The organism is Paenilisteria newyorkensis (assembly GCF_000766145.1).
GTDB lineage: Bacteria > Bacillota > Bacilli > Lactobacillales > Listeriaceae > Listeria_A > Listeria_A newyorkensis.
In genome coordinates this window covers 57672-115342 of the sequence record NZ_JNFB01000044.1, presented here as the reverse complement: position 1 = coordinate 115342, position 57671 = coordinate 57672, and the positions used below count along the sequence as shown (strand labels likewise).

Here is a 57671-nt window from a genome sequence, read left to right as displayed (position 1 = left end):
TCTTTATCACGATCGATGTATAGAACGAGCATGGCAAAGGATATTGCAATGCTCAGAGCTTCATACACAGACACTGGTTGCACTTTCTGGGGGCAACGACAAATTAAGATAGATAAGGCATCACCCTTTCCAATGGACTAGCCTTCCATCTCACACTTCTCTATCGATATTATAGCAGATAGAATGTATAAAAAGTGCTTATTTTACAAAAAAGTCTAATAGCCTATAAAAACAGCAAATCAGCCTTAAAAACCGCAAACAAAGCCATTATTCGACGTGAGTTCATCGAGTAATGGCTTTGTCTATTTTATTAAGGTAGTAAAGGTATGTTTTGTTTGATTTCTTGAATCGAAGCTTTTGAATCAAACGTGTAAGCGCCAACTAAGCGTAGGCCTTGTAATGCGGCAGGAACTGGTCCTGTGTATACTGGGCTATAGGCGTTTGTGCCATCGATACCAAGGTAGATTGTTTTATCAAATGCTAACTTATCTAGTGTGAATTTAGTAGTAAGTGATGATGTTGTTACGGACTGGATAACATTTCCGTTTGCATCGTAAGCTGTTACTTTTGTTGCTTTACCAAACTCTAGCAAGTCTTTTTTGCCGTTCTTGTTTTTATCCACAAAAAGGTCGCCAGTGATGACTGGTAGTTTACGGATTCCGAATTGGAAGTCTGTTGTTTTTGCGAATTTCAGAGCTGTTAGGTCGTACGAGTTACCCCAGATGTCGACTTTTGCAAAACGCATGGCTGGGATGTGGTTTAGAAGTGTTGCTACAGATTGAACGTCGGCAAGCGTTGTGTTTACACTTGTTGCAGCGTCTGTACCTAGAACTTTTTCTACATCGACTTTTTCTACGGCTTTAATTGCTTTTGGTAGGAAGTTTGCAAGTGCTTTGATGTAGTCGTTGTTCGGTGTTGTTGAGATGTCGCCTGTGTCGAGCAATGTTGGGTTGTCTAGGATGCCTTGGATGTCTCCGCCAGAAATGATGTTGATGATGGCCGTTACTTTGTCAATGTTGCCAAGTAGGTCGCCAATGGTTAGGTTAAACGGCGAGCGAACCATCACGTACATGCCAGGATCAACGTTTGGCATTGTGATTGCTGCGCCTTTACTGCTTGTTCTGAAAAGGATTGCGTCTTCGATGTCTAAGCTACCGCCGAGCGCGCCCATAATTTTAGAGTTTAAGTCCAGTTGTGATAGACGACCGCTTGAAATAAGGTCCGCTGTTTTTTCTAAGTTAATGAAGATAAGTGTTTTACCATCTAAAATGGATTCGTTGCTGTCTTTCGTGCCGTTTCCGTTTAGGTCTTCAAATGGTGTCATTGTTAGGTTTGTTGTTTTCTTAGTTGCTAAGTCTGCCCACGTTACAACGTTTAATGTGTTGATTGTGATTGCCGCGATGCCAGGAATTTGTTTGCCAGCTGCGTCTGTGGCTGAATTGGCTTGTACAACTGGTTTTGTAGTTGTTTCTGTGCCGTACTTGATGAAGTAATTTCCTTTTGCAAGTTTCGTGAAGTTGTAAACACCGACTGCATTTGTTTTAGCGGTAGCAACGATGTTCGTGCCTGCTTGTGCGTCAGCCAGTGTTTTGTGAAGTGTTACCGACATGTTAGCGAGTGGTAAATCTAAGTTGTGCAATTCCATCACGCCGTTGCCATTTGTGTCTGCGTATACTGTTCCAGAGACTGTGTAAATAGCCGGATTCAGGATACTAGCGTTTGCTGCTGGTGCAAAAGATGCAAAAAAGACTGCAAAAATAATGACTAGAGCAGCGAAACGTTTGTTGAAAAACTGTTTCATTAATAATTCCTCCCTTTGTGGTTCTAATTTTAGTTTAGCGGGTGAACTAGTAAAAGGCAACGGGATGGAAAGTGTGAGATGGAAGATAGATAAGGTGCTTTGTCCGCTTTTATAAATGTGTTGATTATTATCAATAAGTACGTTTTGTATAGCGATTTAAGCTTTTTTAATTTCATAAAAGTATTAATTGGTTATTTGAAAGAAAAATAAGTTTGGGTCTAAAATAGGAAAATAAGTTCGCGTTTCTGCAACAGAAAAGCAAATTGGATGAATATAGTATACAATATGCTTTTAAAAGTTCATAAAGATTTCACATGTGGGAAAGTGAGATTATTTTTAGTATGAGAAGTGTTAAGATGGGAGTTGAAAAGTCTTTTTTGTAACTTTATTTTAGTTCCTGCGCATTCTGTCATCACCGGTGTGACATTTCTATTGTTTTTTTAGTAAGCGTTATCAACTATACTAAAAGAGGACAAGGAAGCAGTGTCAAAGTGGCAAGTAAATAGGATTTGGAGCTGAGTGGAAATGGAAATCATGACGATAAGTGGGATAAACTTGGAGATGCAGGGAAAGACGAAAGCGGAAATTTTGCGAGAATTTGCGGATTTGGCTGTTGCGAACGGGAAGGTGACGGACGCGGCGGGATTTTATAAGGATCTTTGTTTGCGGGAAGAGGAGTCGACTACTGGATTTGGCGGCGGGATTGCGATTCCACATGCGAAATCAGCTTTTGTAACGGAGGTCGGTGTTTTGGTAGGACGTGGAGGGAATCAAGTGGAGTGGGAAGCGATGGATGGAAAGCCTGTGCATTGCTGGATTTGCTTGCTTGTGCCGGAAACTGGTGGACAGGAGCATTTGCGGTTGTTGTCGCAGCTGAGTCGGAAATTGATGGATCCTGAATTTGTTGGAAAATTAAAAATGGGTACGGAAAACGAGATTTTGACGCTGATTCAAGGCGTTATTTCATAAAAAGGGAGCGAAGGCATGATGACAAGTTTAAACATTGTAGCGATTACGAATTGTCCGGCGGGCATTGCGCATACGTACATGGTGGCGGAAGCGCTGGAACGTAAGGCAGTTTCGCTAGGATACACGATAAAAGTGGAGACGCAGGGCGCGAGTGGTGTGGAGAATCATTTGACACCGGCGGAAATTAAGGCGGCGGATTACGTGATTCTGGCGCTGGGACGGACGATTAGTGAGGAAGACCGATTCCGTTTTGCGAATAAGAAGGTTGTGGAGCTGAAGGTTTCGGAGGCGTTGAAGCAGATTGAGACGATTTATGATGATTTGGAAGGCAAAGCGACATTATTTACAGCGGATAACAACATTAAAATGGGAAATCAAGATGCGCCGACTGGAAGTGTGATGAGTCATTTGATGGCGGGTGTTTCTGCTGCATTGCCGTTTGTTATCGGCGGTGGTTTACTCGTTGCAATTGCGAATATGCTTGTGCAGTTTGGGATGCCGTATGTGGATATGGCGAATGGTGATCCGTCGTTTGCTTGGGTCGTTGAGACGATCGGTTACTTAGGATTCAAGTTTATGATTCCGATTATGGGTGCGTATATTGCGAGCTCGATTGGTGATAAACCGGCATTTGCACCGGCGTTTCTGGTCACGTATTTGGCGAATGATAACACGATGCTTGGAACGGAGTCGGGTGCTGGCTTTTTAGGTGCGGTGGTTCTGGGACTCGCGATTGGTTATTTTGTGAAATACTTCCGAAAAGTGAAGCTGGGCAAGGCGTTGCAACCGCTCTTAGGTTCGATGCTGATTCCGTTTGTGACATTATTTATTTTTGGTATTTTGACATTTTACGTATTAGGGCCTGTGATGGGTGGCATGATGGACGGGATGCTGCATTTCTTGAACACGATTCCGACAGAAATGAAATTGGCTGCGGCGTTCTTAGTTGGCGCGATGCTTGCGTTTGATATGGGTGGACCGGTGAATAAAACGGCCTGGTTCTTCTGCTTCTCGCTGCTCGACAAAGGGATTTATGATTGGTACGCGATCGTTGGTGTTGTAGCGTTGATGCCTCCGATGGCTGCCGGGATTTCGACTTTTATCGCGCCAAAATTATTTACGAAACAGGAAAAAGGTGCGGCGATCAGTTCGATTATTGTTGGGTCGACGGTTGCGACGGAGCCTGCGATTCCGTATGCACTTGCTGCTCCGTTTCCAATGATTACGGCAAATACGCTAAGTGGTGGTATTGCTGGGATGTTGACGATTATGTTTGGAATTCAAAGGCTAGCACCCGGAATTGGAATGTTTGACCCGCTAATCGGCTTGATGTCGCCGTGGTACTGGTTCTATCTTGTTTTAGCGTTTGGACTGGCGTTGAATATTTTCCTCATTATTGTACTGAAAACATGGTGGCTAAAACGGAAAGAGGCGAAACGAAAAGATGGAGACGAATTTACTGAAACAACTGGTGATGGCATCGGGAACTAGTGGTGATGAGCAAGAAATCCGCGAAATTTTATATCGAGAATTGGTAAATGAGGCGGATGAAATTACATTCGATGGTTTGGGTAGCTTTATCGCACGTAAGGGTTCTAAGGGGCCAAAAGTGGCGATTATTGGGCATATGGATGAGGTTGGTTTTATCGTGAAGCATGTTTCGGAGGATGGTTTTCTGTCGTTTGATACGGTTGGTTCGTGGTGGAATCAGAGTATGTTGAACCATCGGGTGGAGATTCGGACGGAGACTGGAAAAGTGACTGGGATTATCGGTTCGATTGCTCCGCATGCGCTGAGTGAGGCGGATAAGGCGCGCCCGATGGAGCATGACGCGATGTTTATTGATATCGGTGCGGACTCGGCGGAAATGGTGGCGGAGATGGGCGTCGCGGTTGGTGATTTTGTTTGTCCGGAGCCGAATTTTGCGGAGTTGACGCAGGATCGGATTTTGGGGAAAGCGCTGGATAACCGAGCTGGATGCGCGCTTGTGGCGGAGCTTTTTAAACGGTGTGAGAACGGGGAAATCACGTTGTATGCGGTGGCGACGGTGCAGGAAGAGGTCGGGCTTCGCGGTGCACAGACGTCGGCCGAGGCGATTGCGCCGGATATTGCGATTGTTATCGATACGATGGTCGCTGGTGATACGCCGGGCTTTGATCGGATTAAATTCCCGCTAAAACTTGGTTCTGGCGCGGCATTGGCGCTTTTTGACAAACGCTACATTCCGCATCAAAAATTGAAGCAGGATTTGGTTGATATGGCGCGAAGTATGGCGGGACCGTTGCAGTTTTGTACGATGAAAACGGGTGCTACGGATGGTGGGCGCTATAATGTGATGGGTGGCGGTCGTCCGGTTGTGGCGTTTTGCTTGCCAACGCGTTACTTGCACGCTAACTCGTCGATGATTTCGAGATCGGATTATGATAGTTTGGCGACGTTGCTAGATCATTTTTTAGCGACGTATAACGCAGAAAAACATGCGGCTATTTGTCGCTATATTGGATAAAATCAGGAAGGCTTGGCGGACGCGCTGGGCTTTTCAAATAGGAAAGAGCTGAGATTTGGATGGGAAAATACGATTTTAATGAGGTCGTGGATCGGAAAAATACATATTGTACGCAGTGGGATTATATTGAGGATCGGTTTGGCGAGGCGGATTTACTGCCGTTTTCGATTTCGGATACGGAGTTTCGGGTTGCGACGCCAGTGCTTGCAGCGATTCAGGAACGGGTGGCGCACGGTGTTTTTGGCTATTCGAGATGGAATCATGAGGCGTTTAAGGGGAGTATTATCGATTGGTATCGGGCGCGTTTTGATGCACAGTTTGAGATGGATTGGGTGCTGTATAGCCCGACAGTTTGTTATGCGATTTCGGTTTTGATACGTTTGAAAAGTGCGGAACGGGATCGTGTGGTGGTTTTTTCGCCGATGTATGATGCTTTTTATAGCCTGATTCGGGAAAATAATCGTGAACTAGTTGAAAATGAGCTTTTGTGGGATAATGGTACGTATCGTATTGATTTGGAACGGTTGGAGGAGCAGTTGCGGGGGGCGAAGATTTTATTGCTGACGAATCCGCATAATCCGACGGGACGGGTTTTTCAAAAAGCGGAATTAGAGGCGATTATTGAAATTTGTGAGCGCTTAGGGGTTTTTATTATTTCCGATGATATTCATATGGATATTGTTTACGGGAATTCGCGCTATACGCCGATTTTGAGTCTAACCAAGAATCCTGTGAATATGTGTATTTGTACGTCGGCGAGTAAGACGATGAATACGCCTGGGTTGATGGGTTCCTATTTATTGGTTCCGGATGAGGCGCTTCGTGACGCGTTTTTGAAGCAGTTGAAGCAACGTGATGCGCTTTCGTCTGTCAGTATTTTGGGCATGTATGCAACGATGGTAGCCTATAATGAAAGCGCGGATTACGTGGATGAATTGGTCGTCCATTTGGAAAGCAACATGCATTTTCTGAAAAATTATATCGTGAATCAGCTGCCGGAAATTCATTTTGAGATACCAGAAGGGACGTATTTAGCGTGGCTGGATATTTCTAGGCTCGGTGTGTCTAAAGAAGCCTTACAGGACGCGCTGATTCACGTTGGGAAAGTAGCAGTTATGCCAGGCGAAACGTATGGAGGGCAAGGCTTTTTACGAATGAATGTGGCGTGTTCACGAAGCAAGTTAGTTGATGGTTTAGAACGGATGCATAAAGCAATTTTGACATTAAGGGGGTAAAAAACGATGCTAAATCAGCGGCAAATACAAATCATGGAACGTCTCGAAAACGGCAAAGCAAGCGGTTTAGAACTGGCAAAATTAACAGGAACCTCGAAAAGAACGGTTTTGCGGGATATTTCTCAGATGAACCACTTGCTCCAATCAGTGGGAGAGATACGTTCTAGCCAAGCGGGTGGTTACCAATTGCACATCGAGGATAAAATGGCTTATCGGAGCCTTTTGCACCAGTCGATGTATGACGATGAGCTTATTTTGTTGGAATTATTGCGCCATGATTTTCGGACACTCGATGATTTAGCGACCACTTTATTCCTGTCAAAACCGATGATATCGGAGAAAATTGTCTTTTTGCGGGGACATTATGCGAACCGTTTGGAGATTAAATCGCGGCCGAATTATGGGCATTATTTGGACGAGCCGCTATTTCGAAAAATGATTTTGCTTGCGAATTTGATTGATAAGAACCCGAGTTTTTTCTGTGAGCGTTTGGGGATTCCAAAAGATGATTTTGATGCGCTATTGCAAAGGATTAGGGAGTTGGATGTTGCTAGGTATTATCCGAATATTCATTCCGCCCATTTAGCGAGTCTGATTTTGGCGGCTATGGTATTGGGGGATGATGGGGAGACCGGGGAAACTTCTTTTTTGGAAGGATTGGAGATTCCGGCTGGGGCGCAACATTTATTAGCTCTGTTTTTTGATAGGCAACAGCAGAAAAGTCAGTTGATTACGACTAGTGCTATGCAGGAAATTTTGCAGCAACAGGGGGAACAGTATAGTGCGTTAGTGTATGATATGGAGTTGGCAGAGCAGCTGGTTGGCCACTTGAAGCGGAGCATTGCGTACCCGATTATGTTGCATGATCGCAAGCTGCACAATATTTCTAATATAAAAGCGGTCTATCCACTGGCTTTTGACTTGAGCATTACGTTTGTTGCTAGTGTTAATGAAGCGTTTGGCATCGAATTATATGATATCGACTTAATTGGTCTATATTTTTCGTGTGCGATGGAACGAGGAAGGCAGGCAGCGGCAAAAGTCATCTTATTTTCGGACCAGTATGCAGTGGCTAGCATAAATAAGCAGATGATTGAGCGAGAAATCCAGACGGTGGAAGTCATTGTTGTCATGCACCAAAAAGAATTGGAGCAAAAGCTGGAGCAGCACGATATCAAATTACTGTTGAATAATCATGCCGTATATCCCGATGTGGACGCAGATGTGGCATGTATCGACATCAAAAAAATTATTACTAAAATGGAGTTACAGGCGATTCAAGATACATTGGAAAAAATTGATGTTCGCAAAAATATATGTACCTTTTTCCCTGAAGAATTGGCAATGGGTTATGATAACCAAGTGGATGAGGATTGGGACACCATTGTGCGTGGCATATGTACGGAGCTCGTGGAAAAAGCTGTTTTAACCCCAGATGAAGCATTTAAAATTCAGGAACGTGAGCAAAAAGGGAATAATTTAGTGATTAATCATCTTGCGTTGCCACATTGTACGACGGCAAGAAATCAAGCTTTTTTTGCTGTATTTGTGCACTTGGCGAGGCCTGTTCTCGTTGACGGGATGGCTGTGCAAAATGCCTTGTTTGCCTGTGTGAATCCGAATGTGAGTACGGAGTTGAAAGTTTTCAGTTATTTGTATTATGTGCTTAATGAGCATGATGATAAGACGATTTTGGAATTGCCGGACTATGCGTCCTTTATCGCTTGTATTGTGAAAAATTAAAAGCAGGAGTCACATCTTCCAAAAAGAATGGATGCGTGACGCCTGCTTATTTTTAATGCTTATTTTGTAATGTCATTAAAACTGATTTGGTGCATTTCTTGGCCTTGTGCGTTGTAGCCAATGACGCTAATGTCATCAGTAACGCGAACTCTTTGACCGTTTAGCAAAGTATTGAATGTGTAAGTTCCATTTGATAAAGTTGCAACTTGTGCCACTCTTCCTTCGACAATAAGTTTAACAGAAGCAATATCTGAACCGTAATTGCCAGAAAATGCTGATTGCGATAGGCTAAGAGAGTCTGGTGCTGTGATAGAGTAGCTGTTGATTGATGCTACAACTGGTGGAATAACAACGTCATCTGCATATCCTGGTTCCATTTCTAGCTCGTGCATTTCTGAACCGAATGCGTTGTAAGCAATGACAGAAACGATGTCTGTGCTACGAATTTGTTTGCCGCTTAGTAAGCCGCTGAATGAATACGTTCCGTTTGACAATGTTGCTACTTTAGAAACTTTACCATTTACGATAAGTTTAACAGAAGCGATGTTAGAACCGTATTTGCCAGAGAAACCATCTTTTGTTACGTTTAGTAATTGTGGTGCTGTGATGGCGTTACTGTTTTGTGCGCTAGTAGCTACTACTGATTCTGCGGCGTGTGCACCCATTGGGATGGTAGCCATTACAGAAGTTGTCAGCATTGTTGCAGCGACGGATACTACTGCCCATTTTTTGATAGTGTTGTTCATTGTTATTTGTCCTCCAATTTGTATAGAAAAACTGTATCTTTAGGCAGGGATAGGTATGCTCCTCGAGGTAAATATATAGGCATATTATCGGGCTTTTTCAGTTAACAGAAATTCCTTTATATGTAGTAACTCGCAAGTCGCTACTCGTATAATGATAGCACCAATTAAAGGTATAAAAAATACAAAAACTCCAGTCAGCAGTTGCTATTTTTGGTTAAACTGTGTTGATTTCGTCACATATTAAAAGGGTGCGGTATCTTCTTAGATACGGCACCCTCGATATTATTTTCCAAAATTAACGCTGAATGATTTGCCGTTTTTGGCGGCTGTGTTTACTTGGATACGCCAATTTTTACCGGATGTTGTGACGCTGACTTCTGGGGATTTACTTTTGACTTTGTGACCTGCGACTTTTGGTACTAAAAATACGATTTTGCTTTGTTCCATGCTTGGATCGGCAAGGGTGATTTTTTGTAGTGTCGCGGATTTGCGGATCATGATGGAGCCGCGTGTTTGAGCGACGATGCCGTTTAGCGTGCTTGCTTGACGGAAATTTGCGATCCAGAGGTTTTGTGATTTATCGAATACGGCTTGTTGATTGAGATTGTTAGCGCGGATTTCGATGTCGATTTTTTTACTGTAGGCCTCGGTTGCTTGTTTGGATTTACCCGGTAGGATGATGTAGCTGTAAGATTTATTGGTCGGTTTTTTGCCGTGAGAAATCGTGATGCCTGTGTAGTTTGCACTGACTATTTCGTTGCGGTTGCGCGTGTTTATGGTGTTCCAGTTGCCGGTCTTCGTTTTTTTGTAGGCTGTGACGTTGGTGGCTGTTGGGAAGACGTAGCCGATATTTTGACTAGGAACGGCGCCGTTTAGATAGGCCCATTTGGTCGTGATGTTTTTTGTTTGGCCGAGATTGATGGTTTGACCGCCAACGACGAAGGTATTGAGGTTTGTGTTAAATAGTTTACGGTTTTCGACGATGGTTTCGGTGCTTAGGTTTTCTTTTGAAGTAATGCCGGTGCCTAATGCCACAATTTTACCGTTTAGGAAGAACCAGGATTTGCGTGCTTCGAGCGTGCTTCCGGTCACATTTTTCATATTGTAGTGCATCGTTGAGGAGCCGTTTTGTTGATCGGATACGCCGCCGGACCAAGCTTGGGTATTAAGGTATTTGGCGTTATCGGATGTAATTGGTTTTGTTTTGTGGTCGGTTGTTGTGCCCGCGAGGCTTGTCATGTCAACGGTTGGGTAGTAGTTTCCCTCGAATGCTTCGTCGCCGTTATAGAGATAAAGCGCGCCAGTTCCTGTGTAAAAGCCTAATTTATTTTGACCTCCAATGCTTTCAAATGCGGATATTTTTTTGGAGAACATGCTGATACCAGCGACATAGGAAGATTTGATATCGACCATTTGACTTGCGCTAGCCATCATTTTGTTTTGGGTCCGATTTGGGTAGGTTGCGGGAATTTTTTTGTTGAGCAAAATGGATTGGAACGTTTGGGCTTGCGGAATAGTCAGGTTTTTATAGAAATCGAGATGTAGAGATTGACTGATAATTGAAGATTTCATAATATTGGCATATTTCCCGCGATAAGCGACATTACTATTTTTTTGACTAATTGTAAACATGTCATAAAGCATCGTTTGTGCGATTTGTTGGTTCGAAACAGCTTTTAGAGAAACGCCGCGACCGCGAGTCATATCCAGAACTTCATCTTTGTAAAGTACAGGAAGATAAGTAGTGTCTAAGTAAGTGAACATCATAGGAAGTGAGCGCAGGTTGCTAAATGATTTTGTACCAGAAAGCAATTGATAAAAATCTGCGCTACGAGCTAAGACTGCCGCGCCATATCCTGTTGTGTATGGTGTATTTGCATGTTGAATAAAGGAGCCATCTGCGTAAAATCCATCACCAGAAGTGACCGGCGTATACACACGTTTTACCATCTCCGTGCCCATGTTAATCTTAGCCTGATTCCCTCCAAGGACACCACGTATGGTCACAATAAATCCTTTATCGAGACGGTTTGCGCCAGTGCCGACATCTTTTGCGGTAGCAGTTGCAGGTTCAAAATAGTCGATAGCTTTTAAGTAATTTTGTAAAAAGGTGCTAGAAATATCAGGTTTCATTAAAACTAGCGTATTTACAAGTGAAATCGGTGTACCAATTTGCAAGTCATACCAATTCCTATTTAATTTACCTACTTTTGCGCTGTAAAGGTTGTTGTAGAACCAAGTTAGAGAGTAAATAATATCTTGTTTTAAAGCAGCATTACGATAATAAATCGAGTTTGGTGTTTGGTATAGAGTCGCCATTTTTTCGATATTCGTTGCAATGATTGTGGATTGTGTGGAATTGGTTTTCCAAGCTGTCACATTTGAGAAAAGATAGTTTTTCTTTGGATCTTTATTTAGTCTGGATAGTACATTTTGCTGTAACGCCTGTTCTTTTTCAGCCAAAGTCAGTTTTAAGGCAACATTGGAGGCTGGAAAAGCTTTACCGACCAATGAGACTTTCCAATTGTTTAGAGACATATTTTGTTCTGCGATTGTTTGGGCAAACGTTTTATCACCAATAGCTAGCAGTGAGAATAAAACTAGGAAAAAAACAACAATATATTTTTTCATGGTAACTGCACCTCCGTGTTCCTATTTTCGACACATTTTCTGTCGTAAGGTTGGTTTCTTTACTTTAGTACCCATGAAAATGCGGGGGAAAACACAAAAGTTCGTTCGTGGACATAAATTAGACACATTTAGAAAGCGGTTAAATGAATAATATGTATAAAAGATTACATTATTTTGTTAGTTGTGACAAAAGAGTGATTTATTATGATGTAAAAAATATTACTTTTTGTATTTAGATGAAAATTTTTTTATTTAGGAGGGTTTAAGACGCAAAAAAACCTACTGAGAGCCAGCAGGTTTTCATATTTTTGATGGATTATTTGATTTTTCCGAGATCTAAGATGATTTTAATTGCGAATAATAAGATGATAAGGGGTAAAAAGACGCCGCCTAATTGTCCACTGAAAATGCTATTTGCTGCGGATAAGATAACGAAGATGCTTAGCGCGAAATAGAGCATTTTGGGAACGAGGATGCCTTTTCTTAGTTTGGAGTAGTTATTGAATAGTAGTAAGGCGAATATCGCGTAAAGGACACAGAACACGGAGGCTAGGATTTTTGCGATTTGTAAGGCGTGGATTGCGTCGGGCTTAATGTCTTTTGTTGATAGTGCGAATAGTACAAACACGCCTAACAATGTAAATATGGCGAACAGCGAACAAATAATCGCGAGCGTTAATGTCATCCAGCGCGGATTCGTCAGCTGAGCACGCAAAACGGCTTTTTCGTCTAGTTGATTTTCCATTTTTATAATAGCTCCTTCAAATAAAGTTTTTGATTCTATTTGAATGTACCATAGATGCGCCGAATTATAAAGTTGTTATGTGACGTTTCGCACTAAAAAAGTACATCGAGATTGGCCACCAAACGACGGCGAAAATCGGATAAATCGCCCAAATCACGCTTGGCGAAAAGGCCCAGTTCATTCCGATGACAAACGCGCTAATCCAAATACTTGCTTGGATGGAGAAGGCGAAAAAGTTTTTGTGTTTGGCGTGGTATAGCGATAATGGCCACCAACCGATTGCGAAAATGATGGCGATTATCCACGGATAGCTCGGTGAAAAGGCAATGTTAAGCAACGCATAGTAGATAATCGTTGTTGTAGCGCCAATCACCGCGGCAGTCATCGTGTACGCTTTTTTTCCGAAAGCTGTAAAAACTGGCCAGAAAACAAGCGGGTAAAGGGCGTATAGCACCCAAAGAACATCCGGCGTTTCGCGTAGGTTGATGACAGTTAGCAGGATAATGAAGACCGAACTAGTGAAGAAAGCGAACTGTTTTAAATTTTGGCGGTAAACGAAATACATGGATAAGGGCCAGAGAAGTAGGGCGATGCAAGGATAGATGCTCCAGTCGAGCGTTGGTGTTAGGAAATAATTGAGCATGACTAGGAAAAACATACAAATCGCGCTACCGACGATTGAGAAGCTGACTAAACCTTTCAATTCATGACCTCCCCTTGGACGCGAAGGCATCTAAAGTACATGGCGAGCGGCCACCAAACGATTGCAAATGCAGGGAAAACGACCCAAAGAACGGTTGGCGTGTAGTAAATATTGATGAAAAGAAGCAAGCCGATGATAATCGCCGCGCCAACGAGTGAGAATTGGAAATGCGTCCAGGCGAGATACGATTTAGGCGGTTTCACACGAGCCTCAGCCAGTTCCATACGTAAATCCGTCAAATCGCCGAGTTCGACAATCGCTTTATTGATTGCATCCTCCTCCGATTTCCCTTGCGCCATAAGGATATCCACTTTGTCCTCGAGACCGTGCAGAATTTCCTCTTTCATGAACAGACTTTCCTCCGTCACCGGGATATCTGTGAATAATTGTTCGACATGTTTTTTAATAGTTATCATTTTTAAAACCTCCAAAGTATTCAAAAATACAACTGCGCGCACAGTGTTCTATCTGATAGAGTAATAATAGCACGGATTACTCTGCGTGTCAAAGTAATCATTGTAAGTCTTGCTCGGCGTACTTTGCCGAGTTAGAGTTTCAATATGGCTAGGAGCGAAGCGAGTAGGCGAATCCGTCAAGCAGGTGAACATGAAAAAACACAGAACTTGGATTCTACCAGAGAACAAGACAGAAGGAAGCAGAGAACCCTGACCACTTGCAAACAAAAACGACTAACCAACCAAAGCCCCAATATGGCTAGGAGCGAAGCGAGTAGGCGGGACCGACAAGTGCATGAAACATGAAAAAAGCCGAACTTTGATTCTACCAGAGAATAAGATAGAAGGTTGCAGATAGCCTAGAACAATCACCGAGCAGAAACGCCCCAGCAAACCAAAAAACCGCCAAAATCCAATAAACCCACAAAACCCAACCTTCAAACCCAATCCCCAAAACTTCTTTAAAACCTAATATTTTGGTAACAAATTGTTCATCTTTTATGGGTAAAGTAAATGTATGAGAAAAGTTTCGGAAGGGTTGGATGGGATATGTGGCGGAAATTAGCGGTGTTTGGCGGATGTTTACTTGTGGCGGTTGCATTATTTGGATCAATAAAGGCGTATTCGGCGAAGGTCAAGGATGTTGACTTATCAAACACGACGCCGATTGTGCTTGTTCACGGCACACACGGAACGGCGAATTCGTTCAACGGGATGATTTCGCGAATCACAGCTACATACGGCAAATCCACGGATAAAGTGATTGTTTTGGTGAAAAAAGATGGCACGCTAGAATACCAAGGAACGCTAAGCGCCAAGTCAAAGAATCCTTTTATCCAGATTGTGTTTGAAAATAATGATGCACCGATTGCTCAAGAAGCGAAGTGGGTAGATACGGTTATGAAGGATATTCAGAAGAAGTACAACGTGACGCAATACGATGCGATTGGTCACTCGAACGGTGGATTGGCGCTGACGACGTATGCGGAGGAGTTGGCGGATGATTCGTCACCCACGATGGAAAAATTGGTCGTGATTGGAACGCCGTTTAATGATTTGGATGCGGATGATAATGTGGCGACGACGGATTTTGTGGATGTGACGAATAGAACAGCGGAATTGCAGCAGTATATCATGGATAGTTCGAATTTGGATGCGAATTTGAAGGTGCTTTCGATTGCGGGGGATTTGGATGGTGATTCGGTATCGGATGGCGTCGTACCAGTGCAGAGCGCGCTTGCTTCCCGCCTGATTTTTGATAGTGCAGTGGCGGAGTATAGTGAGCAGGTCGTGACGGGTTCGAACGCGCAACATAGTGATTTACATGAAAATACGACGGTTGACGCGATTGTTGCAGCATTTATTTATTGAATTAAAAAACCGCTTATTGTAGTCTGATGTGCATATCAGACTACAATAAGCGGTTTTCTTTATATCAATCTACTCTCTTTTTTTTGCCCATTACAATATTTGTGTACGTATTTACCGTTAGGAAGTAATAAGCGATAAACATCAATGTGAAGGCGCCTGTACTTATACTGGCTGCGAGTATTATGTTCATTTGTAGCAGGTTGGCTAATGCGACAAGTGCGACAGAGCTGTGCATAATTCCTAAAATAAGTGGGATTAAGAAGATGACGAGTACTTGTTTGGCGATCGTTTTACGAATTTCTTTTCGATCTAAACCGATTTTTTTCAAAATATCATACGTTGCGATATCATTATAGGCTTCTGTTAGTTGCTTGAAGTAGATGATACTTCCAGTTGCAGCAAGGAAAACCAGACCGATGAACATGCCGATAAATAGCAGGACGCCTGTTCCTTTCATCAGAGCTTCATAATTCTCTGGATAACTTCGGAACGCTGCGTTTTCTGGAAGTACTTTCGCTATTTGTTTGCTTAGTGCGATGGCATCTTTTGGTTGATCAACCATGATGGATTGGATTGTCATTTTATTTTTGCTGGGTAGTGTATTTGCGACATTATCGGAAACGACAAGTAGGTTGTAAATGGTGCTAAAGGGCAGGTCTGCCATGGTTTTTGTGACGGTTATTTTTTGATTGGTGCTATTTTTTAAGGTGAAGCTTTGATTTAGTGTATCGCTTGCAGTAGTCGAATCAGCCGAGATAAGTATGGCTTCATTGTCTTTTAGCGCTGGTATTTCTGAATCATTGGGCTTTTCTAAGGTCAGTAATTTATTGTAAGCGGTAAGACTAATGACTGCAAAACCTTTTTCTGGAACGTATGCAAATGACATTTCACGATCACTTATTGCTTTTACATAGTTGATAGTCGTTTCTTGATGCCCAGTCATAGGTGTTTTTGTGTTGTTTTGTGCAAGTGTTAGCGCTTTTTGATTGCTTGCTTCATCTGTAATCCGATATTCAAAAGTGGCAGGATTACTCAAACCAGCGTCTTTACTCACGTTGTTGTAGAGGCCACCGACCATGCCGATTGAAACCAGTGTCATGCCGGTCAAAACTGCGATAGTAGCAAGCGTTCTGGCGTTGGAAGTGATTCGGAATGTGAGCTGTGAATTGCTTATAATATTCGTGCCGTTATAGAAAATCCGTTTATTTTTACGAATCTTGTTCAGGAATAATGGTAGGAAACTGTTGAGTAAAAGCACTGTTCCGATGATTACGGAGGTCATAATAAGTATCATACCGAGTTCAAATTTGAGTTTTCCCCAAATAGAATCCTTCGTTATGAGTGGTTGCAAAGCGATAAAGTAGCCGCCTAAAATCAAAACGAGTGAGAGTAGTGCTAGGAAAGGGTTGCTTTTCGGTGTTTTTTCGCGCTTGCTTTCTGAGTGAAATAGGTCGAGTAATGTTGTTCGGTAAATGATCCGGTAACCGGTAAGCGATGTGATCAGTGTGATGATAATAAAAATCACGACGGTGTTTATCACAGCATCCATCGAAAAGACGAAATTACTAATCCCGCCAAGTTTCATCATGTTGAGTAGTATCGCGACGAATACCTTGGACAGTAGCGTGCCGAGGCCTATCCCTATAACTAGAGCGCCAACACCCATGAGAAAATTTTCATAAAAGAGCATCTGACCGATTTCTTTTTTGCGAAGTCCAAGGAGAGAGTAAATGCCGATTTCCTTTTTTCGTTTACGGGTAAAAAAGTGATTCGAATACAAAATAAAGATCGCGACGAAAATAATTAAGAGGATCGATGATGCGTTAAACATGCTGGCGAGGCTGCTGTCATTATCGAGACGGGCAACGACTTTTGGATCTTTTGACAGCGATACGAAGGTATAATAAATCATGATAGAGAAAATCATGGAAGCGAAGTAGAGAAAATAGTGAATGAAATTATGTTTGATGTTCTTTTTTGCTAAATCAAATAACGTCATTCATATCCCCTCCTAATTGCGCCAATACATCCAGAATTTTTTGAAAAAACTCTTTGCGGGTTGTTGTACCACGATAAATTTCAGTATAAAGCGTGCCGTCTTTAATAAACAAAATCCGTTTGCAGAAGCTGGCGGCATAAGCATCATGTGTTACCATCATAATTGTCGAATAGTCTTGTTCATTCAATTCTTTTAAATTTTCCAATAAATCGGTTGCTGATTTGGAATCAAGGGCACCGGTAGGCTCATCCGCAAAAATCAAGCTAGGATTAGCGATAATGGCGCGACTTGCAGCTGTTCGTTGTTTCTGACCACCAGAGATTTCGTTGGGATACTTATCCAAGATGTCACGAATATGGAATGTGTCAGCCACTTTTTCCAGTTGTGTTTCCATTTTCTTCACAGGATGTTTTGCGAGCGCGAGGGGTAAAATGATATTTTCTCGAACACTCAGCGTATCGAGTAGGTTATAATCTTGGAAAATAAATCCTAGCTGATCACGGCGGAACGAAGACATTTGTTGTTCATTCATTGTCCCCAGCTCTTGACCGGAGATTTGAATTTCACCAGAAGTAGGTTTGTCGATGGTGGAGAAAACATTAAGCAGCGTCGATTTCCCAGCGCCACTTGGACCCATGATGCCGACAAAATCCCCCTTTGTAATTTCCAGACTGATATTATCTAAAGCGGTATAGACGTTTCCTTTAATACCATAAATTTTACGTACATTCTTTGCTTGTAGAACTATTTCCATGTAAACTCCTCCTATATTGATGACTTATACTCTCAGTGTAACGATAAAAGTAAGCATCAACCAGTGCCTAAGATGACATTATGCGTGATAAAACTTACACTTTTGTAACTCGGTTTGGATTGAAAAAGATATTGTTCCGATTGTTTCCGTGATATACTTTTTGACATAGGTTTAGGCTAGGAAGGGGTGTGTGGTCGTGAAAAAAATCGGATTAATTGGCGGAATGAGTTGGGAATCGACGACGGAGTACTATCGGATTATTAATGAGACGGTTCGCGAAACGTTGGGTGAGCTCCATTCGGCGGAGATTATTTTGTATAGTGTGGATTTTTATACGATTGAGCAGTTGCAGCATGAGGGAAAATGGGAGGAGGCTGGGCGCGTTTTGGCGGATATTGCGGTGAAACTGGAGCGGGCTGGCGCGGATTTGATTGTGATTTGCACGAATACGATGCATAAAGTGGCACGGCAGGTGGAGGACGCGATTGGGATTCCGCTGCTACATATTGCGGAGCCGACGATTCAGGCGATTGGTGCGCGAAAATTGGAGCGGGTTTTGCTGCTCGGGACACGGTACACGATGGTGGAGGATTTTTATAAAGGTCGCTATGTGGGAAGTGGCGTCGAGCTCCAGACTCCCGATGATGCGGATGTGGAGACGGTGAATCAGATTATTTTTGAGGAATTATGCTTGGGTGTGATACGTGAGGATTCGCGGGCGAAGATGCTGGCGATGATTGAAAAAGCGGGCGAAAAAGGGGCTCAGGGCGTTGTTTTGGGATGCACGGAATTGGAGTTGTTGATTCGGGAGCAGGACGTTGCGTTGCCAATCTTTAAAACCGCGGAACTTCACGCCAAATATGCGGCAAAGGAAGCCTTGCGATAAGGCGCTAAAACCGTTATAATTTGGATAAGGCGTAATGAAATTTTGAAAAGAGGTTTTTAAAGAATGGAAAAAAGCTCGATTTACGGGTTAACGATGGCGCAGCTTGGCGACTGGTTTGAGGAAAAAGGCGAGAAGAAATTCCGCGCGACGCAAGTGTGGGACTGGCTTTATGTCAAACGTGTCACAGAATTTGCGCAGATGTCGAACTTGAATAAAACGTGTGTGGATATGTTGGAGGAAAACTTCACGATGCATACGCTAAATGAACAAATTAAACAGGAATCTAAAGATGGTACGACGAAATATTTATTCCAACTATCGGATGGTAACTTGATTGAAACGGTTATGATGACGCATTCTTACGGGCTTAGTGTTTGTGTGACGACGCAAGTGGGATGTAATATCGGCTGTACTTTTTGTGCGAGTGGGTTGCTGAAGAAGCAGCGTGACTTGAATGCTGGCGAGATTGTGGAGCAGATTATGAACGTGCAGCTTTATTTGGATTCGAAGGGGAATGGCGAGCGTGTCAGCCATATCGTGGTTATGGGTATTGGCGAGCCGTTTGATAATTACGATAACGTGATGGATTTCCTTCGTGTTGTGAACGATCAGAAGGGCTTAGCGATCGGAGCGCGTCATATTACGGTGTCTACAAGTGGTCTAGCGCCGCGCATTATTGATTTTGCGAATGAGGATATTCGTGTCAATTTGGCCGTGTCTCTACATGCACCGAACAACGATTTGCGTACGCGCGTGATGCGGATTAACAAGACATATCCACTTGAAAAATTGATGGAAGCAGTCGAGTATTATTTGGAGAAAACGAATCGCCGTATTACGTATGAGTATATTATGCTAAAAGATGTCAATGATCACAGGCAAGAAGCGCTTGAACTCGCGGCTTTAATCGGTGAGAAACGCCATCTGGCTTGGGTGAACTTGATTCCGTATAACCCGGTCGATGAGCATGATCAGTATCAACGTAGCGATACGGAGGTTATTGATGCGTTTTATGAGACATTGAAGCGTAAAGGCATTAACTGTGTCGTTCGTCGCGAGCATGGGACGGATATTGACGCGGCATGTGGCCAGTTGCGTAGTAAGCAAATTAAGAAAAAAGGTGTTCGGGAACGGATGCGTGAAAAAGCAGAGGCTGAAGCAAAACAAGCTGCTGCAGAATAAATAAGTAGGGATGATAGCCCAAGTAAATCGGCGACAAGCGCTCGCATTCCACAATTTTGGTGGACTTCCGGTTCTCACATACACCAGTATGCTCCGCTTCCGGTTTCCACCAAAATTGTGGAATACAAACGCTTTCGCTCGATTTGTTTAAAGCGGAATCCTCGCCTTATCCATTAATAACGGGTAGGCGTATTTTTCTTTATCCGGAGCCTAATCCAGGCTTTTCTTACATAAATGGGAGATTGGAGACGATTTTATGAAAGCGTTGGTTTTTAATGAGTTTGGGAATTCGGATGTATTGCAGTATGTGGATATTCCTGACGCGGTGGCGGGGAAGGGCGAAATTTTGCTTGATACGACTGCGATTGGATTGAATTTTGCGGATATTTATCGTCGTAAAGGGAACTACCATCTTGTTGGGGAGCCGCCGTACGTGCTTGGTTATGAGGGCGCGGGTGTTGTTGTGGCGCTTGGTGAGGGCGTGACGGATTTCGCGATTGGGGACCGGGTGGCTTTTTTGTCGATGTGCCACTTGCGAATGCGGAACGTGTGGTGGTGCCTGTTGCGCAGGCGATTCCGATTCCGGACGCGATTCGGGATGATGTCGCGGCTTCGGTTCTGTTGCAAGGCTTGACGGCGAGCTATTTGGCGAAGGATAGTTACGCGATTAAGTATGGGGATGTGGCGCTCGTTCATGCGGTTGCAGGCGGTGTTGGCCAAATGTTGACGCAGATTATTACGTCGCTTGGAGGCAAGGTGATTGGCCTGACGTCGAGTGAAGAAAAGGCGGAAGTCGCGCGCAAACTTGGAGCGGAAGAAGTTTTGCTATATAGCGATAATTGGTCGGAGAAACTTGCTGGAAAAATCGATGTGGCGTATGATTCTGTAGGCTCGACGCTGATGGATAGTTTCCAAGCAGTGCGTGATAAAGGAACGGTGGTTTTTTACGGCATGTCTGGCGGCGACCCGGTATCAGTTGACCCGCGGATGTTGATGGATACTTCGAAAACCTTGACGGGCGGCGATTTGTGGAGCTTTTTGACAAGCCGAGAAGAGCGAATCAAGCGTTCGCATGCCTTGTTTGAAATGATCAGCGCCGGCAAAATAACGGTGAATAAGCCGCGGAAATTTGCGTTATCAGATGGAAAAGCCGCACATGATTTGCTGGAAAGCAGAAAAAGTACGGGCAAAATTTTATTGATTCCATAAAAAAATAGCAGGTAAACAGGATGGCGATTATAGCTCCGTTTACCTGCTATTTTTATGCTTTACAACGTTCTAATATGTTATCTAATTGCGCGTAATCGGTGGGGGAAGGCGGAATATTCCAAAGCAAGCCGTTCGCCTGAATATCTGGCTGTTCATAGAATGGGAAATCACTGATAATTAAGTCTACGTGCGACTGGGATTCATGAGATATGGTGTCGCTACAAAAAATGACTTGGTCCGTTGAATATTTCTTTTTAATTTCGCGTCGAACATATTCCTCCCATAAATAGCCGTTCTCAGAGATGACTTTGACGTGGATTTTGGGACGTTGCTCTGACTGGTCGATTAAAAGGCTGTATATTTTAGTTAAATGTCGCACGATTTCAGACTTATTTTGCCGAATAAAACGGAAATCTAGATGTGTTTCATACGATGTTAAAATGGCGCGAATTTCTTTATACAGGCTTATTTCTTCAGGTGAAACGTGTGCTGGTGGCATTTCGGGTAAGCTTGTCATTTTGTCGATGAAAGTGAAGCATGCGAGGAAATCCACAGTTTCTCTCATAGCCACTTCTTTATTTGGAATGGAATAGGCATCTAACACGCTTGTCAGTTCAGAAGCTAGCATACTTTTCGGCACATGCATATCGGGAATATATTTCGCGCGTAAATCGGAAAAGAAAGCATCTTTGTACATGAAATGGCTCCAAAAAGCAGTAATTAGCGTGAAATAGCGCTCGCTGTCGGATAATGAGTTGCCAGTGATATTTTCAAGGATACCGTAATCGATGGTCATCTTGTCTGGTTGAGTCGCGACGGCTTGATTCCAGGCGTGAATGAGCGATTCATCGAGAGTGACGGGATGTCCTTGTTGCGCGCGTGTCAAGGAAATAGCAATTGAAATGGCGTATTTGATTCGTGAGGATAGAGAAAAGTGAATGTGATAAAAAGCTTCGACTTGGAGGATAAATTGGTTGATAGTTTCGTAGGGGATGTCTGGAAACGGCCATTCGGTGTATGGATAGGATTTACTATAGATTTGATAGTAGAAGAAACGTAAATTAATCTCAGGACCTTTGATGGCAAGCGGTTGCGTCTCTAAAATAAGATTACTTTCGGCAAGATACGCATCGATTTGGCGAACGCGGCGATACATCGTTGGAAGGCTCGTATAATTTTCAGCAGCCCATTCAGCTAGATTTATCTTTTTCCCAACAAAAATGTCCTTGGAGAGTAGGTAGAGATGGGAATTACTGATGACAAATGCATAAAGATAGGCGAAATTGACATGTTCACCGACATCAAGCAGAATGTTTTTATGGCGATCTTCGTAGACATAAGCCACATCTTTATCAAACAGTTCTTGTAAGGACACGATGTCGCTTTCCAACGTTTTGATAGAGCAATGCAGTAATTGGGCAAGCTCTTTTTTTTGATAGGTGCTCGGTGACTTAAATAAAGTTTGTAGCAAATGAAGTTTACGGTACTCCGAAGCAATGATTAAATTTTTCAAAAATCGACACACTCCTAGCTCATTTCTTCACAAAAAGGCTACAGGGACAGACGAAAACAAACACCTTGCCTAGTAACAGGTTCGGTGTTTTCATAGCTGCATAGAGATAGTTTTTGCTATCCATATTCATTCAGTTTGTTAACTATATCACACCGTATTTTATTTGTCACGATTTTTAAGGGAAAAGTATCCATAAAACGACTGGAATTGTGACAATACTGAGAACAGTGCTGATAAAAGTTGTGCTGGAAACGAGATCTGGCTTGGTATTGAATTGCACAGCGAGCAAAGTTGTGTTAGCAGCGGTTGGCATCGCGGCAAGCAAAATCATGATTTGTTTCGTCATCGTGTCTACCGGCAGAATCAGCGTAAATAAAACGGCGATAAGTGGGGAAATGAGGAGTCGCAAAATAAGCGAAATCGAGACTTTAGGGATATCAATACGGCGAAACGAAATGACCGCGAGTTGCATGCCGAGTACAATCATGATCGTTGGAATCGCTGCATCCCCGACTAATTTTACGCACGTCATCACGCTGGCTGGGACTGGGAAATGAACGAGTTGCAGGACAATCCCAAGTAGTGCCCCGTAAGCGACAGGCATCCGAACCACGCGTTGCCATACAATTTTCATGCTGGCGTTTTGCGAACTTCCCCGAGCTGCGAAAAAGACCCCAATCGTGCTCATCGCGAGTTGTTGCAACACCATCAAAATAACCGCGATATCAAGCCCAGCCGCGCCAAAAATCAGCAAAACGACAGGCGTCCCGTAATTTCCGTTATTCATGAACGCCGAGGCCAGAATCATCGCGCACGCATCTTGAATATCGTAGTTCATCACTTTCGCAATCACATAAATAATCACAATAATCGATAAACAAAGCCCGACAACGAAAATCAGTAAATACGCATAGTCTATCGTCAATGGATTCGTATAAAACGTATTAAACGCCAAAAACGGCGACATCAAATAAAGCGTCAACTTCGACAAATTCGGAATATCGAATTTGAGCGTTTTCTGACCAATAAAGCCAATCGCGAAAATTCCGAAAATCGGCAACAAAATCAAAACAAATTCCATCCAAAACACCCTTTTCTCAAGTTAAAAACCTTTTTTACTATCTTAGCATACTTTTTCTATTAACAGGAGCTGGTAAAGAAAGAAACGCATCACTGATAATTTCTCAGCGTATGCGTTTCTTTTTAGCTTATTTTGTTACTGTTTTTTTACCTTGAGGACGGATATCTTTCACGAATAGGCTTAGAATCAAACCGACAACCGCGAAGGCTACGGCAACGAGGAACGCTGCTTTCATACCGTCAAGGTTCGCTGTCAATGCTTGGCTTTGGAATGCTTGCGGATCAGCCATCGCTAAAGCTTTTTCAGGCATGTTGCTCTTCGTTACGTTACTTAATACCGTAATTAGAATCGCTGTACCAATTGAACCGGCAACTTGGCGAATCGTGTTGTTCACCGCGGTACCGTGACTCATCATGTTCAGTGGCAACGAGTTCATACCAGCTGTTGACATCGGCATCATAACCATCGAAATACCGAAGAAACGCACGGCGTAGAAGACGATAATATACATAGTAGACGTGTCTTTTGTTAAGAACATGAATGGAATCGTACCCGCGACAAGTAATGTCATACCAACGACTGCGAGTAGTTTCGGTCCAATTTTATCGAAAATAATACCGGTAATCGGGCTCATAACACCCATCACGATCGCACCTGGAAGTAGTAGTAATCCGGAGTGCAGCGCGGTTTCGCCGAGAATATTTTGGATGTAAAGTGGTAATACGATTTCTGCGCCGATCATAGACATCATCACGATCGCACTAATAATCGTTGAAAGTGTGAAAACTGGTGATTGGAAAACGCGAAGTTCGAGCATCGGTTTTTCCATTTTCAGTTGGCGCCATACGAATAGGACTAAACCAACAACACCAACTGCGAACATCGTAAGCACAAGGCCGTCTGTCCAACCGTCTGTACCCGCGCTACTAAAGCCGTAAAGCAGGGCACCGAAACCAAGCGTCGAAAGCGCAATCGAGAGAATATCGATTTTCGGATTCGTTAGTTCCACGACTTTTCTCATCGCGAAAAAGGCGAAGATAATATCTAGTACTGCGATTGGAATCAAGATGATGAAAAGCATGTGCCAATCATAGCTGTCAACAATCCAACCTGATAAAGTGGGCCCGATAGCAGGCGCAAAAGCGATAACTAGTCCGACCATACCCATTGCTGCCCCACGACGATCCGGTGGGAAAATAAGTAGGAAAATCGTTTGCATCAGAGGCATTAGAATCCCGGCCCCAGCTGCCTGTACAATACGTCCAGCAAGTAACCATGCAAAGCTATCTGAGAAAGCCGAGATGATGGTACCAGCTGTAAAGACGATCATTGCTGTTAAAAATAGTGTTTTCGAGTTGATTTTACCGATTAACATAGCCGTAATCGGAATCATAATCCCGTTTGTAAGTAGGAATGCTGTTGTTAGCCATTGCCCTGTAGAGGCTGTGATGTTTAAATCGACCATAATGTGTGGAAGAGCCGTTGATAGAATCGTTTGGTTTAAGATAGCAACGAATGCCCCCACAAGCATTACTGTCATTAGTAACATACGATTATAAGGTTTCCCGTGGATATCAACGGGTTGTTCCGCGTGTGCTGTTTGTGTCATGTTCAATCTCCTTTTGATTTAAAAGTAATTAGTTCACTTAATTAACTATTTGATTATTATAGGGCAATTTCGCAAAAGAGTCAATGAAAAACGTTGAAAAAATTTGGAACGTAAAAATGGTAGCGTTATCTTTGTTTCTAGACCTCTTTTTAGAACGAAAAAAATACGATGAGCAGAGACGAAAACCCTGTTCACCGTACTTTTGATTGTAAAATTACCGACCGTCGCCGTATTCCCAATTAGTGATCGTATCGTCTTCATCGAACGTCACGAGGACATCGACGACCCCTTTGACAGTCAGGATGCTTTCTTCTAGGCGATCTTTAACGTCATCAACCTGAGCGAGCGTCATATTTGGATCGAGTTCGACCTCCACTTCGACATGGAAAAAGTCGCCTTCTTTTAGAACCGTAATGACCTGGATATCTTGCACGTCGGGATCTGTCATGACAAGTTGGCCGATTTGGACCTGCATTACTTCGTCAGACTCGCCAATCGCGCCGGCCGCATTATCAAGAAATACTTTGCCGACAACGAGGAACATGAGGATACCGATGAGGATAGAAGCGACTCCCTCTGCTTGATGGTACGGCGTGTAATAGGAAATAATAATCGCGATCATCGCTAAAAGCCCGCCGCCAGTTGCGACCGAATCTTCCAGGAAAACGAGGCGAGTTGCCGCTTTTGCCTTGCCGAAATTCGCGAGACTATCTTTGAAAAGCTTGAGGCCACGCGATTCTAGACCAACATCATGCGCGATTTCACGCATTGCTTTCACGAGTACGAAGCCTTCTAGAATCGTACAAACTCCCAGAACGAGAAGATTAATGAGGAAACCTGTCGATTCTGTCGGATGAAAAATGTGCGCGAGGCCTTCTTTAATCGTTTCGAATGCCATGATACCAACGATAAGAACGGCGCCGAGAAGCACGAGATTCACGACACGGCCAAAACCATTTGGAAAGCGCTTTGTTGGGCGTTTTTTGCTGAGTGCTGAACCAACGAATACGAAAAACTGGTTAGCCGCGTCCCCGAGACTATGTAGCGTTTCGGCGAACATGGCGACGTTTCCTGTGAAAACGTAGGTGGTTCCTTTAATGATGGAGACAAGCACGTTGACGATTGCCGCGGTGAGTGCCGATTTGTTTCCCTTTTTTAGCAGTTGAAATATTTCTTTCAAATTGGGTTCCTTCTTTCTGGTTTTTAGAGAATGTTCTTTCCTTCAATCCTTATTAAGCGTGGGAAGTGCTGGTAGTGATAGGCCCATGTTGAGAATCATGATTAGTATTTCCAGATCCAGTTTCAACGGCCAGATCCTCGAAAATTTCGTGCCCTCCAAAAAAATCAAGAGCGGATTTTTCTTGCAGCCTCTAACAATTTTTTTCGGATCTGACGGGCCGTCTCAACTTTTCATATAAACGGATCAAAGTAGTCGTACTCTGTTACGCCGCCCTGTATTGGTTTACTTATTCGGATGAGTTCGTTCACAATTTTCTTCGCATCGTCGCCAAAAACGGGAAGTGGTTGGTAGTTGTTTTCGTTTAGGCTGCCGTCTGAGTTCTCGTAGGTTGGGACGATGGGCATGTTTTTAAGAACTACTTTACCATCATCTTCTGTGAAGCGCAATCGGAACATCGAGGTCATGCGGGAAAGTAGAGTTGGATCGGCGCCAAAAGCGAAGTCTCCCATGCTGTAAACGATGTATTTGCCGTTGTATTTCTCTACGCTTTCGAGGCGGTGAGGGTGAGAGCCCATGATGATATCCGCGCCGGCGTCAATGATGGCATGGCCGAATTGGGTTTGGTAGTCGACGGGTGTTTCGTGATATTCGACGCCCCAATGCATGTTGACGATAACGAGATTATTCGGTTTTTTATACTTTTTTACGTCCGCTTCGATTTTTGCAAGATAGCTCGCGGATTGTTGGCTCGAGCGGCAATCATAACCGAGTAGAATAGTTTCGATACCGCCTATTTTGGTGATGAGCGGCATATTTTTGTTGAAAACGGGAATATCGTTGTCTTTAAAAGCTTTTAGCGTGTCGTCATAGCCAACTTGGAAGTAGTCCATCGTGTGGTTATTAGCGAGATTGGCGGCATCGACACCGCTTGCTGGCAGGAACGCGACATGCGCTGGATCGCTTTTAATACGCCACATTTTGACTTCGGCTTTCGTCGCATTCGTGAAGGCACTTTCGGCGTTGATAACCGTGTAGTCATCAGATTTGAACCACGGTAAACAGTTTTGATAAACGTACGTGTTGGTGCCGTTATTTTTCTTGAAAACATTGTCGAATTTGAGGTGTTCAGGCGTTTCGGGATAGGTGCCGAACGAGTTGTCGCCGACCATGGTTAGCGTGATGACGCCTTTTTGCTTGAGACCCTGTTCGTAGTTCGCTGCAGCTGCATAGAACCATTGGTATTGCGTGGTTTTGGTAATATCGCTGAGCTTGTTTTCACTCGTTATAAAAGTTGGATAAACCTGTCCGAGCGCTTTTTTATCGGCTTTTCCGGATTTGTATTGTTGGAGCGTTTCTAGGCAAGCGGTTAGGTTTTTGATGTATGTGCTGTTGGCGTCGCTTGTTAGTTTGTACTGTTTTGTGTTGTTTATTAGTGCGGTTAATTGTTTTTGTGAAGTGGTGTCTCCGCCTGAATTAGCCAGGGATTGGAGCGTTGATTTCGTTTGTTCGGATAGCTGTTGAACGGATTTCTGGGTGAGATTTTTGAGCGGTTCAGATTTTGGCGCCTGGTCCAAAGCATGGACAGTCCAAAAAATGCCTACTGCAAAAAATAGAATGATGATGCCTGGTATAATGAGTGTTTTTTTCTTCATTGTGTTGCTCCTTTCAAGAGCGGTTTTCTTTTTAGTATATTATGCGAGTGGGGAAATGGCAATATGTATAAGGATAGAAGTGAGTGTGTAATGCTTGTTCTGCGTCACGATCGCCGCCTCCGGATCCAGCTTCGGGAGCCAGATCCTCGAAAATTTCGTGACCTCCGAAAAAGTTGTTGATGAACTTTCAAAGCGTCGTATGCTTTGATTTAGTGAATCAATATGCAATAGAACGTAGTGATATTGCCATCCTTTTGTGACTTTTCCTGCGGCCCCTAACAATTTTTTTCGGATCTAACGGGCTCCCTCAGCTTTTCATGTTATACTTAACAAAACACCATACAGATATGATGTAGAAATATGAAAGAGGTAGAAATATGAAATTTGATAATATAGGTTCGGATATTGAGAAGGCGCTTGCTGGGTTAGGGTATACGGAGGCGACGGAGGTGCAGCGCGAGGTTGTGCCGCTTGTTTTGGAGGAGAAGGATGTTGTCGTGAAGGCGCAGACTGGGAGTGGGAAGACTGCTTCGTTTGCGATTCCGATTTGTGAGCTCGTGGAGTGGGGCGAGAATAAACCGCAGGCGCTGGTCTTGGAACCGACGCGGGAATTGGCGGCGCAGGTTCAGGAATATTTTACTAATATTGGTCGTTTTAAACGTATCAAGGCGACGGCGATTTTTGGGAAGTCTCCTTTTGCGAAACAGAAATTGGAATTGAAGCAGAAGAGCCATGTTGTTGTTGGGACGCCTGGCCGGACGCTGGATCATATTGAAAAAGGAACGCTGAGCTTGGAGAAGGTGCGCTATTTGGTCATCGATGAGGCGGACGAGATGCTGAACATGGGCTTTATTGAGCAGGTTGAGGCGATTATTCAAGCTTTGCCAAAGGAGCGCGTGACGATGCTTTTCTCGGCGACTTTGCCCGCGGATATCGCGATGTTGAGCGACAAGTATATGAAGGCACCGAAGCACGTCGAAATCGCTGCCACTGGCCTGACGACGGCGGATATTACGCATGAAAAAGTGACGGTGAAGGATGATCGCAAAATGGTCGCGTTACGCGATACGTTGATTGTGCAGAATCCGGAAAGCGCGATTATTTTTTGTCGGACGCAAGAGCGCGTGGATGACACGTATGACCAGCTGCGCCGCATGGGTTATCCTGCTGAGAAGATTCACGGTGGTTTGACGCAAGAAGATCGTTTTGGCGTGATGAACGATTTTAAACGCGGCATGTTTCGCTTTTTAGTGGCAACAGACGTGGCGGCGCGCGGGATCGATATCGAGAACATAACGCTTGTGGTGAATTACGACGTGCCACTTGAAAAAGAGAGCTATGTACATCGGACTGGTCGGACGGGGCGCGCTGGACGAAGCGGGAAGGCCATTACTTTTGTGACGCCGTTTGAGAATCGTTTTATCGGTGAAATCGAGGAGTACATTGGCTTTGAAATTCCGCAAGTTGATCTGCCAAATGAGGCGATTGTGGCGGCGCGAAAACCAGCTTTTGACGAGAAAATGGAAGAAGCACCAGTCGTGAAGAAGGACAAGAGCGCGGCGCTGAGTAAAGATATTATGAAGATTTATTTTAACGGCGGCAAAAAGAAGAAGCTACGCGCGGTGGATTTCGTCGGGACAATCGCGAAATTGGACGGCGTTAGCGCGGATGATATCGGGATTATCACGATTGAGGATAACGTGTCGTTTGTGGAAATTCTGAACGGAAAAGGCGCGCAAGTCGTGAAGGCGATGCAAACCGTTACGGTAAAAGGAAAGAAATTGAAAGTAAGCAAAGCACGGAGATAAGTTAGAAAAAGATGCCTAGTCAGCGCGATTAGACATCTTTTTTCTGGAGTTTTTCGACGGCTGGGAGATTGGCAGGCGACCATTTCAAGTCAGATAATTCGTTAGTGTTGAGCCATTTCATCGCCTGATGGACGTGCAAAATCGGTTCGCCAGTGATGAGATCACAAAGGAAACAAGTGAGGTGAACATTGGCAAATTCGTAGGCGTAAACGGTGTGGTCAAACGCTTGATTCACCGTGATGACACAGCCGATTTCCTCTTGGACTTCGCGAATGAGCGCTTGTTCGGGTGTTTCGCCGGGTTCGATTTTACCGCCTGGAAACTCCCAATCCGCGCCATTAACAGCAGAGTAAGCACGTTGGACGCAGAGGATTTTATTGTTCTTTTGAATGATAGCGCCGACGACATGGATATCTTTTTGCATTGGGATTCCTCCTTTTTCATTCCTTATCATAGCACAATAAGCCCTGATTCGTGTATTTTGTAATATATAGCAGTAGTTATCATATTGAGCTTAGATGGAAGGCGGAAATTAATTGACATGACGAGCGTGATGTTATACTATGGAACTATTGGAGGGCCTTTGAGTCCGTGCACTAGGTGCAAAAGCAGCAGCCGTTTCAAGGGTCTTGAACCCGTATAGCCCCAACAATTTCGTTTTGGCGAGATTGTTGGGGCTATTTTTGTGTTTATATCAATTATTAATGTTTATAAATAGAGATTTGGGCTAGGAAATGTTCAGCTCGGGTCTTTTTGATTACGGTAATATTTATTGGGCTTTCTATTATGTAATCTGAAAGAGCGTAAGACAGGTGAAATATTACTAAAATTACAAATAGAGGGCTGTTTACCTATTTCTCATAACAAATTTACATGGATTAGAGGTAAAAAATAGTCAAATAAGCTATAATAAGAATAATGGAAATTTACTAACAAGGTGGATTGAGAACAAAATGGATGAAAATTTTTATAAGAGTAATAGTGGAGATGCTCAAGAGGTTAGGGAACCAGCTGCTGAGTATGTCATTGAAGAACAATTACAGCAAGTAAACTTAGAGGTTCTAAAAGGTGAAGTAGGGCTTTCTAAAATGGATAAACAACAGAGTAAATTCTTTAACGAAATATCACTAAAAGCATCAGAAAATGGAAAAACTAGATTGATGTACAATGAAGCAGAGCAGTTATTAGATGTATTGAAGAAAGAATTGCTAACATGTGATAGTTTTGATATTGTCGTTAGCTTCATACGTACTTCTGGATTGAGTTTGTTGGTGAGTACGCTAGATCAGCTTCAACAAGCAGGTATTAAAGGTAGAATTATTACCACTACATATTTAAATATTACAGAACCAAGTGCGATGGAAACACTGTTACAGTATCCAAATATCGAAACAAAAATTTATCAACCGCAGAGTAGTGTAGACAGTTTTCATGCTAAATCTTATATCTTTTATCGTAAAAATGATGTTGACTCAATCATTTTAGGATCTTCTAACATTTCAAAAGCAGCATTGAAAAATGGAGAGGAGTGGAATTTACGTACTTATGAAAAAAAATCAGATAGTGTCGTAGAAACAGGTCAGCTGAGATTCGAACATCTTTGGAGACATGATAATATTGTATGTTTGGATGAAGCATATGTTATGGGTTATAAAGAATATTGCCAAATTAAAGATGGGAAATCAACATATAGAGCTAGCTTTAACAATTCTCAAACACTGGGTTCAGGTGAGTTAAGACCTAATTCAATGCAGGATGAAGCTCTGTCAAATATACAGAAATCTATGGATAATGGGCATACTAGAGGGCTTGCCATTGCGGCCACAGGAACAGGTAAAACCTACTTGGCTGCATTTGCTGCAAAGGATATTGGAGCTAGTTCAGTTCTTTTTGTGGCACATCGTATAGAACTTTTAAAAAGTGCTCATAGGACATTCCGCCAAGTGTTTGAGGATGGTTCTGAATCATTTTCTTATTATGTAGGTGGGAAAAAAGAGTTAGCTAAGTTTACATTTGCATCGATGAGAACGCTCGCTAAAGACTTAGAAACTATTTCAAAGGAACATTTTGATTTTGTTATTATTGATGAGTTCCACCGTGCAGCAGCTCCGCAATATGAACGATTGATTGCGCATTTTCATCCTAGATTTTTGTTGGGGCTAACTGCAACGCCTGAGCGGACCGATAAGGTAAATATATATGATTTGGTGGAAAATAATGTAGTCTCTAATATACGATTAGAAGAAGCTTTAGAAAAAGAGCTATTAGCACCTTTTCATTATTTTGGTATCTCAGATAATACGGTATTAGAATTAAATGAAATATCCAGAGATGAACATGAGTTAGTTAAAAAATTAAATACCAACAGACGAATAGAATTGATATTAAAAAATATGAAAAAATATCAGTATAGTGGTGATACATTACATGGTTTAGGATTTTGTGTTAATAAAGAACATGCCAAATTTATGAGTGAGCAATTTAATTCAGAAGGTATAAAAAGTATATGCCTGACTGGTGACGACCAAGGCGATAGAAGATTTGAAATGATTGAACGACTCCGTAATCCAAATGATGAATTGCAGTTTATATTTACTGTGGATATTTTTAATGAAGGTGTTGATATCCCAGAACTAAACTTAATTTTATTTTTGCGTCCCACTGAATCTGCTATTGTTTTTACACAACAACTTGGCCGAGGGTTGCGGAAATCACCAAACAAAGAATATGTCACGGTCCTTGATTTTGTTGCGAATCACAGGAAGAGTTATCTAATTCCAGTGGCATTGATGGGGAATAGAGAACGGGGATATATAGATAAAAATAAAGTACGGTATATGATACAGAGTAATTTTAAAGACTTAAATGCTAATTTGCATATAGATTTGTCTCCAATTGTAAAAGAAGAGATACTGCAAACTCTCGATATAACGAAGTTTAACACCGCGGATAATATTAAGTCTATATTTAAAGATTTTGATAAAGTAGTTAAGGAAAGTACGGGAAGTAATAGAACTGTTCAAATACTCGACTTTGTTAAATTTGAAAATGCTCCAGAGATTAAGCAATTATTATCAGGTACAGTATATAAAAATATCCATACAATAAAGCAGAGAACGGAATTGGCGGATTCTATTGACAGCGCAATTTTCAAAAGTAGTGTGTTGACGAAATTATTTGATAGTATCTCAAGTCTAATTCCTATTCGTAAATTTTATGATTACATCGCTTTAGTTATTTTGTTGAAAGAGAATGAGGTTAGTTTAGAGTTAGTTCAGAACTATGTAGAGTATGTATATTCGATAAAAATAGCAGAAAAGGAACAGGCTTCTATACGATTTGCAATAAATAGGCTAATGGATAATAAGCTTTTAAAGAGAAGTTTCCAAGATGATAACGGAACTATACATTTAGATCAAGAATTATCAAGCATGATAATGGCTGATGAATTTAAAGAACTGCTAAATGATTATCTTGACTATGGTGTGCATAGCTATGAAAAGGAATTTAGCCAAAAAACTCTTCTTCTTGATGAAAAATTACAGCTCTATAAAAAATATAAAAAAGAAGATGTAGCAATACTTGAAGGCGTTGATAAATATCAATCGGCAATGGATCAAGAAGGTGTTCACTTTTATAATAACTGCTTTTACCTTTATGTTAACCTGAATAAAGAAAAGGTTGAAGCTCATTTGGAATACAATGATTATTTTATCGATAAGAGCCAGTTCCATTGGCAATCACAAAATAACACAAGTGAAACTTCGCCTCGTGGAGAACAATTTATTAATCACCAAACATTGGGAATAAAAGTGAAATTATTTGTAAGGAAAAAAGCTAAAGAAGATGGTGTGACTGAACCATTTATTTATTTAGGTGGAGTTGATTTTGTTAGTAGTAATGGCAATAAGCCGATGAATGTAATTTGGCGCTTTCATCAGCCAGTCCCACAACAATTATATGGTGAGCTGACATATTAAAAGCTTGAATCATATCTTGACGAGTAAATAGACTCGAAAGGATGTGATTCAAGCTGAATTAATTTTATGAGAAGGTAAGTTGCTGTAATTTTTGAACCGCTGGAATATCAGCAGGGGCCCAAGTAAGAGAGGTTAAGTCAGATGGTTTTAGCCATTTGATGGCGTTGTGCTCTAAAAGCTTTGGTTCGCCTTGAATCAAGTGACACAAAAATGTTGTGAGATGGACGATGCCGAAATCGTACTCATAAATGGTGTGTTCTAGCTGTTCGCCGATAGTTATTTGACAATCTATCTCTTCTTGAATTTCACGAATCAATGCATTTTGAGGCGTTTCATCTTTTTCAATTTTGCCGCCTGGGAATTCCCATTGGAGTGCAAGCGATGTATTCTCTGCTCTTTGGGCACACAGTATTTTATCATTTTGTATGATGACTGCACCCACGACATGGATATTTTTTTTCATCATCTTTTCCTCCCTATTCTTTTTACTACTCCAATCATAATATAAAATCATGCCAGAGTATACAAAACAAGTAAGAAAACAGGTTTAAGAAAATAATTAAGATATATTATTTGATTAATTCCTCGCGTATCTTTGTATAACGGTATTGATCTCTAATTAGTCCTCAAGTAACTCGAAATAATATCTATCATTTTCCATCATTTTCAGTAAAAACTCTTCTAATGAAGCTGCTATTGGTATATCGTAATAATAGATGTTATTATCTGTAGTTCCAATCGACATTAGCGCACTTTCGCTGACTTCAAAAAATATTAATTTATTTTCCTCATATTCATCGTAAATTTCAATGTCTGGGAAAAATTCGAAATCATTTCTTCGTAATCGGAAATCTCTTACGGATTCGGGGTCCATCAATCTATTTACATTTGAATTAGAGCTTTTTAGGAAGCCATATCCAATATCAGAATAAAAATCTTTAAGGGGCTGAGGAAAGTTCAACTCTAATTCATCTTCGGCCTGTGCGATTTCAGATTTATCAAGTGGGTAAAATTCATTCTCAGTATCATTACTTATAAATTCGTATGCCATTATTTTTTATCTCCTTTGAATAATTCTCGTGCGGGTGAACCAGCACCATGAATACCTGCTTGATGCTCATTCGGGAATTTAGCGGGATGTATATTCCACCACTCATGTTCACCACCGAATGTATTTTCAATTAAGTGATGTGCATCATATTTTTCACCTGGACGTCGAATGATTTTTCCTGTTTTTTCTGAGAAAACATTATCAGTATACTTTGGCCATTCTTGTGCTAGCTTAGTCTCCCAATCGGCGATTATTTTATTTTTTGCGGAATCGAATTTAATTCGGTGCTTTGTGGTTTCAGCGGGCGTTAGTTTAGTATATTCTTTGGTTCGTAGCGCATCTTTAAGTGCATCTACCTGAATCTTAGCAATTTTTCTGCTTGTTTGTTGTTCTACATCTCGAATATAATTTCTAACCAAACCACTATTAATAGATTTTTGAATAACAATAGTTTTCCCGAATTCTTTGATTTGAAGGTTAGATTTAACTTTACTTAGGTTACTTTTTGAGTATAGAAGGCCTTTATTTTTGTAGGCGATCGCACCCACGGCAACACTAGCTAAAATGGAGAAACTCTGCATTTTTGTAATAGGCTCATCTGTATAATAGTAAATCCCACCTATTGCTGCCTTCATTACTTTAGCATCGATATCTTCTTGCGCATTTTTCACAGGTTTGACAGAGCCATTCGCCAAACTTTGGTTATATGCAATCGTCGCTTCTGCACAATCTGCATCTGTTTTTCCGTTCTTGGTCAGTACCCAATAGCTTCCTTGTAACGTCTTGTCGTATTTATCAAAGTTAAACGATTTCTTCGCTTTTTTAGGTTCTAGGGCGCCTAGTTTTATTTTGTTAGAATGGAACGTATGGGAAGAAGCATCAAAAGCAACGCCACTTTCTATTTGTGCCAAGCTTTGTTTGACTTGATGGAGTTTTTCTAAAACGTCACGGAGGACATTTCGATGTGTGGCTTCAAATTGTTCGTAGTTCTCTAATATTTGTTCTTCTCTTCGGAAATTTCCGAGGGCTGTCTCCATTCCTAATTGTAAACCAATATTTTTCCCAATGGAAGCCATACTATTTGCTGTGGAATTGACATTTGCTTTTAAATTTTCTATCTTGTTTTCATATTTTCGCATGTCTGCTTGTAATTCATACATGCGAGCTAAATCGAGTTTTGCATTTGCAGAAGGATCTACTTGCGCGTGGAAATCGGATATATACTTTTTCAGGCATTCTTCGGCATCTATTAAACATGTTTTCGTTCCGTCTAGAAGTGGATAATAAACATCTCGGTAATAAGCTTTTGCTTGGTCACCGATGTTTCCTTGAATTTCTGAGTCAGATAAAAAATGCCCAATCGCAGTCTTTTTATGGTCTAATTCCATTTGTACGCGCTTGGATTCTGCAATGAATACGGTCACAAAATTATGTATTTCTGCAATATCAATACGCGCCATTGGTGTTATTCTCCTCTAATCGTTCTAGTTGGTTACGAATTTGTCGTTGTTCTTCTAGCAATTGGTCTTCTAGTGCATTCGCATTTTTACGTGTTTCCCGCCACTCTGCTTCCATTTCATCTTGTAGTTTCGCGATTGTTGTGTAGGCCTGATTTCCTTGCCAAGCGTCGCTAAAATGCATCAAGATTTTTGCTTTCTCACGATTGAGCTCAATTAATCCAATCTGTACATCCTCTAAATTGCGACGTTTTTGTAGTGCTTGTTCTAACTGTTTCTCAAGTAAAGCTTTCTCTTTTTCCATCTTCCTGAGTGCCTCCCCTTCATCATTTCTTCCAAGAAAAATCTACGCCTGTTTGTAATAACTTAGCAATTTCTTTTTCGGATGCGACAAAAGCCTTTTCCACATTACGCAGGTTTTGAATATCTTTTGAAAAGGCTGTAGGAAATACTTGCAAAAATTGTGTCATTTCCATGCAATCATAGACTAATTCTTGTGCAGTTCCTGTAGAATAGGATACGTTCGGCCTCAATTTTAATGCCAAAGCATCCGTGTTTTTTCCAATCGCAGTCGCATGTTCGGATAATCTACCGCTAGGAAGTTGTATTTTATTTGCCACTTCTTACTCATCCTTTCCTGATTTTAGTTGTCTGCAGAGATATTATACCATAAAGATATATGGAGGTATAAGTTGAAATTTTATATACTTTAAACAGGAGAATAAATAGAATACTCGGAGCCTCCGTCACAATTTATCCACCCCTAAACTCCAGAAATCATGTTATACTGAAAACATGTGAATATATAAACAAAGGAGTTCCGCCAAATGAAAAAAGCCGTACTTGCATGTATCGCGTCACTGGGCCTTGCGCTGACTGGATGCGCGCAATCAACTGAACAATCTTCTGAACCTCATATAGCGCCAAAAATCGCAGCAAACCAACCGCTCACTATTTACCAAGCTACTGATATCCATTATCTCTCCAACACGCTCACCGATGGCAAACAGGCTTTCAAAACCTACCTCGCGACGGGGGACGGTAAGCAGCAGAATTACATCACCGAAATTACGGATGCTTTTGTCGATGATGTGAAGGCGCAGAAACCGGATGTTCTCGTGCTTAGCGGTGACATCACGAATAATGGCGAGAAAGTCAGCCACGAGGAAATGGCGGAGAAATTGGAGGATATCGAGAAAGCGGGTGTCCAAACGTTTGTTATTCCTGGGAATCATGATGTTTTGAACCCTTACGCGCGTAAATTTGAAGGGGATAAGCAGTTGAAAGCGGAGGATATTACGCCGGATGAGTTTGCCGAAATTTATCGTCATTCGGGTTATGATGAGGCGGTGATGCGGGATGATTCCACGCTTAGTTATCTCGCGGCGCCGTCCGAGGATGTTTGGCTTTTGATGGTGGATACGGCGGATTACGAGAATAATAAGCGTTATGGTGCACCGGAGACGAACGGGTATATTAGCACGGAGACGTTCGCTTGGATTCAGGAATGCATTGATTTGGCGAAGAAGCATGGGGCGGAGCTGGTTACGGTGACGCATCACAATTTGCTCGATCATAGTGAGCTTTTGACAAAAGGGTTCACGATTGTGCAGAACAAGGAGGCGGTGTCGCTTTTTGCGAAGAATGATCTGGCGCTGAACTTGAGTGGGCATGTGCATATTCAGGATATTAGGTCGGAAACGTCGCATGACCGCACGATTTATGATGTCGCGACGAGCTCGATGGCGATGTATCCGCAGCAGTATGGTGTCGTTAACTACGCGCCGAATAAGGGGTTGTCTTATAAAACGCAGCGTGTGGATGTGGAAAAATATGCGTGGAAAATAAACTCGAAGGACCCGAATTTGCTCGGTTTTCAGCAGTATTCGAAGGCTTATTTTGGCCAGTTTAGCTATACGAAGGCGCTCAGCGATTTGTTCCAAACTGGGAAATATGATCCGGATGATGTGGAGGAGATGGCAAAAACGATGGAACAGGTCAATTTTGCGTATTTCACGGGGGATAAGAGCTTTTTGAATGGTGTGGAGAAGACGCCAGGCTATGCGTTGTGGCAGAAGGCGAACGGGGAGTTTATGACGCAGTATATCGATTATATTGTGGCGCATAAATCCAAAAATGACCTCACGTTGGAAATTCTGGAAAGTTAGGTCTGTAGATAAACTACTTCACATGATTTCCCCTCCAAACCTCAGCGCGTCGACAAATGCTTAGTCTCTAGGAAAAAGCGAGTACCAGCGCGGAGTATACTAGAGTATGTGAGCACTGGAACGGAGTTTTAACGACGAGAATGAGCGTTTGTCGACACGCTGAGATGGTCAAAGATGGTTTGGCGTGCTATACTTAGTGAGAATGATTATCACTAGGAGGACTATCGATGGCTAAAAATATATCAGAAATTATAATGGAGCGCCGTAGTATCAAGCAGGTGGACGAGACGCCAATCGAGCGCGGGGTTATTAATGACATTTTGGAGAAATCGGCTTTTGCACCGTTTCATAGTAAAATCGAACCGTGGCATGTAGCGGTTTTATCGACGGAAGGGGAGAAGCGCCGTTTTGTGGAGGCGATTGTGAACTCGATGGAGCGGATGCAGGGCGAGCCGTTGACGCATGAGCGGCGCGAGCAGATTCGTGCTGGGAATGAGCGCAAGATTGTGGCGCCGCCTTATACGCTGATCGTGACGACGGATATTATCGGTAGCGGTAAGAAGGATTTTGAGGCAATCGCTGCGACGAGTGCGTTTATTCAGAACATCCAACTTTTGGCATGGGAAGCAGGTCTTGGCGTGCTGTGGCGGACGAATAACTTTATTTTTGATCCTGGCGTTGTGACGGAGCTGGGGCTGGATGGGCAGCAGATCGTTGGTTGCTTGCAGGTTACGCGGGTCAACGAGGTTCCAGATGCGAAGCCACGCCGCGCAATGAATGAGTGGGTAAAGGATTTAGGCGAGTAATAAAAAAATGAGGCTCTAGTCATGCAACACTTGGCTAGGGCATTTTTGTCATTTTGTGCTATAATAGTTGTGTGATTAGTTCGAAAACTAGGAGGGATTCTGATCGTTAATTATCAGGGTAAAAAGTTCACAGTGGTCGAAAACTCGGGAAATGGCGAGGTGTCTGAAAAAACGGTTTTTCATTATTTTCAAGATGGCGATGTCATTTCGGGGACATACGAGGGTGGCGAGATTGAGCGTGGGACACTGATTGGTGTTGTTCACAAGGATGGATCGATTGATTTCCGTTATAATCATGTAAGCGTCCACAAAAAAATTCGAAGCGGGACGTGCCACTCGACACCAGAATTTTTACCAGATGGGAAACTTCGTATGCACGAGAAATGGCAATGGAATGGGCTAGAGAGAGATTCTGGGACATCGATTGTGGAAGAGATTTGATGGTGTTGTTGGCTCCTTTTTGAGGGGCTTTTTGCATTTTTCAACTCAATTTGACTCGATTATTGTTTGTGTGATACAATTTGGTTGTTATAAATAAAACTAAAAAGGAGTAGGGAGTATGAAGACAACTTGGAAAAAGAATGGTATAGGATTTTTTGTGATGATTTTACTTTTAAGTGCATTTGGTTGGTCAATGAATGTCTATGCTGCATCAAGTTCTTACAGTGTCAGTGGAAGCAGCTATATTGATGGTAAAGCATCTAAATCTTGGAAAACGTTAGATAAGGGAAAGGCGTATCTAAGAGTAAACAGTTTGGATGGTAAAGGTACGCCTTATTTTAAACTGAAAAGAATGATAACGATTGGTATTGATAAGTCATACGGTGAGATAAAGGTAACGAAAAAAGGGACGTTTAAATTTCCGAATAATGTGGATAAAAATGATAATCGTTATTATTTAGTTGTAAATGTTAGTGGTGGGAAAATGTCTTCCTCAGGCTCTGTATTGAACTAATGGGATATGAAGAGTATACGATAGATGGTTTGGTGCCAATGTTCCTGATTACTTGCGTTTATATATTCATACGTATCATACTAATACTCAAAAATAAGCGAATGGATGGCTATAAAGAGATAAGCCGCTTGTTTCTTGTTCTGTATCTTGTTATATTAATTGTAGTGACTCTATTCCCAATAAATATCATTATCGGGGAGTATGAGCAACGGTATCGGGAAATTGTGGTTAATTTAAATCCACTACAGTTTTTCGGTTTGTTGGATGCTGATTTTTCGATAATTGTGAGGAATTTGGGTGGCAATCTTGTTATGATGATACCTTTCGCTATTTTGTTGCCAGTTAATTTTAGATGGATGCGGCACTTTGGGCGTGTTATTGTGATTGTCTTAACAACTTCGATAGGGATTGAAATTTTGCAGTATGTTTGGCAATTGACGATGCTCAATGTGTGGCGGGCGACGGATATCAATGATGTGATATTGAATGTCTGTGGTGGAGCTATTGGTTATGCTTTGTATTATTATTTATTTCGACGTGTACCATTTATGAAGCGCTTTATTATCGGATAGTTTTGTAGAGGTAGTTGCAATTCTGATTTGTAACTGCCTTATTATATAGTGGAATCGGCGGAGAGTGGGAATGAAATGCTAGAAATCATAAACTTAGAAAAGCGATATAAAAACAAGATTATCTTGTCAAACTTTAATATGAAACTGGATTCTCGTGGCATTATCTTTTTCTTAGGAAAGAACGGCGCGGGGAAAACGACTTTTTTCAACTGTATCATGGGGTTTGAAGATTATTCTGGTGAGATTGTGAAATCGAGAAATATTGCTGCTGTTTTTGATGAATCGCATTTATACAGCAATTTAAACGCGTATGATAATATTGGTTTATTAGTCAGACGGGATTTGGACGGGGACGAGCAGGAATTGATGCTGAAATACATAGATGTTAGCGTGTTGAAGAGAAAGGTAAAATCCTATTCACTGGGGCAAAAAAAGATTTTGTCGATTCTTATCGCTATTTTCACAAAGCCGGAAATGCTTATTTTGGATGAGGTGTCTAATGGGCTGGATTATGAGACTGCGAAACAAGTCAGGAATCTACTAGTATCGTGCAAAAAGGACATGCTTATTTTAGTTTGCGGGCATCAGTTTGATTTTTATAATCGGATTTTGGATGAGGTTTTTGTGATCCATGATGCGGCATTAATCCATGTTGCTAGAAATGAGTTTACAGATTTGGAGAGCGTATATGAAAAGTATGTGGGATAGTGTCAAGATGCAATTATTTTATCAATGGAAGGCGAAATATGTGATTACACTGCTGCTGTTTCTTGTTGTATTATGTGGTTTTTCGAGTTATGCGCAATATAGTTCGCTTCACCAGAAAGAGGCTCGCTTTGATGATACTTTGCAGATGTATGAAAAAGATGGTATTACTTTAAAACAAGCGTTATCGGAGGATTTAGAAATTATAAAGGATGGGAATTCGGAGGAAATAAGTAACGTATTGAAGTATGATTATTATCGTGTGATTGCGGCTAAAGTTGCGCTGAATCCGCTGAATGACCCGAATCAAATTTTTACGTCTGTTGCGATTTTGTTTTTGCCTATTGTATTTGGTATATATAGCTGTCACGTTGCGTTTTTTGATTTTAAACATAGAACCATGAAGAGTCAGCTGCTATTGAAAGGTTATAGATCGTTATTTTTTGGTAAGCTTTTGTCGATAGTGGTTATGGCTGTTGTTTCGGTTGTGGGAACGGTGCTCATTTCGATGGGAATTCAGTATGTGTTCAACTTAATGATGGGTATTCAGCCGAACGTAAGTGTGAGTTATTTGTCGGAATTACCGATGCAATTTGTGTATCAATCTGCGGTCTTGATTTTATTCGGGTGCTTCTTCTTTTTGCTGACAATTGTTGTGCGGTCAACGTTGATTAGTATTGTTGCGCTATTTGTGTACATGCTGCTTGTCCCTAATTTAGGTGGCTTTGATTTGAAAAATTTAATGCTCCTTACTGTGCCGAAAATATATAATACTTCTGCTTCCACGATGGACGTTATTTCTGGGGAGAATGCGAATTTGATGCTGGGTTATTTGGTCGTGTTTGCTGTTTTTGTAGTATTGATTTTTGTTGTGTATAAGTGGGATAAGAAGAGGTTGTGTCCGAGGCTTTGAAGGGTAGTTCATTAGGAGGGAATTGCTAAAATGGGCATAACATATGATCCAGCTTTAATTATTATTTTGGCGATTGCGATTCTTGCCGTGATGGCGATAACTTTGGGATTTCTTTTGAAAGAGAAGAAGTTGGATAGGTATTACTTTGCGACGATTTTGTTTGGTGTTTATTTGGTATTTTTGATTAAGTTTGTGATTTTTCCGTTTACGGTATTTGCCTATTTGTTGGATGCTGGGAGTTATGCGGTGACGGATTATATTAATTCGATACCGTTTCATCAGTTTTTGAATGGGTCTGGCGCGGATTGGTATCAAGCGATGGGGAATGTGATGTTGCTATTTCCTCTTGGGATTTATGTGGGTGTGATGAAGCCGAAACTCTCATTTGTGCGGATGTTCTGTGTCGGATTACTTACTTCGGTCATGATTGAATCGGTGCAGTTATTTTTGGATATTGTGTTTATTTATCCAAATCATTTTATGGATGTGACGGATGTCATTTTGAATGTGAGTGGGTTTGTTTTTGGATGCCTGATTTGTCGAATGGCGTTTATGCGGAATATGTATCAGATAGAAAAATTTTGATGGGGTGGATGCTAGGCTTGGTGGTGTCTTATCCTTTTTGTGAAAAACCTAACTAGTCTAAAAAGACAAATTATTTGTTGACATCTGATTTTAGGGATGGTAAGATACATCCAATCATAAAAATTATACAGTCCTTATTAAGAGTTGGGGGAGGAACCTGGTCCTTTGATCCCACAGCAACCTCTAGTGATAGAACGGTGCTCATTCCAGCAGGCGAGCGTTTTTGGCCTGGCAAATAGGGAGAAGAGGGATCTCTTTTCCAAATTCGGAAGGGAGGTTCTTTTTTGTCTTAATTCATAGTAAATGCATCGGATATATATGTTTTAAAAAGAAAGTGGGGATGAGATGAGTCGAATCGTGATTTTGTCTGGTAGTCCATCGGCGCAATCGGGGACGGATAAGGTTTTGCGGTATGCTGGTGGGATTTTGCAGGGGAATGGGGTGGAGGTTAGTTTTCACTCGGTGCGGGATTTTGCGGCGGAAACGTTGGTGAATGCGGACTTTAAGGATACGCGGATTGGGGAATTGGTCGCGGATATTGAGGCGGCGGATGGCGTGATTGTGGGATCGCCGGTTTATAAGGCTTCGTATACGGGGGTTTTGAAGGCGGTTCTGGATTTGTTGCCGGAGAATATTTTGAAAAATAAGGTTGTTCTGCCGATTATGTCTGGTGGGAGCAGTGGGCATGTGTTGGCGATTGATTTTGCGTTAAAACCGCTACTTGGTGTGTTGAAGGGCGAGGTTTTGCAAGGGGTTTACGTGGTGGACGCGCAGGTGGATAAGGCGGCGGTTGTGCCGATTCGGGATGTGGAGTTGGAGCAGCGGTTGCGTGGGCAGTTGACGGAATTGGTCGTGGCGGTCGGTAGGCGTGAAGTGGGGCAAATTATTTAAAAAGGGGACGAGTGAGATGGCGGAAAATTTATCGATTGTTGTTTGGGCGAAACAGGGTTGTGCGTATTGTGCGGAGGTTAAGGATTATTTGACGAAGGAGGGGCATGAATTTCAGGTGGTGGATGTGACGGATCATGATGAACAGCGGGATATTTTGCAGGCGAAATACGGGGTGCGTTATGTTCCAGTGGTCGAAATTGGTCGGGGGCATACATATCGGGGCGTGACGGAACTCGGTTTGCCAGCGCTTGAGACGGCTTTGAGGGAGGCGGAGAAATGGGATTTAGACTCAGTTTATTAGATCAGAGCCCGATTGCGGATGGAAAAAGTGGGTATCAGGCGTTGCAGCAGACGATTGCGTTGGCGGAAAAGGCGGAGGAATGGGGATATCACAGGTTTTGGGTGTCGGAGCATCATGATACGAAGTTGTTGGCTGGTGTTTCGCCGGAGGTTTTGGTGTCGCATTTGTTGGCGCGCACAGAGCGGATTCGGGTTGGTTCGGGTGGCGTGATGTTGCAGCATTATAGTGCGTATAAGGTCGCGGAGAACTTCAATTTGTTAGCCACGTTAGCGCCGAATCGAGTGGATTTGGGTGTTGGGAAGGCGCCTGGTGGTTTGCCGTTATCGACGAAGGCTTTACAATTTGGACGGTCGGGAAAAACGGATTTTGAGGAGCAGTTGGTGCTTTTGAGGCAGTTCGTGGATGATGAGGTGCCTGCGGATCATGTGTTGGCGGGTGTTGGGGTCGATCCTGAGCCGCCGACGAAACCGGAGATTTTCTTGCTGGGTGCGAGTGTGGCGAGTGCGGAATTGGCGGGTGCGCAGGGTGTGAATTATTGTTTTGCGAAATTTATTAATAGTGATGAGGCGGTTCTGAAGGAGGCAGTGACGGCGTTTCGGGCGGCGAATCCGGATGGGGAGTTAATTATTGCGGTTCCTGTTTTGGTGGCGGATACGGAAGGCGAGGCACGGGCGCTTGCGGGTGAGCAAAAAGTGGTGCGGGTGACGCTTTCGACGGGTGTTTCGGTGACGGTGCAGACGGTGGCGCAGGCGGAGGAGTTTGCGAGACAGGCTGGTGTGACGGATTTCGAGATAGAAGAGCGTGTGGCGGATATTATTGTTGGGACGGCGCAACAGGTGAAGGCGGAATTGGTGCGGTTGCGGGCGACGTTTGATGTGGATGAGTTCGTGATTCATACGCCGGTTGCGAGGCAGGACGCGAGGTTCCGATCGGTGCAGTTGCTTAGTGAGGCGATTTTGACGGTGGATGTGAGATGAGAAGGGGGAAATGATGAATGGGAAAAATTAAATTTGGCGTGATGTTGCATGGTCCTGGTGGGCACATGAATGCTTGGAAACATGAGAGTGTGCCGGCGGATGCGAGTGTGAATTTTGAGTTTTATAAGGAACAGGCTTTGAAGGCGGAGGCGGCTGGTTTTACGCTTGCTTTTGTGGCGGATGGGTTGTTTATTAATGAGAAGTCGATTCCGCATTTTTTGAATCGGTTTGAGCCTTTGACGGTGCTTTCGGGATTGGCTGCGGTGACGTCGCGGATTGGGCTGGTGGGAACGCTTTCGACGTCTTATAGTGAGCCGTATACGGTGGCGCGGCAGTTCGGATCGCTGGATTTGATTAGTAATGGTCGGGCTGGATGGAATGCGGTGACTTCGCCGCTCGAGGGTTCGGCGAATAATTATAGTAAGAAAACGCACCCGGAACATGCGCTGCGTTATGAGATTGCGGTGGAGCATTTGGAGGTCGTGAAGGGGCTTTGGGATTCGTGGGAGGATGATGCGTTTGTGCGGAACCCGGAGTCGGGGCAATTTTTTGATCGGGAGAAGTTGCATCGTTTGAATCATCAGGGGCGTTTTTTCTCGGTGGAGGGTCCGCTGAATATTGGTCGTTCGAAGCAGGGGCAACCGGTGATTTTTCAGGCTGGGGCGTCGGAGCCGGGTAAGGATTTGGCTGCAAAAGAGGCGGACGCTGTGTTTACGAATGGTGGTTCGCTCGAGGAGGCGCAGGCGTTTTATGCGGATGTGAAGGCGCGGACGGTGGCGAATGGTCGTAACGCGGACGAGATTAAGATTTTCCCTGGTTTTGCGCCGATTGTTGGGGTGACGCAGGCGGATGCGGACGCGAAATATGAGAAGATTAAGAATTTGGTCTCGGATGAGGAGGCGCTTGCGTATCTTGGTCGCTTTTTTGATCATTTTGATTTCGGGAAGTTTCCGCTAGATGAGCCGTTTCCGGATATTGGGACGGTTGGTGAGAATAGTTTCCGGGCGACGACGCAGAAAATTAAGGCGGATGCTAAGCGTGAGGGCTTGACGTTGCGTGAGGTGGCGCTGCGGGTGACGACGCCAAAATCGGCTTTTGTGAGCACGCCGGAGAAAATTGCTGATGAGTTGATCGCTTGGTTTGATGGCGAGGCTGCAGATGGTTTTATTTTCGGAGCGCCAGTTTTGGGTGAGGGCTTGGATGATTTTGTTACAAAAGTGATTCCGATTTTGGAGGCGCGTGGGTATTATGATCGGGAATATGAGAGCGATACGTTGCGTGGAAATTTGGGATTGCCGTTTAAGGAGAGTCGTTACGCGGACAAAGTTGAGTCGCAAAACTAAGGAGGAATTTTTGTGGGGGATGTTATTCGGTTAGCAAAGCTTGAGGATGCGGTGGTCGTGCATGATGTCTCGATTCGTGGGTACAAGCCGCTGAAGGATATGGATATAAAATTTGTTGGCGCGACGGCGAATTTGGCGACGGTCGAGGAGAATATTCGGCGAAACGCGAATTATGTGTTGGAGCGTGATGGGCGGATTATTGCGACGGTGACGGTGGCTTTTCCGTGGGCTTTAGGGGAACGCTCGATTCAACCGTATCCGTTTATTTGGTGGTTCGCGGTGGACCCGGATTTCAAACGGCAAGGGGTTGGAACGGCGCTTTTGGATTATGTGGAGGAACAGGTTTTAGTGGCGCAGATTAAGGCTCCGGCGGTTTATTTGGCGACGGCGACGCGGCATCCTTGGCTTGTTTCGATTTATGAGCATCGTGGGTATGTTGGATTTTACGAGCATGAATATGAAGGGGATAACATTGTTTTCTTACGGAAAGTGTTGGATGAATCACTGTTTGCGGAGCTTGGCGATGTGGACGTGCTAGTTAATTCGAATTAAGGGGAGATTGGATGAAAAAGTGGATTTTTGGTGCGTTGTTAGTTGTGGCAAGTGGTGTTTTGCTCGCGGGTTGCGGGCTTGGAACGGATACGGGGGCGTCGAGTGATGCGCTAACAAAAGATGGCAAGGATGTTAAAACGATTGTGGTTGGGACTGGTACGCAATTCCCGAATATCTGCTTTATTGATGATAAGGGGAATTTGACGGGGTATGATGTGGAGCTTGTTAAGGCGCTGGATAAGAAGTTGCCGCAGTACAAGTTTGAGTTTAAAACGATGGATTTTTCGAATTTATTACTGAGTTTGCAGACTAATAAAATCGACTTCGTGGCGCATCAAATGGAAGTGAACGATGAGCGTAAGGAGAAGTTTTTATTTAATAAGGAGCCATATAATGTTTTTCCGTTGCAGGTGGCGGTGAACGAGAAGAATACGGATATTAAGTCGGTTGCGGATCTTGCTGGGAAGACGGCGATTGTGAGTGCGACGAGTAATTCGGCGGTGTATTTGGAGAAATATAACAAGGAGCACGGGGATAAAATTAATATCGTGTATTCGGGGACTGGGAATAATGACGCGACAAATCAAATTAGAACGGGGCGCGCGGACGCTACGATTACGACTCCTTTTGCGGTGAAATTGCTGAATGAACAGGCCGATGCTCAGCAAAAAGTGGTCGGTGATCCTGTGCTGAACTCGAAGGTTTTCTTCTTGTTACGCAAAAATGAGTCGCAGTTGTCGGATGATTTGGACGGGGCGCTGAAGGAATTGAAAGAGGAAGGCGTGGTTAGCAAGCTGAGCAAAAAATGGCTTGGTGCTGACTATACAGTAGACTTTTAAAGAATAAGGGGTGGAACGCGGATGGGGAAGGCGTTTGATTGGCATTTGATTTTTGATTTTATTCCGACGTTGCTGGAATATTTGATGATAACGTTGCAGGTTTTGTTTTATGCGACGGTGATTGGGCTTGTTTTAGGGCTGATTTTGGCGGTGGTTCGGTTGTTTCGCGTACCGGTTTTGAGCCAATTGGTCATCGTGTTTCTTTCCTTTATTCGCGGGACGCCGATGTTGATTCAGCTGTTCTTGGTTTTTTACGGGTTACCGGCGTTATTGCTCGTGTTTGGCGTCGATATTTCGCGGATGGCGCCGGCGTATTTCGTGATTGTGACGTACGCATTGCGTGATGGGGCGATTTTCTCGGAGATTTTCCGGAGCGCGATCAAGGGCGTGGATTATGGGCAAACGGAGGCCGCGATGTCGGTTGGGATGAGCCCGATGCAGAGCTTTTTCCGAATTGTGTTGCCGCAGAGTGCAAGTATCGCGTTTCCTAATGTCGCGAATTCGGTGATTAGTTCGCTGAAAGACACATCGCTCGCGTTCACGATTGGGCTGATGGACATGATGGGGCGCGGGGAAGCACTGATTGCGGCGACGGCTCACGCGCTGGAAGTCTACATCGCGATGTCAATCATTTATTATGCGGTTGTTTTAATCTTAGAACAAGCTGCAAAAGTATTTGAAAAACGCGCAAATCGGCATAAAGCGCCAGTTATGGCGTTAGATTAGGAGAGGAGGCGAAACACACGATGCAACTCGATTATCCGTTTATTTGGGAGGCTTTTAAAGAAATTTTGACGGCGCTCCCGCTTACCTTAATGCTTACATTTGTACCCCTGATTGTTGGTTTTTTGATTGGACTTGGCGTCGCGCTAGCACGTATTTATCGCGTCAAGGGCGTCTATCATGTGGCGAATGGCTATGTATCTTTTGTCCGCGGAACGCCAATCGTGATGCATATTATGCTCATTTATTTCGGCTTGCCGCTGCTACTCGATAGCTTAGCGAAGCGTTACGACTGGTCGTTCAACATCAACGGCGTACCGATCACGATTTTTGTACTTATCGCTTTGTCACTTAGCGCTGGGGCTTACCTTTCCGAGATTATCCGTTCTGGCATTGTCGCTGTCCCAAGTGGCCAAATCGAGGCGGGTTACTCGGTCGGGATGACCAAATTCCAAGTGATGACGCGCATCATTTTACCGCAAGCACTCGCGCAGTCGATTCCCAATTTGACGAATATCGTGGTTGGCTTTTTGCAAGCGTCGTCCATTGCCTTCCTCGTGTCCGTCAAAGAAATCACGGGAACCGCGCAGATCGTCGCCTCCAGCAACCTCAAGTTTCTCGAGGCATTTATCGCGGCGGGGCTGCTATACTGGGGCGTCACGATCATCATCGAACTATTCGCGTCACGCATCGACCGCAAAGCCACGGCCTATAACCAGGGAGGGATTGGATGATACGCTTACAAGGAATTAAAAAGCAATTCGGCGAACAAGAGGTGCTAAAAGGCATCGATTTAACGATCAATAAAGGCGAGGTAATCACGATTCTAGGACCCAGCGGCTCTGGAAAAACGACGCTTCTGCGCTGCCTCAATTACTTAGAAAAACCAAATGGTGGACTAATCGAAATCGGCAATGTGACTGTAGCCACCGAAAAAGCGACGAAAAAAGACATCATTGCCCTGCGTAAACAAACCGCGATGGTATTCCAACATTACAACCTATTCGCGCATAAAACCGTGATTCAGAACGTGATGGAAGGCCTTATCGTCGCCCAAAAAGTGAAAAAAGCCGAAGCCCGCGCGCGCAGTGAAGCTATCCTCGCAAAAGTCGGACTCGGCGACAAGCTCGATTTTTATCCAAGTCAGCTTTCAGGTGGACAGCAACAACGCGTCGGCATCGCGCGAGCACTCGTCCTAAACCCGGAAGTTATCCTGTTTGACGAACCAACTTCCGCGCTTGATCCAGAGCTCGTCGGTGAAGTTTTGGCAGTCATCAAATCCATCGCGGAAGAAGGCATGACCATGGTTGTGGTGACGCACGAGATGCAATTCGCGAAAGAAGTCTCCGATCATGTCCTGTTCATGGCGGACGGCGTTGTGGTAGAAGAAGGAAGCCCAGCCGAACTATTCGGCGCACCAAAACAGGAACGAACCCGCCAATTCCTAAAACGGATATCTGGCGATGTAACCGTTCCGCCCGTAGTCGTGCCACTAAAAGAAGCCTGGATTCCGACCGCATCCAATCCGACCGCTTTTTAAATGTTATTGTTGAAAAAGAAACAAAAACGAGCTATAATTGTCCTTAACGCAAGAAGGAGGGCAAACGATGAACAAAGAAGACGAAATCATGTCAGGCGCCAGAGAAGTATTTAACAAGATGGCCTCGCTGAACAAGTCAAAAATGGAAGTTAGCCTCAAGGGATACAAATCGTCCGAAGTCCACGGCGTTGAGTACATCGGCAAAATGGCTGACCCCAATGTCACGAAGCTCGCGGAAGCCTTTTACATGACCCGAGGCGCTATCAGCAAATTGACGAAAAAACTGATGGAAAAAGGTCTCATCGAAAGCTATCAAAAAGCAGAAAACAAGAAAGAAATCTATTTCCGCCTGACTCCAAAAGGACAAGAAGTTTTTGATATCCATGAAAGGTTGCATCAAGAGTTCCAAGAGCGAGATAAAGTCGTTTTCGAGCAAATAACAGAGGAACAATTCCAGGCCACGCTAAACTTTCTAAAAAATTACAGCAATCACTTGGATGCCGAAATAAAGAAACAAAATACCGATGATAAAATATGAAACAGCTCACCCCTCATTTGGAACCAGAGCTGTTTTTTATTTCGAAAATAATTTGTTGACAAGGAAACAAAAATAAGTTATTGTTGACAGAGAAACAAAATAACGACGCTTAAGGAGCGAAATCATGCCACAAATCAAATCACACAACAACCAACCAACAGTCAATAAACACGCCCTAGTATTCGGTCTTATCTCCGTATTTCTTATCGGAATCGGATTCAGCATCATCACGCCAGTCATCCCGTTTTTAGTACAGCCATATATAACCAATCCAGGAGACCAAGCGATGGTCGTGACCTTACTCATGTCCGTATACGCCATCTGCATGTTCTTCTCAGCACCCGTGCTCGGAGCTCTCAGTGACAGATACGGCCGGCGTCCCATACTCATCGTCAGCCTACTCGGAGCCGCAATCGGATTTTTTGTTTTCGGAATTGGTGGCGCGCTATGGGTTCTATTCGCCGGACGCATCATCGAAGGCATCACAGGCGGTAGCATCAGCACCATCTTTGCCTACTTTGCCGACATCACGCCCCCAGAAAACCGCACCAAGTATTTCGGCTGGGTAAGCGCAATGGCAGGCGCAGGTTCCATCATGGGCCCAACAATCGGCGGGCTACTCGCAACCCATTTCGGCTACACCGCACCACTTTATTTCGGCGCCATCATCGCACTCTTAAACATGGTCTACGGTTACTTTTTCATGCCAGAAAGCCTCGACGCCAAAAATAGACTCCAAGAAATCACACCAGCCCGACTCAATCCATTTATCCAACTTTTCAACATCCTATCCATCAAAAATTTAAACCGACTTCTCATCGCGGCATTCCTACTTTGGATACCGAGCGGTTCCATGCAAGCCATCATGTCCCAATTCACTATCGACACTTTCAACTGGAAACCAGCCATCATCGGACTCGTGTTTTCCATCATGGGCTTCCAAGACATCATTTCACAAGCTTTCATCATGCCCCAACTCTTGAAAAAGCTCAGCGACAAGCAAATCGCGCTTCTTGGAATGACCGCAGAACTCATCGGTTACGCCTTCATCGCGACATCAACCGTCGCATCATCGGCACCAATTTTCATCGTTGGAATCTTTATATTCGGCTTTGGCGATTCCATCTTCGGACCATCATTCAACGGCATGCTATCCAAATCCGCCGATGCCAGCGAACAAGGCCGGATTCAAGGTGGCAGCCAATCCATCCAATCACTAGCGAGAATCATTGGTCCAATACTAGGCGGCGCGATCTACGTATCACTTGGACACGCCGCGCCAGCCGTGATGGGCGTTATCTTACTCGCCGCTGCGATTCTTGTTCTATACAAAGCCAAACAAGCCAGCAGCGCACACTAAAAAAGGGGGACAGAAATCCAGTTGTAGATTTCTGTTCCCCTTTTTCCTATAGAGAATAATAATCACTAAGTACCTTCGCCGCATCCGCTATCAATTGGTCGTTATATTCATCGTCTTTGCCCGTTTTCTTAGAATAAATAACCCACACGAGCGGTTTTGTGTCCTTGTCTTTAGGATAAATCATCGCGATAGCATTCCGGGTGCCGTAAGATCCAGCGCCAGTTCTATCACCAACAATATAACCAGCCGGAACACCAGCACGAATCAATGTAGCCCCAGTCGTGTTATCAATCAAAGTCTGCTTAAAATATGCCAATCTATCCGCCGGCAGATTCCCCTCGGTTAGGAGGTAGGCAAACGTCTTAGCCATCGCTTCCGGAGTCGTCGTATCACGGATATCACCAGGCACAGCATCATTTAGCTCAGGCTCAAAGCGAACAGGTTTCATCGTCTTATCACCAATTTTCACGAGCTCTTTCTCAAAGCCTTTAGGTCCACCAAGCTGTTGAAGCGTCAGATTCGCTGCCGTATTATCACTGTAAGTCATTGACGCGTTAATAAGCTCCTTCATCGTCATCCCGCTGTCCACATGTTTTTCCGTAATCGGAGAATGGTCCACCAAATCCTCTTTTGAAAAAGTAAACCGTTTATTCAGCTGTTCATCCGTCAAATTTTTAAGTAATATCCCGCCAGCAATCGCTTTGAAAGTGGAGGCATAAGCAAATCGCTCTTCTGCATTAAAACTAATGGTTTGCTTGCCTCCCATATCCATCCCGTAAACACCTAATGTCGCTCCATACTTTTTTTCCAGTTTTTCGAGCGCTGCTTTGACTTGTGCATTTTCCGTTTCCTGCTTCGTTTCTTCTTTTTTAGTGGCCGCCGCGTTTTTATCTGGCGCACCACACGCTACCAACCCCGCTACTGCAAAAATGACCGTCAAACCTAACAAAATTTTTCTCATACGCATGTTTTCATCTCCTATCTTTAGTTTGTGTTACACGGTCTAGTCTAGGGTACAAAATTAAAGAGGGATTGCAGAAAACAGAAAGAAAATATTAAGTTTTGATGGTGCATTTTCCGGCTTTGTTATTTAGCTAACAAATAATTATTATTACTATAGATCCGTTTAGCTACATACAAGAAAATCCCGGCTAAAAGGAGGTTGGAAGAAAGTGTTCCCAATAGATGCGTCCATACAAACTGGTCGTAAATCATCTCCCTCAATAAGAACGAAATATTAGCCAATGGAATGAAGAACATAGCCGTTGTCGTCTGGCTCAGACTAGTAGGGCTTATTCTAGTACTCGTCATCGGAAGCCCACTAATCGGCTGGACGTTACTCTTTTTATACCTCCTTGCAAGCCACTACCTACACCGAGCGCCACCAATTACGCGAGCCACACGCTATTCCAACTCACAAAAAATGAACGACCAGATGTTGCGGCATGGCTTGCGATGACCGAAGAACAATTACAACTAGCAAACATCGATTTTCAAGTACTATTATCTGATTTACCTATCGAAAAAGGCGAATTAATAACGTTCCTATCAGCGATTTTGGCCAATGCAAAAGAAGCCGCGACGCAAACGGACAATGGCTGGATAACGTGGCGATTGCAACAACAAAGCGGCCTATTTTTACTTGAAATAGCGAACGCGACGAATATGTCAAGTCAAGCCGTCATGGACCATGCAATAAGGCCTAATCTGAGTTCAAGCAAAAAAGAGGTGAGGCTGGGACCAACTCACTTCTTTTCTTAATGGGATACCGGCAATTGACCGAGACGCTTGATTTCTGCGATGATACTTTCTCGTTCTGATTGTGTTAGGTTAGGATTATTCAGTTTTTTCTTTTGAGCAGCAATGAGTTGCCCTTTTTCGCGGCCAGTAATGGCGCTCGTTTCTTTTGCGGGCTCTGTTGCTTTTTCCTCGACTTCTGGCTGCATCGTTTTTGGTGCTATGGGTGTTTCTTTGGTTTCTTGTTTAGGCGTCTCTGTTACTGAGGATTGTTCTTTTGTTTGCGTTTCGGCCTCCAATTTTTCCTTAGAAGCTGCTATTTTCGCATTATCCTCTTTCAAAACGGTATTTTCATCCTTCACCTGAGCGATTTCTTTCTTCAACGCTTCGATTTTTGCCTCTGCTTTCTGTAAATCTTCATTTTGAGGCGTTTCTGCTTTTTCATTGCCACATGCGACGAGCGCTAAACTTGCTAAAATCGCGAGACTTAGTAGTTTCTTCATTTTGATGATTCCCCTTTCGTAACTTATCATTATAGTATACATTACAGAAAATGCAAGGTTTATAATATTATGGCGTCGATGCATTAACTGGTATAATAAAGGCAGACATAGGCATTAAAATTTATATACGTGGCACATACATAGTTCTAATTTTAAGAAATGAGGAAACCCAATGGATAAACAGAAACAGCAGCTAAGCATTGAAGTGGCGCGACTTTACTACCAATCCGACTATAGCCAACAAGAAATCGCCAGCCAACTAGGCATCTCGCGCCCAACCGTATCGCGACTTTTGCAATTTGCCAAAGAAAGTGGTTACGTCGAGATCAAAGTCACCGATCCGTTCGCTGATTTGGACGCATTGGAGGCTGCACTCAAAGAAAAATATAACTTAAAAGAAGCACACGTCGTCTTTTCACCGACTAGCGAATACACAACCATCACCGACTTCCTCAGCAAAAAAGGCGCTGAATACCTCGAAGAAACCGTCAAAAATGGCGATATTCTAGGCGTCAGCTGGGGAACAACGATGTACGAAGTCGCGAAAAAAATCCGACCACAAGACGTGCGCGGCGTCGAAGTTATTCAACTAAAAGGCGGGATTAGCCATTCCAACGTCAATACTTACGCGTCCGAAACCATCTCCCTATTCGCCGAAAACTTCCAAACGATGCCGCGCCACTTACCGCTTCCCGTGATTTTCGACAACGCGACTGTCAAGGAAATGGTGGAACAAGATCGGCATATTCATCACATCATCGAGATGGGGAAACAAGCCAATATCGCCGTTTTTACTGTAGGCACCGTCCGCGATGAGGCGCTTCTTTTCCGACTTGGCTATTTCAATGAAGCCGAGAAAAAGCTGCTGAAATCGATTGGAGTCGGCGATATTTGTTCTCGTTTTTACGATAAAGACGGCCAAATTTGTAGCGTGGAAATCGATGCGCGCACAATCGGTATCGAACTCGACTCACTCAAGCAAAAAGAGCGCTCGGTTCTGATTGCAGGCGGAGCAAGAAAAGTTGCCGCGATTCACGGCGCACTCCAAGGCGAATACGCGAACATCCTCATCACCGACCAATTCACCGCGAAAGAATTAGTTCGATAAGTAGTTTGAACATAATTTCATATATATCTTTACAAATGTTCATATATGTATTATGATGAAGACAAATAATAGAAAAGCGAGGAGATTAATCATGACGAATATCGCCAAAATGATCGACCACACAGCTTTAAAACCAGAAACAACGAAGGAAATGATTCTAAAACTGACGGCAGAAGCGAAACAATATAATTTTGCGTCTGTATGTGTCAATCCAACTTGGGTCGAGCTAGCACATGAACAATTAGCAGGAACTGGCGTGGACGTGTGTACCGTTATCGGCTTCCCACTTGGCGCTAACACAAGCGTTACCAAAGCTTTCGAAGCAGCAGACGCTATCCAAAAAGGCGCAACAGAAGTCGATATGGTCATCAATATTGGTGCCCTAAAAGACAAAAACGATGCATTAGTAGAGTCTGATATTAAAGCCGTTGTCGACGCAGCAAAAGGCAAAGCACTGGTCAAAGTTATCATCGAAACGTGTCTATTAACAGACGAAGAAAAAGAACGCGCATGCCGTCTAGCGGTAGCTGCAGGAACTGATTTCGTCAAAACATCAACAGGATTTTCAACAGGCGGCGCAACAGCGGAAGACATCGCGTTAATGCGCAAAACAGTTGGACCAAACATCGGCGTGAAAGCATCCGGCGGCATCCGCACAAAAGCAGACGTGGATAAAATGATTGAAGCAGGCGCAACACGTATCGGAGCAAGCGCGGGCGTGTCGATTGTTTCAGGAAATGACGCAAATCCAAAAGATAACTATTAACAAAATCACCGAAATGTGGCATGATGGAGGAGAAGTAATTTTTCCTGTGAAAAGAGGCGAGCCACATTGGGTGCAACGATTCGAGATATTGCAGAAAAAACGGGTGTTTCCATTACGACTATTTCCCAAATTCTAAACGGTAAAGGAAGTCGTTTCAGTGAAGCAACGCGTAATAAAGTGTTTCAAACCGCAAAAGATTTAGCCTATAAACCGAACTTTTTTGCGAAAAATATGGTGACGAATCGGACGAATACGATCGGCATGATTGTACCGGAAGTAACGGATCCATTTTTTTCGCAGATGGTGAAGGGCGCCGAGGACTACTTAAACGCCCATGATTACATGATTTTGTTGTGCAATTCGTCGCAGGACAGTACGCGCGAAGACTTGTATGTCGAAGAACTTTTGCATCGGGCCGTAGATGGCTTGATTATCGCGAGTCCAAATATTTTAGCGTCAAACGTGTTCGCACAGCTGGAAGCGCTACATAAACCGTACATTTTGCTCGATCGCAAACGGCACCACCGCGAGGAAGGCAATATTTTTATCGACGACTATGAAGGCGGATACATGGCAACAGAACACCTCCTATCACTTGGTCACACAAAAATCGGGATTATCACGTCAGACGATTCCTTTTATTCCGTAGAAGAACGCTTACAAGGCTATCAAGCAGCGCTAAAAGACCACGGCATAACAGGCTCACCGATGTGGATTATGGAAGGCGACCAAACGATGCCAGGCGGCTACATCGCATCGAAAAAACTACTAGAAACCGCAGAAATCACCGCCCTTTTCGTGACCAATGACCAGATGGCAGTCGGAGCATACCGCGCCGCACTCGAACTCGGAATCACGATCCCAGACGACCTCTCGATCATCGGTTTCGACGACATCGAGCTCGCAGAATACATGGCGCCGACACTAACGACCATCCGCCAACCAATCTACGACATCGGCAAAACCGCAGCCAAATACCTACTAAAAGCCATACAAAACCCAACCGAAAAAATGCCCAACAAAAAAATGCCACTAGACCTCATAGCCCGCCAAAGCACAAAAAAACGGTTGGCAAAATAAAACGCAAAACAAAAAGAAACACAGAAAACCCATCCAACAAGATATCCCACCAAACCTCAGCGTGTTCACAAGTGCTTAGATTCTAGGCAAAAGTGAGTACCAGAGCGGAACGTACTAAAGTACGCGAGCACTGGAACGGAACTTTTAACGACGAAAATGAGCACTTGTGGACACGCTGAAAGAGGATATTGTTTCACTTGGGGAGAAAATGATGATATACTACTCAAAGTAAACCGTTTTACTTTTTCGGAAGCTAAATGTAACCGCTTGCTGAAAAAGTATAACTACCATCAGTAAACCGTTTTACCGAACATAGCAATAATTGTTTCATACTTTAAATTATTGGGGGATTCATAATGAAATATCTAATTGGTATTATTGGCTTGATTGTCGTGCTAGGCATTGCTTGGATCGCGAGTAACGATCGCAGAAAAGTGAAGTTC

The 57671-nt window shown here is 43.3% G+C and carries 56 protein-coding genes, 1 pseudogene and 1 riboswitch (1 of these 58 only partly in view); of the genes and pseudogenes, 36 read left to right on the top strand and 21 right to left on the bottom strand.

Annotated features, from left to right (window positions below; genetic code table 11):
- Positions 1–310 precede the first annotated feature (310 nt).
- Entirely contained in the window at positions 311–1801 is a 1491-nt protein-coding gene (locus EP58_RS14820; RefSeq protein ID WP_036094612.1) for an SdrD B-like domain-containing protein, read from the bottom strand.
- Between the two features lie 525 nt (positions 1802–2326).
- Here EP58_RS14820 and EP58_RS14815 point away from each other — a divergent pair.
- From EP58_RS14815 to EP58_RS14795, 5 genes are read left to right on the top strand one after another with little or no spacing between them, the layout of a single operon-like run.
- Positions 2327–2770: a PTS fructose transporter subunit IIA gene (locus EP58_RS14815; protein ID WP_036094611.1), complete on the top strand. Its 444-nt coding sequence runs from the start codon at positions 2327–2329 to the stop codon at positions 2768–2770.
- 15 nt (positions 2771–2785) lie between these two features.
- Positions 2786–4261: a PTS fructose-like transporter subunit IIBC gene (locus EP58_RS14810; protein WP_036094610.1), complete on the top strand. Its 1476-nt coding sequence runs from the start codon at positions 2786–2788 to the stop codon at positions 4259–4261.
- A complete protein-coding gene (locus tag EP58_RS14805; RefSeq protein ID WP_036094609.1) occupies positions 4215–5276 on the top strand; it encodes a zinc-binding metallopeptidase family protein in 1062 nt (353 codons plus the stop codon). The genes EP58_RS14810 and EP58_RS14805 overlap by 47 nt, the downstream gene beginning before the upstream one ends.
- A gap of 59 nt (positions 5277–5335) precedes the next feature.
- A complete protein-coding gene (locus EP58_RS14800; RefSeq protein ID WP_036094608.1) occupies positions 5336–6511 on the top strand; it encodes a MalY/PatB family protein in 1176 nt (391 codons plus the stop codon).
- A gap of 6 nt (positions 6512–6517) precedes the next feature.
- Positions 6518–8254: a PTS sugar transporter subunit IIA gene (locus EP58_RS14795; protein ID WP_036094607.1), complete on the top strand. Its 1737-nt coding sequence runs from the start codon at positions 6518–6520 to the stop codon at positions 8252–8254.
- Positions 8255–8313: 59 nt separating this feature from the next.
- On the opposite strand, the gene EP58_RS14790 is transcribed toward EP58_RS14795, so the two are convergent.
- The 5 genes from EP58_RS14790 to EP58_RS14770 all read right to left on the bottom strand — a co-directional run bounded on the left by EP58_RS14790 (position 8314) and on the right by EP58_RS14770 (position 13495).
- Positions 8314–9000 carry an immunoglobulin-like domain-containing protein gene (locus EP58_RS14790; RefSeq protein ID WP_036094606.1) on the bottom strand — a complete coding sequence of 229 codons (687 nt, stop codon included), beginning with the start codon at positions 8998–9000 and terminating at the stop codon, positions 8314–8316.
- A 282-nt stretch (positions 9001–9282) separates the two neighbouring features.
- Entirely contained in the window at positions 9283–11631 is a 2349-nt protein-coding gene (locus tag EP58_RS14785; RefSeq protein WP_052171466.1) for a polysaccharide lyase 8 family protein, read from the bottom strand.
- A gap of 316 nt (positions 11632–11947) precedes the next feature.
- Positions 11948–12376, bottom strand: coding sequence for a hypothetical protein (locus EP58_RS14780; protein WP_036094605.1), 429 nt, complete (start codon positions 12374–12376; stop codon positions 11948–11950).
- Positions 12377–12440: 64 nt separating this feature from the next.
- Positions 12441–13079, bottom strand: a complete 639-nt coding sequence (locus tag EP58_RS14775; protein WP_036094604.1) for a hypothetical protein — start codon at positions 13077–13079, stop codon at positions 12441–12443.
- Complete coding sequence (locus tag EP58_RS14770; RefSeq protein WP_036094603.1) at positions 13076–13495, bottom strand: permease prefix domain 1-containing protein; 420 nt, start codon at positions 13493–13495, stop codon at positions 13076–13078. Before EP58_RS14770 ends, EP58_RS14775 begins: the two co-directional genes overlap by 4 nt.
- 588 nt (positions 13496–14083) lie before the next feature.
- Here EP58_RS14770 and EP58_RS14765 point away from each other — a divergent pair.
- Entirely contained in the window at positions 14084–14905 is an 822-nt protein-coding gene (locus EP58_RS14765; RefSeq protein ID WP_159106229.1) for an alpha/beta hydrolase, read from the top strand.
- A 64-nt stretch (positions 14906–14969) separates the two neighbouring features.
- On the opposite strand, the gene EP58_RS14760 is transcribed toward EP58_RS14765, so the two are convergent.
- Positions 14970–16904: an ABC transporter permease gene (locus EP58_RS14760; RefSeq protein ID WP_036094602.1), complete on the bottom strand. Its 1935-nt coding sequence runs from the start codon at positions 16902–16904 to the stop codon at positions 14970–14972.
- Entirely contained in the window at positions 16891–17658 is a 768-nt protein-coding gene (locus tag EP58_RS14755) for an ABC transporter ATP-binding protein (RefSeq protein WP_036094601.1), read from the bottom strand. Before EP58_RS14755 ends, EP58_RS14760 begins: the two co-directional genes overlap by 14 nt.
- Positions 17659–17854: 196 nt before the next feature.
- Here EP58_RS14755 and EP58_RS14750 point away from each other — a divergent pair, with 196 nt between their 5' ends.
- From EP58_RS14750 to EP58_RS14740, 3 genes and pseudogenes are all read left to right on the top strand, one after another.
- A complete protein-coding gene (locus EP58_RS14750; RefSeq protein WP_036094669.1) occupies positions 17855–18544 on the top strand; it encodes an aspartate/glutamate racemase family protein in 690 nt (229 codons plus the stop codon).
- Positions 18545–18607: 63 nt separating this feature from the next.
- Positions 18608–19726 (top strand): dual-specificity RNA methyltransferase RlmN, encoded by a 1119-nt coding sequence (gene rlmN, locus EP58_RS14745; protein ID WP_036094600.1) that lies wholly within the window; start codon positions 18608–18610, stop codon positions 19724–19726.
- Positions 19727–19982: 256 nt separating this feature from the next.
- Positions 19983–20935, top strand: a pseudogene (locus EP58_RS14740) (quinone oxidoreductase family protein).
- Positions 20936–20987: 52 nt separating this feature from the next.
- Here EP58_RS14740 and EP58_RS14735 read toward each other — a convergent pair.
- From EP58_RS14735 to EP58_RS14715, 5 genes are all read right to left on the bottom strand, one after another.
- Positions 20988–22448: an AcpB/EbpR/MafR family transcriptional regulator gene (locus EP58_RS14735; protein WP_036094599.1), complete on the bottom strand. Its 1461-nt coding sequence runs from the start codon at positions 22446–22448 to the stop codon at positions 20988–20990.
- Between the two features lie 175 nt (positions 22449–22623).
- Complete coding sequence (locus EP58_RS14730; protein ID WP_036094598.1) at positions 22624–23529, bottom strand: AEC family transporter; 906 nt, start codon at positions 23527–23529, stop codon at positions 22624–22626.
- 127 nt (positions 23530–23656) lie between these two features.
- The gene (locus EP58_RS14725; RefSeq protein ID WP_036094597.1) at positions 23657–25138 is read right to left on the bottom strand and encodes an MDR family MFS transporter; all 1482 of its coding nucleotides are present in this window, start codon (positions 25136–25138) and stop codon (positions 23657–23659) included.
- A gap of 214 nt (positions 25139–25352) precedes the next feature.
- Positions 25353–26318, bottom strand: coding sequence for a cation diffusion facilitator family transporter (locus tag EP58_RS14720; RefSeq protein ID WP_036094595.1), 966 nt, complete (start codon positions 26316–26318; stop codon positions 25353–25355).
- Between the two features lie 230 nt (positions 26319–26548).
- On the bottom strand, positions 26549–27970 hold the full coding sequence (locus EP58_RS14715) for a CapA family protein (protein WP_036094594.1): 1422 nt from the start codon (positions 27968–27970) through the stop codon (positions 26549–26551).
- 377 nt (positions 27971–28347) lie between these two features.
- Between EP58_RS14715 and EP58_RS14710 the strand changes: the two genes are divergently transcribed.
- On the top strand, positions 28348–29778 hold the full coding sequence (locus EP58_RS14710) for a DEAD/DEAH box helicase (protein ID WP_036094592.1): 1431 nt from the start codon (positions 28348–28350) through the stop codon (positions 29776–29778).
- 28 nt (positions 29779–29806) lie between these two features.
- Here EP58_RS14710 and mutT read toward each other — a convergent pair whose 3' ends face one another.
- Entirely contained in the window at positions 29807–30202 is a 396-nt protein-coding gene (mutT, locus tag EP58_RS14705; protein WP_036094591.1) for an 8-oxo-dGTP diphosphatase MutT, read from the bottom strand.
- A gap of 529 nt (positions 30203–30731) precedes the next feature.
- Between mutT and EP58_RS14700 the strand changes: the two genes are divergently transcribed.
- Positions 30732–33758 carry a DUF3427 domain-containing protein gene (locus EP58_RS14700; RefSeq protein ID WP_052171464.1) on the top strand — a complete coding sequence of 1009 codons (3027 nt, stop codon included), beginning with the start codon at positions 30732–30734 and terminating at the stop codon, positions 33756–33758.
- 64 nt (positions 33759–33822) lie between these two features.
- Here EP58_RS14700 and EP58_RS14695 read toward each other — a convergent pair whose 3' ends face one another.
- From EP58_RS14695 to EP58_RS14675, 5 genes are all read right to left on the bottom strand, one after another.
- Complete coding sequence (locus tag EP58_RS14695; RefSeq protein WP_036094589.1) at positions 33823–34221, bottom strand: (deoxy)nucleoside triphosphate pyrophosphohydrolase; 399 nt, start codon at positions 34219–34221, stop codon at positions 33823–33825.
- A 156-nt stretch (positions 34222–34377) separates the two neighbouring features.
- Complete coding sequence (locus tag EP58_RS14690; RefSeq protein ID WP_036094587.1) at positions 34378–34809, bottom strand: SMI1/KNR4 family protein; 432 nt, start codon at positions 34807–34809, stop codon at positions 34378–34380.
- Complete coding sequence (locus tag EP58_RS17830) at positions 34809–36269, bottom strand: T7SS effector LXG polymorphic toxin (protein ID WP_036094584.1); 1461 nt, start codon at positions 36267–36269, stop codon at positions 34809–34811. The genes EP58_RS14690 and EP58_RS17830 overlap by 1 nt, the downstream gene beginning before the upstream one ends.
- Complete coding sequence (locus tag EP58_RS14680) at positions 36256–36570, bottom strand: hypothetical protein (protein ID WP_036094582.1); 315 nt, start codon at positions 36568–36570, stop codon at positions 36256–36258. Before EP58_RS14680 ends, EP58_RS17830 begins: the two co-directional genes overlap by 14 nt.
- Positions 36571–36592: 22 nt before the next feature.
- Complete coding sequence (locus EP58_RS14675; RefSeq protein WP_036094581.1) at positions 36593–36886, bottom strand: hypothetical protein; 294 nt, start codon at positions 36884–36886, stop codon at positions 36593–36595.
- A gap of 207 nt (positions 36887–37093) precedes the next feature.
- On the opposite strand from EP58_RS14675, the gene EP58_RS14670 reads away from it, so the two are divergent.
- The 19 genes from EP58_RS14670 to EP58_RS14580 all read left to right on the top strand — a co-directional run bounded on the left by EP58_RS14670 (position 37094) and on the right by EP58_RS14580 (position 52034).
- Positions 37094–38434: a metallophosphoesterase gene (locus tag EP58_RS14670; protein WP_052171463.1), complete on the top strand. Its 1341-nt coding sequence runs from the start codon at positions 37094–37096 to the stop codon at positions 38432–38434.
- A 227-nt stretch (positions 38435–38661) separates the two neighbouring features.
- The gene (locus EP58_RS14665; RefSeq protein ID WP_036094579.1) at positions 38662–39240 is read left to right on the top strand and encodes a nitroreductase family protein; all 579 of its coding nucleotides are present in this window, start codon (positions 38662–38664) and stop codon (positions 39238–39240) included.
- Positions 39241–39336: 96 nt separating this feature from the next.
- Positions 39337–39681, top strand: a complete 345-nt coding sequence (locus EP58_RS14660; protein WP_474200026.1) for an avidin-fold protein — start codon at positions 39337–39339, stop codon at positions 39679–39681.
- Positions 39682–39799: 118 nt separating this feature from the next.
- Positions 39800–40195, top strand: coding sequence for a hypothetical protein (locus tag EP58_RS14655; protein WP_036094576.1), 396 nt, complete (start codon positions 39800–39802; stop codon positions 40193–40195).
- Positions 40195–40767: a VanZ family protein gene (locus EP58_RS14650; protein WP_036094575.1), complete on the top strand. Its 573-nt coding sequence runs from the start codon at positions 40195–40197 to the stop codon at positions 40765–40767. Before EP58_RS14655 ends, EP58_RS14650 begins: the two co-directional genes overlap by 1 nt.
- 75 nt (positions 40768–40842) lie before the next feature.
- Complete coding sequence (locus tag EP58_RS14645; protein ID WP_036094574.1) at positions 40843–41475, top strand: ATP-binding cassette domain-containing protein; 633 nt, start codon at positions 40843–40845, stop codon at positions 41473–41475.
- Positions 41456–42385 (top strand): ABC transporter permease, encoded by a 930-nt coding sequence (locus EP58_RS14640; RefSeq protein WP_036094573.1) that lies wholly within the window; start codon positions 41456–41458, stop codon positions 42383–42385. Before EP58_RS14645 ends, EP58_RS14640 begins: the two co-directional genes overlap by 20 nt.
- A gap of 30 nt (positions 42386–42415) precedes the next feature.
- A complete protein-coding gene (locus tag EP58_RS17080; RefSeq protein ID WP_052171462.1) occupies positions 42416–42970 on the top strand; it encodes a VanZ family protein in 555 nt (184 codons plus the stop codon).
- Positions 42971–43101: 131 nt separating this feature from the next.
- A riboswitch (SAM riboswitch) is annotated at positions 43102–43212 on the top strand.
- A 103-nt stretch (positions 43213–43315) separates the two neighbouring features.
- Entirely contained in the window at positions 43316–43861 is a 546-nt protein-coding gene (gene ssuE / locus EP58_RS14630; protein ID WP_036094571.1) for an NADPH-dependent FMN reductase, read from the top strand.
- Positions 43862–43877: 16 nt separating this feature from the next.
- The gene (locus EP58_RS14625) at positions 43878–44162 is read left to right on the top strand and encodes a glutaredoxin family protein (RefSeq protein ID WP_036094569.1); all 285 of its coding nucleotides are present in this window, start codon (positions 43878–43880) and stop codon (positions 44160–44162) included.
- Positions 44138–45139: an LLM class flavin-dependent oxidoreductase gene (locus tag EP58_RS14620; RefSeq protein WP_036094567.1), complete on the top strand. Its 1002-nt coding sequence runs from the start codon at positions 44138–44140 to the stop codon at positions 45137–45139. Before EP58_RS14625 ends, EP58_RS14620 begins: the two co-directional genes overlap by 25 nt.
- A gap of 17 nt (positions 45140–45156) precedes the next feature.
- Positions 45157–46482, top strand: coding sequence for an LLM class flavin-dependent oxidoreductase (locus EP58_RS14615; protein ID WP_036094565.1), 1326 nt, complete (start codon positions 45157–45159; stop codon positions 46480–46482).
- Between the two features lie 12 nt (positions 46483–46494).
- Positions 46495–47034 (top strand): GNAT family N-acetyltransferase, encoded by a 540-nt coding sequence (locus EP58_RS14610; RefSeq protein WP_036094563.1) that lies wholly within the window; start codon positions 46495–46497, stop codon positions 47032–47034.
- Positions 47035–47045: 11 nt separating this feature from the next.
- Positions 47046–47873: an amino acid ABC transporter substrate-binding protein gene (locus EP58_RS14605; RefSeq protein WP_036094561.1), complete on the top strand. Its 828-nt coding sequence runs from the start codon at positions 47046–47048 to the stop codon at positions 47871–47873.
- Between the two features lie 21 nt (positions 47874–47894).
- Positions 47895–48599 (top strand): amino acid ABC transporter permease, encoded by a 705-nt coding sequence (locus EP58_RS14600; protein ID WP_036094560.1) that lies wholly within the window; start codon positions 47895–47897, stop codon positions 48597–48599.
- A gap of 20 nt (positions 48600–48619) precedes the next feature.
- Positions 48620–49330, top strand: a complete 711-nt coding sequence (locus EP58_RS14595; RefSeq protein WP_036094558.1) for an amino acid ABC transporter permease — start codon at positions 48620–48622, stop codon at positions 49328–49330.
- Positions 49327–50136, top strand: a complete 810-nt coding sequence (locus tag EP58_RS14590) for an amino acid ABC transporter ATP-binding protein (protein ID WP_052164909.1) — start codon at positions 49327–49329, stop codon at positions 50134–50136. The genes EP58_RS14595 and EP58_RS14590 overlap by 4 nt, the downstream gene beginning before the upstream one ends.
- 67 nt (positions 50137–50203) lie before the next feature.
- Positions 50204–50674, top strand: coding sequence for a MarR family transcriptional regulator (locus tag EP58_RS14585; RefSeq protein WP_036094556.1), 471 nt, complete (start codon positions 50204–50206; stop codon positions 50672–50674).
- 124 nt (positions 50675–50798) lie between these two features.
- Positions 50799–52034, top strand: a complete 1236-nt coding sequence (locus EP58_RS14580) for an MFS transporter (protein WP_036094554.1) — start codon at positions 50799–50801, stop codon at positions 52032–52034.
- A gap of 46 nt (positions 52035–52080) precedes the next feature.
- Here EP58_RS14580 and bla read toward each other — a convergent pair whose 3' ends face one another.
- A complete protein-coding gene (bla, locus tag EP58_RS14575) occupies positions 52081–53001 on the bottom strand; it encodes a class A beta-lactamase (RefSeq protein WP_036094553.1) in 921 nt (306 codons plus the stop codon).
- 282 nt (positions 53002–53283) lie between these two features.
- Here bla and EP58_RS17380 point away from each other — a divergent pair, with 282 nt between their 5' ends.
- Positions 53284–53493 (top strand): hypothetical protein, encoded by a 210-nt coding sequence (locus EP58_RS17380; protein WP_124892722.1) that lies wholly within the window; start codon positions 53284–53286, stop codon positions 53491–53493.
- On the top strand, positions 53490–53795 hold the full coding sequence (locus tag EP58_RS14570) for a GHKL domain-containing protein (RefSeq protein WP_036094552.1): 306 nt from the start codon (positions 53490–53492) through the stop codon (positions 53793–53795). Before EP58_RS17380 ends, EP58_RS14570 begins: the two co-directional genes overlap by 4 nt.
- On the opposite strand, the gene EP58_RS14565 is transcribed toward EP58_RS14570, so the two are convergent.
- Positions 53792–54274 (bottom strand): hypothetical protein, encoded by a 483-nt coding sequence (locus EP58_RS14565; RefSeq protein WP_036094550.1) that lies wholly within the window; start codon positions 54272–54274, stop codon positions 53792–53794. The two genes, EP58_RS14570 and EP58_RS14565, sit on opposite strands and share 4 nt — an antisense overlap.
- Before the next feature lie 172 nt (positions 54275–54446).
- On the opposite strand from EP58_RS14565, the gene EP58_RS14560 reads away from it, so the two are divergent.
- From EP58_RS14560 to EP58_RS14545, 4 genes are all read left to right on the top strand, one after another.
- A complete protein-coding gene (locus EP58_RS14560; RefSeq protein ID WP_036094549.1) occupies positions 54447–55382 on the top strand; it encodes a sugar-binding transcriptional regulator in 936 nt (311 codons plus the stop codon).
- Between the two features lie 91 nt (positions 55383–55473).
- Positions 55474–56148, top strand: a complete 675-nt coding sequence (deoC, locus tag EP58_RS14555; RefSeq protein WP_036094547.1) for a deoxyribose-phosphate aldolase — start codon at positions 55474–55476, stop codon at positions 56146–56148.
- 66 nt (positions 56149–56214) lie between these two features.
- Positions 56215–57228, top strand: coding sequence for a LacI family DNA-binding transcriptional regulator (locus EP58_RS14550; RefSeq protein WP_036094546.1), 1014 nt, complete (start codon positions 56215–56217; stop codon positions 57226–57228).
- A gap of 356 nt (positions 57229–57584) precedes the next feature.
- A protein-coding gene (locus EP58_RS14545) for a NupC/NupG family nucleoside CNT transporter (protein ID WP_036094544.1) crosses the window boundary here: on the top strand, positions 57585–57671 show its beginning. The gene runs 1095 nt beyond the window's last position; the window shows 87 of its 1182 coding nt (coding positions 1–87); its start codon is at positions 57585–57587; its stop codon lies off the right edge, out of view.

What these genes read in the sequence shown, in the direction of transcription:
- EP58_RS14695 (WP_036094589.1), bottom strand. Translation starts at nt 34,221, where the DNA reads ATGAAAAAAAATATCCATGTCGTGGGTGCAGTCATCATACAAAATGAT.
- EP58_RS14625 (WP_036094569.1), top strand. Translation starts at nt 43,878, where the DNA reads ATGGCGGAAAATTTATCGATTGTTGTTTGGGCGAAACAGGGTTGTGCG.
- EP58_RS14760 (WP_036094602.1), bottom strand. Translation starts at nt 16,904, where the DNA reads ATGACGTTATTTGATTTAGCAAAAAAGAACATCAAACATAATTTCATT.
- EP58_RS14785 (WP_052171466.1), bottom strand. Translation starts at nt 11,631, where the DNA reads ATGAAAAAATATATTGTTGTTTTTTTCCTAGTTTTATTCTCACTGCTA.
- EP58_RS17380 (WP_124892722.1), top strand. Translation starts at nt 53,284, where the DNA reads ATGAAGAACATAGCCGTTGTCGTCTGGCTCAGACTAGTAGGGCTTATT.
- EP58_RS14690 (WP_036094587.1), bottom strand. Translation starts at nt 34,809, where the DNA reads ATGGCATACGAATTTATAAGTAATGATACTGAGAATGAATTTTACCCA.
- EP58_RS14595 (WP_036094558.1), top strand. Translation starts at nt 48,620, where the DNA reads ATGCAACTCGATTATCCGTTTATTTGGGAGGCTTTTAAAGAAATTTTG.
- EP58_RS14765 (WP_159106229.1), top strand. Translation starts at nt 14,084, where the DNA reads ATGTGGCGGAAATTAGCGGTGTTTGGCGGATGTTTACTTGTGGCGGTT.
- EP58_RS14780 (WP_036094605.1), bottom strand. Translation starts at nt 12,376, where the DNA reads ATGGAAAATCAACTAGACGAAAAAGCCGTTTTGCGTGCTCAGCTGACG.
- EP58_RS14725 (WP_036094597.1), bottom strand. Translation starts at nt 25,138, where the DNA reads ATGACACAAACAGCACACGCGGAACAACCCGTTGATATCCACGGGAAA.
- EP58_RS14715 (WP_036094594.1), bottom strand. Translation starts at nt 27,970, where the DNA reads ATGAAGAAAAAAACACTCATTATACCAGGCATCATCATTCTATTTTTT.
- EP58_RS14710 (WP_036094592.1), top strand. Translation starts at nt 28,348, where the DNA reads ATGAAATTTGATAATATAGGTTCGGATATTGAGAAGGCGCTTGCTGGG.
- EP58_RS14560 (WP_036094549.1), top strand. Translation starts at nt 54,447, where the DNA reads ATGGATAAACAGAAACAGCAGCTAAGCATTGAAGTGGCGCGACTTTAC.
- mutT (WP_036094591.1), bottom strand. Translation starts at nt 30,202, where the DNA reads ATGCAAAAAGATATCCATGTCGTCGGCGCTATCATTCAAAAGAACAAT.
- EP58_RS14620 (WP_036094567.1), top strand. Translation starts at nt 44,138, where the DNA reads ATGGGATTTAGACTCAGTTTATTAGATCAGAGCCCGATTGCGGATGGA.
- EP58_RS14655 (WP_036094576.1), top strand. Translation starts at nt 39,800, where the DNA reads ATGAAGACAACTTGGAAAAAGAATGGTATAGGATTTTTTGTGATGATT.
- EP58_RS14790 (WP_036094606.1), bottom strand. Translation starts at nt 9,000, where the DNA reads ATGAACAACACTATCAAAAAATGGGCAGTAGTATCCGTCGCTGCAACA.
- EP58_RS14580 (WP_036094554.1), top strand. Translation starts at nt 50,799, where the DNA reads ATGCCACAAATCAAATCACACAACAACCAACCAACAGTCAATAAACAC.
- EP58_RS14770 (WP_036094603.1), bottom strand. Translation starts at nt 13,495, where the DNA reads ATGATAACTATTAAAAAACATGTCGAACAATTATTCACAGATATCCCG.
- EP58_RS14650 (WP_036094575.1), top strand. Translation starts at nt 40,195, where the DNA reads ATGGGATATGAAGAGTATACGATAGATGGTTTGGTGCCAATGTTCCTG.
- EP58_RS14795 (WP_036094607.1), top strand. Translation starts at nt 6,518, where the DNA reads ATGCTAAATCAGCGGCAAATACAAATCATGGAACGTCTCGAAAACGGC.
- EP58_RS14565 (WP_036094550.1), bottom strand. Translation starts at nt 54,274, where the DNA reads ATGAAGAAACTACTAAGTCTCGCGATTTTAGCAAGTTTAGCGCTCGTC.
- EP58_RS14615 (WP_036094565.1), top strand. Translation starts at nt 45,157, where the DNA reads ATGGGAAAAATTAAATTTGGCGTGATGTTGCATGGTCCTGGTGGGCAC.
- EP58_RS14755 (WP_036094601.1), bottom strand. Translation starts at nt 17,658, where the DNA reads ATGGAAATAGTTCTACAAGCAAAGAATGTACGTAAAATTTATGGTATT.
- EP58_RS14605 (WP_036094561.1), top strand. Translation starts at nt 47,046, where the DNA reads ATGAAAAAGTGGATTTTTGGTGCGTTGTTAGTTGTGGCAAGTGGTGTT.
- EP58_RS14820 (WP_036094612.1), bottom strand. Translation starts at nt 1,801, where the DNA reads ATGAAACAGTTTTTCAACAAACGTTTCGCTGCTCTAGTCATTATTTTT.
- EP58_RS14805 (WP_036094609.1), top strand. Translation starts at nt 4,215, where the DNA reads ATGGAGACGAATTTACTGAAACAACTGGTGATGGCATCGGGAACTAGT.
- EP58_RS17080 (WP_052171462.1), top strand. Translation starts at nt 42,416, where the DNA reads ATGGGCATAACATATGATCCAGCTTTAATTATTATTTTGGCGATTGCG.
- rlmN (WP_036094600.1), top strand. Translation starts at nt 18,608, where the DNA reads ATGGAAAAAAGCTCGATTTACGGGTTAACGATGGCGCAGCTTGGCGAC.
- EP58_RS14810 (WP_036094610.1), top strand. Translation starts at nt 2,786, where the DNA reads ATGATGACAAGTTTAAACATTGTAGCGATTACGAATTGTCCGGCGGGC.
- EP58_RS14680 (WP_036094582.1), bottom strand. Translation starts at nt 36,570, where the DNA reads ATGGAAAAAGAGAAAGCTTTACTTGAGAAACAGTTAGAACAAGCACTA.
- EP58_RS14640 (WP_036094573.1), top strand. Translation starts at nt 41,456, where the DNA reads ATGAAAAGTATGTGGGATAGTGTCAAGATGCAATTATTTTATCAATGG.
- EP58_RS14800 (WP_036094608.1), top strand. Translation starts at nt 5,336, where the DNA reads ATGGGAAAATACGATTTTAATGAGGTCGTGGATCGGAAAAATACATAT.
- deoC (WP_036094547.1), top strand. Translation starts at nt 55,474, where the DNA reads ATGACGAATATCGCCAAAATGATCGACCACACAGCTTTAAAACCAGAA.
- ssuE (WP_036094571.1), top strand. Translation starts at nt 43,316, where the DNA reads ATGAGTCGAATCGTGATTTTGTCTGGTAGTCCATCGGCGCAATCGGGG.
- bla (WP_036094553.1), bottom strand. Translation starts at nt 53,001, where the DNA reads ATGCGTATGAGAAAAATTTTGTTAGGTTTGACGGTCATTTTTGCAGTA.
- EP58_RS14730 (WP_036094598.1), bottom strand. Translation starts at nt 23,529, where the DNA reads ATGGAATTTGTTTTGATTTTGTTGCCGATTTTCGGAATTTTCGCGATT.
- EP58_RS14700 (WP_052171464.1), top strand. Translation starts at nt 30,732, where the DNA reads ATGGATGAAAATTTTTATAAGAGTAATAGTGGAGATGCTCAAGAGGTT.
- EP58_RS14815 (WP_036094611.1), top strand. Translation starts at nt 2,327, where the DNA reads ATGGAAATCATGACGATAAGTGGGATAAACTTGGAGATGCAGGGAAAG.
- EP58_RS14600 (WP_036094560.1), top strand. Translation starts at nt 47,895, where the DNA reads ATGGGGAAGGCGTTTGATTGGCATTTGATTTTTGATTTTATTCCGACG.
- EP58_RS14570 (WP_036094552.1), top strand. Translation starts at nt 53,490, where the DNA reads ATGACCGAAGAACAATTACAACTAGCAAACATCGATTTTCAAGTACTA.
- EP58_RS14590 (WP_052164909.1), top strand. Translation starts at nt 49,327, where the DNA reads ATGATACGCTTACAAGGAATTAAAAAGCAATTCGGCGAACAAGAGGTG.
- EP58_RS17830 (WP_036094584.1), bottom strand. Translation starts at nt 36,269, where the DNA reads ATGGCGCGTATTGATATTGCAGAAATACATAATTTTGTGACCGTATTC.
- EP58_RS14585 (WP_036094556.1), top strand. Translation starts at nt 50,204, where the DNA reads ATGAACAAAGAAGACGAAATCATGTCAGGCGCCAGAGAAGTATTTAAC.
- EP58_RS14665 (WP_036094579.1), top strand. Translation starts at nt 38,662, where the DNA reads ATGGCTAAAAATATATCAGAAATTATAATGGAGCGCCGTAGTATCAAG.
- EP58_RS14645 (WP_036094574.1), top strand. Translation starts at nt 40,843, where the DNA reads ATGCTAGAAATCATAAACTTAGAAAAGCGATATAAAAACAAGATTATC.
- EP58_RS14670 (WP_052171463.1), top strand. Translation starts at nt 37,094, where the DNA reads ATGAAAAAAGCCGTACTTGCATGTATCGCGTCACTGGGCCTTGCGCTG.